Source organism: Streptomyces sp. NPDC101165 (assembly GCF_044768135.1).
Taxonomy (GTDB): Bacteria; Actinomycetota; Actinomycetes; order Streptomycetales; family Streptomycetaceae; genus Streptomyces.
The window spans coordinates 322,222-378,741 of sequence record NZ_JBIWPG010000008.1 but is presented as its reverse complement, the minus strand read 5'-3'; the positions used below and the strand labels follow the sequence as shown (position 1 = coordinate 378,741).

General features: G+C 69.8%; 47 protein-coding genes and 1 riboswitch (1 of these 48 only partly in view). Of the genes, 15 read left to right on the top strand and 32 right to left on the bottom strand.

What is annotated here, in order from left to right; translation table 11 throughout:
- Nucleotides 1-1,531, top strand: partial view of an anthranilate synthase family protein gene (locus tag ACIRVH_RS19805; RefSeq protein ID WP_403954795.1) — the 3' portion only. It extends 383 nt beyond the left edge of the window; only the last 1,531 of its 1,914 coding nucleotides appear in the window; its start codon lies off the left edge, out of view; its stop codon occupies nucleotides 1,529-1,531.
- A gap of 17 nt (nucleotides 1,532-1,548) precedes the next feature.
- Here ACIRVH_RS19805 and ACIRVH_RS19800 read toward each other — a convergent pair whose 3' ends face one another.
- From ACIRVH_RS19800 to ACIRVH_RS19785, 4 genes are all read right to left on the bottom strand, one after another.
- A complete protein-coding gene (locus ACIRVH_RS19800; RefSeq protein ID WP_403954792.1) occupies nucleotides 1,549-2,577 on the bottom strand; it encodes a 6-phosphofructokinase in 1,029 nt (342 codons plus the stop codon).
- A 123-nt stretch (nucleotides 2,578-2,700) separates the two neighbouring features.
- Nucleotides 2,701-3,378: a response regulator gene (locus ACIRVH_RS19795; RefSeq protein WP_403954789.1), complete on the bottom strand. Its 678-nt coding sequence runs from the start codon at nucleotides 3,376-3,378 to the stop codon at nucleotides 2,701-2,703.
- On the bottom strand, nucleotides 3,375-4,598 hold the full coding sequence (macS, locus tag ACIRVH_RS19790; RefSeq protein ID WP_403954786.1) for a MacS family sensor histidine kinase: 1,224 nt from the start codon (nucleotides 4,596-4,598) through the stop codon (nucleotides 3,375-3,377). Before macS ends, ACIRVH_RS19795 begins: the two co-directional genes overlap by 4 nt.
- Nucleotides 4,599-4,625: 27 nt before the next feature.
- The gene (locus ACIRVH_RS19785) at nucleotides 4,626-5,360 is read right to left on the bottom strand and encodes a lysophospholipid acyltransferase family protein (protein ID WP_403954951.1); all 735 of its coding nucleotides are present in this window, start codon (nucleotides 5,358-5,360) and stop codon (nucleotides 4,626-4,628) included.
- Between the two features lie 162 nt (nucleotides 5,361-5,522).
- On the opposite strand from ACIRVH_RS19785, the gene ACIRVH_RS19780 reads away from it, so the two are divergent.
- The 4 genes from ACIRVH_RS19780 to ACIRVH_RS19765 all read left to right on the top strand — a co-directional run bounded on the left by ACIRVH_RS19780 (nucleotide 5,523) and on the right by ACIRVH_RS19765 (nucleotide 8,694).
- Nucleotides 5,523-6,302 carry an alpha/beta hydrolase gene (locus ACIRVH_RS19780; RefSeq protein ID WP_403954784.1) on the top strand — a complete coding sequence of 260 codons (780 nt, stop codon included), beginning with the start codon at nucleotides 5,523-5,525 and terminating at the stop codon, nucleotides 6,300-6,302.
- Nucleotides 6,295-6,855: a hypothetical protein gene (locus ACIRVH_RS19775; protein WP_403954782.1), complete on the top strand. Its 561-nt coding sequence runs from the start codon at nucleotides 6,295-6,297 to the stop codon at nucleotides 6,853-6,855. The genes ACIRVH_RS19780 and ACIRVH_RS19775 overlap by 8 nt, the downstream gene beginning before the upstream one ends.
- 212 nt (nucleotides 6,856-7,067) lie before the next feature.
- The gene (locus tag ACIRVH_RS19770) at nucleotides 7,068-7,691 is read left to right on the top strand and encodes an RNA polymerase sigma factor (protein WP_403954780.1); all 624 of its coding nucleotides are present in this window, start codon (nucleotides 7,068-7,070) and stop codon (nucleotides 7,689-7,691) included.
- Nucleotides 7,684-8,694 carry a CU044_5270 family protein gene (locus ACIRVH_RS19765; protein ID WP_403954778.1) on the top strand — a complete coding sequence of 337 codons (1,011 nt, stop codon included), beginning with the start codon at nucleotides 7,684-7,686 and terminating at the stop codon, nucleotides 8,692-8,694. Before ACIRVH_RS19770 ends, ACIRVH_RS19765 begins: the two co-directional genes overlap by 8 nt.
- Here ACIRVH_RS19765 and ACIRVH_RS19760 read toward each other — a convergent pair whose 3' ends face one another.
- The 6 genes from ACIRVH_RS19760 to ACIRVH_RS19735 all read right to left on the bottom strand — a co-directional run bounded on the left by ACIRVH_RS19760 (nucleotide 8,695) and on the right by ACIRVH_RS19735 (nucleotide 13,756).
- A complete protein-coding gene (locus tag ACIRVH_RS19760; RefSeq protein WP_403954774.1) occupies nucleotides 8,695-9,453 on the bottom strand; it encodes an endonuclease/exonuclease/phosphatase family protein in 759 nt (252 codons plus the stop codon).
- A gap of 64 nt (nucleotides 9,454-9,517) precedes the next feature.
- Complete coding sequence (locus tag ACIRVH_RS19755; protein WP_145875298.1) at nucleotides 9,518-10,471, bottom strand: ROK family glucokinase; 954 nt, start codon at nucleotides 10,469-10,471, stop codon at nucleotides 9,518-9,520.
- Nucleotides 10,472-10,538: 67 nt separating this feature from the next.
- Nucleotides 10,539-11,069, bottom strand: coding sequence for a DUF5304 domain-containing protein (locus ACIRVH_RS19750; RefSeq protein WP_403954771.1), 531 nt, complete (start codon nucleotides 11,067-11,069; stop codon nucleotides 10,539-10,541).
- Nucleotides 11,070-11,126: 57 nt separating this feature from the next.
- A complete protein-coding gene (locus ACIRVH_RS19745; protein ID WP_403954768.1) occupies nucleotides 11,127-12,299 on the bottom strand; it encodes an ArsA family ATPase in 1,173 nt (390 codons plus the stop codon).
- A gap of 82 nt (nucleotides 12,300-12,381) precedes the next feature.
- Nucleotides 12,382-12,822 carry an SRPBCC family protein gene (locus ACIRVH_RS19740; protein WP_403954766.1) on the bottom strand — a complete coding sequence of 147 codons (441 nt, stop codon included), beginning with the start codon at nucleotides 12,820-12,822 and terminating at the stop codon, nucleotides 12,382-12,384.
- A gap of 136 nt (nucleotides 12,823-12,958) precedes the next feature.
- Entirely contained in the window at nucleotides 12,959-13,756 is a 798-nt protein-coding gene (locus tag ACIRVH_RS19735) for a metallophosphoesterase (RefSeq protein ID WP_403954764.1), read from the bottom strand.
- Nucleotides 13,757-14,052: 296 nt separating this feature from the next.
- Between ACIRVH_RS19735 and ACIRVH_RS19730 the strand changes: the two genes are divergently transcribed.
- Nucleotides 14,053-15,849 (top strand): AMP-dependent synthetase/ligase, encoded by a 1,797-nt coding sequence (locus ACIRVH_RS19730; RefSeq protein ID WP_403954763.1) that lies wholly within the window; start codon nucleotides 14,053-14,055, stop codon nucleotides 15,847-15,849.
- Nucleotides 15,850-15,868: 19 nt separating this feature from the next.
- Here ACIRVH_RS19730 and ACIRVH_RS19725 read toward each other — a convergent pair whose 3' ends face one another.
- Together ACIRVH_RS19725 and ACIRVH_RS19720 are read right to left on the bottom strand one after the other, a co-directional pair.
- Nucleotides 15,869-17,455: a GMC oxidoreductase gene (locus ACIRVH_RS19725; protein WP_403954948.1), complete on the bottom strand. Its 1,587-nt coding sequence runs from the start codon at nucleotides 17,453-17,455 to the stop codon at nucleotides 15,869-15,871.
- A 115-nt stretch (nucleotides 17,456-17,570) separates the two neighbouring features.
- Nucleotides 17,571-18,713 carry a glycosyltransferase family 4 protein gene (locus ACIRVH_RS19720; protein WP_403954760.1) on the bottom strand — a complete coding sequence of 381 codons (1,143 nt, stop codon included), beginning with the start codon at nucleotides 18,711-18,713 and terminating at the stop codon, nucleotides 17,571-17,573.
- Nucleotides 18,714-18,809: 96 nt separating this feature from the next.
- Here ACIRVH_RS19720 and ACIRVH_RS19715 point away from each other — a divergent pair, with 96 nt between their 5' ends.
- Nucleotides 18,810-20,027, top strand: coding sequence for a glycosyltransferase 87 family protein (locus tag ACIRVH_RS19715; protein WP_403954757.1), 1,218 nt, complete (start codon nucleotides 18,810-18,812; stop codon nucleotides 20,025-20,027).
- On the opposite strand, the gene ACIRVH_RS19710 is transcribed toward ACIRVH_RS19715, so the two are convergent.
- Nucleotides 19,991-21,310 (bottom strand): MATE family efflux transporter, encoded by a 1,320-nt coding sequence (locus tag ACIRVH_RS19710; protein WP_403954754.1) that lies wholly within the window; start codon nucleotides 21,308-21,310, stop codon nucleotides 19,991-19,993. The two genes, ACIRVH_RS19715 and ACIRVH_RS19710, sit on opposite strands and share 37 nt — an antisense overlap.
- 90 nt (nucleotides 21,311-21,400) lie before the next feature.
- Here ACIRVH_RS19710 and ACIRVH_RS19705 point away from each other — a divergent pair, with 90 nt between their 5' ends.
- On the top strand, nucleotides 21,401-21,943 hold the full coding sequence (locus tag ACIRVH_RS19705) for a PadR family transcriptional regulator (RefSeq protein WP_403954753.1): 543 nt from the start codon (nucleotides 21,401-21,403) through the stop codon (nucleotides 21,941-21,943).
- Here the strand turns inward: ACIRVH_RS19705 and ACIRVH_RS19700 are convergent.
- The 5 genes from ACIRVH_RS19700 to ACIRVH_RS19680 form a co-directional block, all read right to left on the bottom strand.
- Nucleotides 21,931-23,124, bottom strand: a complete 1,194-nt coding sequence (locus ACIRVH_RS19700; RefSeq protein WP_403954751.1) for a hypothetical protein — start codon at nucleotides 23,122-23,124, stop codon at nucleotides 21,931-21,933. The genes ACIRVH_RS19705 and ACIRVH_RS19700 overlap by 13 nt on opposite strands.
- A 28-nt stretch (nucleotides 23,125-23,152) precedes the next feature.
- Nucleotides 23,153-24,166, bottom strand: coding sequence for an NlpC/P60 family protein (locus ACIRVH_RS19695; protein ID WP_403954748.1), 1,014 nt, complete (start codon nucleotides 24,164-24,166; stop codon nucleotides 23,153-23,155).
- Nucleotides 24,167-24,402: 236 nt separating this feature from the next.
- A complete protein-coding gene (locus ACIRVH_RS19690) occupies nucleotides 24,403-25,437 on the bottom strand; it encodes an NlpC/P60 family protein (RefSeq protein WP_403954747.1) in 1,035 nt (344 codons plus the stop codon).
- A gap of 212 nt (nucleotides 25,438-25,649) precedes the next feature.
- A complete protein-coding gene (locus ACIRVH_RS19685) occupies nucleotides 25,650-26,993 on the bottom strand; it encodes an NYN domain-containing protein (RefSeq protein WP_403954745.1) in 1,344 nt (447 codons plus the stop codon).
- A gap of 37 nt (nucleotides 26,994-27,030) precedes the next feature.
- Complete coding sequence (locus tag ACIRVH_RS19680; protein ID WP_145875323.1) at nucleotides 27,031-27,270, bottom strand: hypothetical protein; 240 nt, start codon at nucleotides 27,268-27,270, stop codon at nucleotides 27,031-27,033.
- 153 nt (nucleotides 27,271-27,423) lie between these two features.
- Between ACIRVH_RS19680 and ACIRVH_RS19675 the strand changes: the two genes are divergently transcribed.
- Both ACIRVH_RS19675 and ACIRVH_RS19670 read left to right on the top strand, forming a co-directional pair.
- Complete coding sequence (locus tag ACIRVH_RS19675; protein ID WP_403954744.1) at nucleotides 27,424-28,218, top strand: rhomboid family intramembrane serine protease; 795 nt, start codon at nucleotides 27,424-27,426, stop codon at nucleotides 28,216-28,218.
- Nucleotides 28,215-28,496 (top strand): Lrp/AsnC family transcriptional regulator, encoded by a 282-nt coding sequence (locus ACIRVH_RS19670; RefSeq protein WP_403954741.1) that lies wholly within the window; start codon nucleotides 28,215-28,217, stop codon nucleotides 28,494-28,496. The genes ACIRVH_RS19675 and ACIRVH_RS19670 overlap by 4 nt, the downstream gene beginning before the upstream one ends.
- A gap of 35 nt (nucleotides 28,497-28,531) precedes the next feature.
- Here the strand turns inward: ACIRVH_RS19670 and ACIRVH_RS19665 are convergent, their stop codons facing one another.
- The 6 genes from ACIRVH_RS19665 to ACIRVH_RS19640 form a co-directional block, all read right to left on the bottom strand.
- A complete protein-coding gene (locus ACIRVH_RS19665) occupies nucleotides 28,532-29,893 on the bottom strand; it encodes an aminotransferase class V-fold PLP-dependent enzyme (RefSeq protein WP_403954739.1) in 1,362 nt (453 codons plus the stop codon).
- Between the two features lie 160 nt (nucleotides 29,894-30,053).
- A riboswitch (SAM riboswitch) is annotated at nucleotides 30,054-30,170 on the bottom strand.
- 87 nt (nucleotides 30,171-30,257) lie between these two features.
- Nucleotides 30,258-31,322, bottom strand: a complete 1,065-nt coding sequence (gene trpD / locus ACIRVH_RS19660; RefSeq protein ID WP_403954737.1) for an anthranilate phosphoribosyltransferase — start codon at nucleotides 31,320-31,322, stop codon at nucleotides 30,258-30,260.
- A 119-nt stretch (nucleotides 31,323-31,441) separates the two neighbouring features.
- Nucleotides 31,442-33,073, bottom strand: coding sequence for a cytochrome bc complex cytochrome b subunit (locus tag ACIRVH_RS19655; protein WP_403954735.1), 1,632 nt, complete (start codon nucleotides 33,071-33,073; stop codon nucleotides 31,442-31,444).
- Nucleotides 33,070-34,128, bottom strand: a complete 1,059-nt coding sequence (locus tag ACIRVH_RS19650) for a Rieske 2Fe-2S domain-containing protein (RefSeq protein ID WP_403954732.1) — start codon at nucleotides 34,126-34,128, stop codon at nucleotides 33,070-33,072. Before ACIRVH_RS19650 ends, ACIRVH_RS19655 begins: the two co-directional genes overlap by 4 nt.
- A complete protein-coding gene (locus ACIRVH_RS19645; protein WP_403954729.1) occupies nucleotides 34,125-34,937 on the bottom strand; it encodes a c-type cytochrome in 813 nt (270 codons plus the stop codon). The genes ACIRVH_RS19650 and ACIRVH_RS19645 overlap by 4 nt, the downstream gene beginning before the upstream one ends.
- A 62-nt stretch (nucleotides 34,938-34,999) precedes the next feature.
- Complete coding sequence (locus tag ACIRVH_RS19640; protein ID WP_386574347.1) at nucleotides 35,000-35,620, bottom strand: heme-copper oxidase subunit III; 621 nt, start codon at nucleotides 35,618-35,620, stop codon at nucleotides 35,000-35,002.
- Between the two features lie 146 nt (nucleotides 35,621-35,766).
- Here ACIRVH_RS19640 and ACIRVH_RS19635 point away from each other — a divergent pair, with 146 nt between their 5' ends.
- The gene (locus ACIRVH_RS19635; protein WP_403954725.1) at nucleotides 35,767-36,168 is read left to right on the top strand and encodes a hypothetical protein; all 402 of its coding nucleotides are present in this window, start codon (nucleotides 35,767-35,769) and stop codon (nucleotides 36,166-36,168) included.
- Between the two features lie 48 nt (nucleotides 36,169-36,216).
- Here ACIRVH_RS19635 and ACIRVH_RS19630 read toward each other — a convergent pair whose 3' ends face one another.
- The 4 genes from ACIRVH_RS19630 to coxB all read right to left on the bottom strand — a co-directional run bounded on the left by ACIRVH_RS19630 (nucleotide 36,217) and on the right by coxB (nucleotide 40,692).
- Nucleotides 36,217-37,479, bottom strand: coding sequence for an Ig-like domain-containing protein (locus ACIRVH_RS19630; protein ID WP_403954722.1), 1,263 nt, complete (start codon nucleotides 37,477-37,479; stop codon nucleotides 36,217-36,219).
- Between the two features lie 128 nt (nucleotides 37,480-37,607).
- The gene (locus ACIRVH_RS19625; RefSeq protein WP_403954720.1) at nucleotides 37,608-38,006 is read right to left on the bottom strand and encodes a cytochrome c oxidase subunit 4; all 399 of its coding nucleotides are present in this window, start codon (nucleotides 38,004-38,006) and stop codon (nucleotides 37,608-37,610) included.
- On the bottom strand, nucleotides 38,003-39,736 hold the full coding sequence (gene ctaD / locus ACIRVH_RS19620; RefSeq protein WP_403954718.1) for a cytochrome c oxidase subunit I: 1,734 nt from the start codon (nucleotides 39,734-39,736) through the stop codon (nucleotides 38,003-38,005). Before ctaD ends, ACIRVH_RS19625 begins: the two co-directional genes overlap by 4 nt.
- Entirely contained in the window at nucleotides 39,733-40,692 is a 960-nt protein-coding gene (gene coxB / locus ACIRVH_RS19615) for a cytochrome c oxidase subunit II (RefSeq protein ID WP_403954717.1), read from the bottom strand. The genes ctaD and coxB overlap by 4 nt, the downstream gene beginning before the upstream one ends.
- Before the next feature lie 327 nt (nucleotides 40,693-41,019).
- On the opposite strand from coxB, the gene ACIRVH_RS19610 reads away from it, so the two are divergent.
- Nucleotides 41,020-42,402, top strand: a complete 1,383-nt coding sequence (locus ACIRVH_RS19610) for a cysteine desulfurase/sulfurtransferase TusA family protein (RefSeq protein WP_403954715.1) — start codon at nucleotides 41,020-41,022, stop codon at nucleotides 42,400-42,402.
- A 58-nt stretch (nucleotides 42,403-42,460) separates the two neighbouring features.
- Here ACIRVH_RS19610 and ACIRVH_RS19605 read toward each other — a convergent pair whose 3' ends face one another.
- A complete protein-coding gene (locus ACIRVH_RS19605) occupies nucleotides 42,461-43,435 on the bottom strand; it encodes a carbohydrate kinase family protein (RefSeq protein WP_403954714.1) in 975 nt (324 codons plus the stop codon).
- A gap of 130 nt (nucleotides 43,436-43,565) precedes the next feature.
- Between ACIRVH_RS19605 and ACIRVH_RS19600 the strand changes: the two genes are divergently transcribed.
- Together ACIRVH_RS19600 and ACIRVH_RS19595 are read left to right on the top strand one after the other, a co-directional pair.
- Entirely contained in the window at nucleotides 43,566-43,775 is a 210-nt protein-coding gene (locus tag ACIRVH_RS19600) for a hypothetical protein (protein ID WP_403954713.1), read from the top strand.
- Between the two features lie 100 nt (nucleotides 43,776-43,875).
- Nucleotides 43,876-45,567 (top strand): hypothetical protein, encoded by a 1,692-nt coding sequence (locus ACIRVH_RS19595; RefSeq protein ID WP_403954711.1) that lies wholly within the window; start codon nucleotides 43,876-43,878, stop codon nucleotides 45,565-45,567.
- A gap of 96 nt (nucleotides 45,568-45,663) precedes the next feature.
- Here ACIRVH_RS19595 and erpA read toward each other — a convergent pair whose 3' ends face one another.
- On the bottom strand, nucleotides 45,664-46,020 hold the full coding sequence (gene erpA / locus ACIRVH_RS19590; protein ID WP_073946606.1) for an iron-sulfur cluster insertion protein ErpA: 357 nt from the start codon (nucleotides 46,018-46,020) through the stop codon (nucleotides 45,664-45,666).
- Between the two features lie 273 nt (nucleotides 46,021-46,293).
- Between erpA and nadA the strand changes: the two genes are divergently transcribed.
- Nucleotides 46,294-47,478 (top strand): quinolinate synthase NadA, encoded by a 1,185-nt coding sequence (gene nadA / locus ACIRVH_RS19585; protein WP_403954709.1) that lies wholly within the window; start codon nucleotides 46,294-46,296, stop codon nucleotides 47,476-47,478.
- 63 nt (nucleotides 47,479-47,541) lie between these two features.
- Here the strand turns inward: nadA and ACIRVH_RS19580 are convergent, their stop codons facing one another.
- Together ACIRVH_RS19580 and ACIRVH_RS19575 are read right to left on the bottom strand one after the other, a co-directional pair.
- Nucleotides 47,542-47,961 carry a hypothetical protein gene (locus ACIRVH_RS19580; protein ID WP_403954707.1) on the bottom strand — a complete coding sequence of 140 codons (420 nt, stop codon included), beginning with the start codon at nucleotides 47,959-47,961 and terminating at the stop codon, nucleotides 47,542-47,544.
- 83 nt (nucleotides 47,962-48,044) lie between these two features.
- Entirely contained in the window at nucleotides 48,045-55,739 is a 7,695-nt protein-coding gene (locus ACIRVH_RS19575; protein WP_403954946.1) for a DNRLRE domain-containing protein, read from the bottom strand.
- Between the last annotated feature and the right edge of the window lie 781 nt (nucleotides 55,740-56,520).

The window sequence follows — 56,520 nt, the reverse complement described above, 5'->3', positions numbered from 1 at the left end:
GAACTTCGTGATCCGGCGGACGTACGAGGGTGAGATCCCGGGATTCGGGCGGGCCGACGCCCTGGCGCTGTTCCGGCGGCTGCTGGAGGGCGAGCGGGGCGCGTACTGGACGTTCGTCGTGCACACCGGGGACCGGACGCTGGTCGGTGCCAGCCCCGAGGTGCATGTGCGGATGTCAGGTGGAAGGGGCGGGCGCGAAGCGCTCTCGGTTGAGGGCGGTGGTGGGAGACGGGCGGGCGGCACGGTCGTGATGAACCCGATCAGCGGGACGTACCGGTATCCGGCCGAGGGGCCGACGGCCGAGCACCTGCTGGACTTCCTCGCCGACGGCAAGGAGATCGAGGAGCTGTCCATGGTCGTCGACGAGGAACTGAAGATGATGTGCACCGTCGGCGACATGGGCGGGGTGGTCGTCGGCCCGCGGCTGAAGGAGATGGCACACCTCGCGCACACCGAGTACGAGCTGCGCGGCAAGTCCTCCCTGGACGTGCGGGAGGTACTGAAGGAGACCATGTTCGCGGCGACGGTCACCGGGTCGCCGGTGCAGAACGCCTGCCGGGTGATCGAGCGGCACGAAGTCGGCGGGCGCGGTTACTACGCGGGGGCGCTGGCCCTCGTCGGGCGGGACTCCGGGGGCGCCCAGACCCTCGACTCCCCCATCCTGATCCGCACCGCCGACATCTCGGCCGAGGGCTGGCTGCGCGTCCCGGTCGGCGCGACGCTGGTGCGCGGCTCGGACCCGGCGGGCGAGGTCGCCGAGACGCACGCGAAGGCGGCGGGCGTGCTGGCGGCCCTGGGGGTACGGCCGTCCCCGCCGCGCGACGAGCGGGAGCGGCCCCGGCTGGCCGACGACCCCCGGGTGCGGGCCGCGCTGGACGGGCGCCGCTCCTCGCTGGCGCCGTTCTGGCTGCGGATGCAGGAACGGGAGACGGCGCTGGAGGGGCATGCCCTGGTGGTCGACGGGGAGGACACCTTCACGGCGATGCTGGCGCACGTACTGCGCTCGGCCGGGCTGGAGGTGACCGTACGGCGGTACGACGCGCCGGGGCTGCGGGAGACCGTGCGCGCGCACGAGGGACCGGTCGTCCTCGGGCCCGGCCCGGGTGACCCCGGCGACCTGGACGATCCCAAGATGCGCTTCCTGCGGGCCCTGGCCGCCGAGGTCGTCCGGGAACACCGGCACGGTGTCCTCGGGGTCTGCCTGGGGCACGAGCTGATCGCGGCGGAGCTGGGGCTGGGGATCGTCCGCAAGGAGGTGCCCCATCAGGGGGCGCAGACCACGATCGACCTGTTCGGGCAGGCGCAGACCGTCGGCTTCTACAACAGCTTCGTGGCGCACTGCGGCGAGGAGGAGGCCCGGGAGCTGGCCGCGCACGGGGTGGAGGTGAGCCGGGCGGAGAACGGGGAGGTGCATGCCGTACGCGGTCCGGGCTTCGCCGGGGTGCAGTTCCACCCCGAGTCGGTGCTGAGCCTGGACGGGGCAGCGGTCGTACGGGAGCTGATGGGTCAGCTGCGCCGCACGACCGTGTAGCCGTCCGGGGGCGGTCGTCAGCCGAAGAACACCCCGACCTCCTCGTACAGCTTCGGGTCCACCGTCTTCAGCTTGGCCGTAGCCTCGGCGATCGGGACGCGGACGATGTCGGTGCCGCGCAGGGCGACCATCTTGCCGAAGTCGCCCTCGCGGACGCAGTCGACGGCGTGCAGACCGAAGCGGGTGGCGAGCCAGCGGTCGAAGGCGCTCGGGGTGCCGCCGCGCTGGATGTGCCCGAGGACCGTGGTGCGGGCCTCCTTGCCGGTGCGCTTCTCGATCTCCTTGGCCAGCCACTCGCCGACACCGGAGAGGCGGACGTGCCCGAAGGAGTCGAGCGACTCGTCCTTGAGGACCACGTCACCGTCCTTCGGCATGGCGCCCTCGGCGACGACGACGATCGGGGCGTACGAGGCCTTGAAGCGGGAGGTGATCCAGGCGCACACCTGGTCGAGGTCGAAGCGCTGTTCGGGGATGAGGATGACGTTGGCGCCGCCGGCCAGGCCGGAGTGCAGGGCGATCCAGCCGGCGTGGCGGCCCATCACCTCGCAGACGAGGACCCGCATATGGGACTCGGCGGTGGTGTGCAGGCGGTCGATGGCCTCGGTGGCGATGTTGACGGCGGTGTCGAAGCCAAAGGTGTAGTCGGTGGCGGACAGGTCGTTGTCGATGGTCTTGGGCACGCCGACGCACGGCACGCCGTACTCGTCGGACAGCCGCGCGGCGACGCCGAGGGTGTCCTCGCCGCCGATCGCGATGAGCGCCTCGACCTCCAGCTTGGCCAGGTTCTCCTTGATCCGGCGGATGCCGTTCTCCTGCTTGAGGGGGTTGGTGCGCGAGGAGCCGAGGATGGTGCCGCCGCGGGGCAGGATGCCGCGCACGGCCGGGATGTCGAGGCGGATGGTGTCGCCCTCGAGGGGTCCGCGCCAGCCGTCCCGGAAGCCGACGAAGTCGTATCCGTACTCCTGAACGCCCTTGCGGACGATGCCCCGGATGACGGCGTTGAGCCCGGGGCAGTCGCCGCCTCCGGTCAGTACTCCGACCCGCATGGAAATGTCCCTTCGCCACGGTTGCCTGACGCCCAGTCACGGTAATGGTGATGCGCGTCACACAGCGAGAGGCGGGAAGGGTGATTTCGGTGAATTGTCAGGAGGCGGCTTGACCAGGCGGTTTCACGCGTCGTCGAGCCCGCGCTCGATCGCGTACCGCACCAACTCCACCCTGTTGTGCAGCTGGAGCTTGCCGAGGGTGTTCTGGACGTGGTTCTGCACCGTGCGGTGGGAGATGACGAGGCGCTCGGCGATCTGCTTGTAGCTGAGGCCCTTGGCGACCAGCCGCAGCACCTCCGTCTCCCGCTCGGTCAGCCGGGGTGCCCCCGGCTCGTCGGCGTCCGGGGCGGGCGCGGGCTCGGCGGCCAGGCGCCGGTACTCGCCGAGGACCAGTCCGGCCAGGCCCGGTGTGAACACCGGGTCGCCGACGGCGGTACGGCGCACCGCGTCCAGAAGTTCCTCGGTGGAGGCCGACTTGAGCAGGTAGCCGGTCGCGCCGGACTTCACGGCCTCCAGCACGTCGGCGTGCTCGCCGCTCGCGGACAGGACCAGGACGCGCAGGGCGGGGTTGTGGCCGACCAGTTCCTTGCACACCTGGACGCCGGGCTTGGCGGGCAGGTTGAGGTCCAGCACGAGGACGTCGGGGGCGGCGGCCTTGGCCCGGCGGACCGCCTGTTCGCCGTCGCCGGCGGTGGCGACCACCTCGAAGCCGGACTCGCCCAGGTCCCGGGCGACGGCGTCGCGCCACATGGGGTGGTCGTCGACCACCATGACCTTGATCGGGTCCTGCTGCTCGCTCATCGCTTCTCCGCCTTGTCCCGTGAGGCCTTCGGTACCGTCAGTTCGACCTCCGTGCCCTGCCCGGGGACGGAGATCAGCTCGGCGCTGCCGCCGAGGTCGCGCAGCCGGCCCCGGATCGACTGGGCCACGCCGAGCCGGCCCTCGCCCTCGGCCTGGGCGAGCCGGCCCTCGGGGATGCCGGGGCCGTCGTCCCGTACGGTGACGACGATCTCGTCGGGCTCGTCCTCGACGAGGATCCAGGCCCGGGCCTCGGCACCGGCGTGCCGGCGCACGTTGTCCAGGGCGGCCCCGACCGCGGCGGCCAGCTCCCGCGCCGCCGGTCGCGGCAGCGGCACCGGGGCACCGGGCTCGGCGAGGCTGACCAGGGCGCCGGCGTAGGGGGCGAGCAGGGTGCGCAGGTCGACGGGGCCGTCGGCCGGCTCGTCATCGGGCTCCTCGACCGCGCGGACGACGGCTCCGGCGGCCGTGTCCTCCGACACCCGGGAGACCGGCAGCAGCCCGCCGGAGACCAGCGTGCGCAGCGCCACCTCCTGCTCGCCCGCGAGGCGCCCCAGTTCGGCCGCCTCGCCGCCGATGACCGCGCCGCGCCGCTGCACCATGGCCAGCACCTGGAGCACGCTGTCGTGGATGTCCCGGGCCAGCCGCTCCCGTTCCCGGGTCGCGGCCTCGATCTCCAGGGCGCGGGCGAGGGTGCGCTCGGAGGCGCGGGCGACCTCCACGACGTAGCCGATGGCGATGGAGGCCACCCAGACCAGGATCACGTTGTGCACGGTGTCCCGGGCCGGTGTGCCGCGCTCGACCAGGTTGACGACGGCGACGGCCGTGGAGGCCACGGCGGCCCAGCGCCAGCCGCCCTTGATGGCGAAGGCCAGGACCGAGCCGGCGGTCCATATCGACGGCAGCGTCGGGCCGCCGCTCGCGATCCGCTCGTGGCTGTCGGCCAGCGGGGTGAGCATGATGCCGGCCAGGGCGATGCTCAGGTCGACGGCCAGGAAGCGCTTGGTGCAGCTCGCCGCGTTCGCCACCTTGGGCAGGGTGGCCAGGGTCCAGCCGACCAGGACCGCGTAGTAGGCGACAGCGACCCAGGGGCGTACGAAATGGTCGTACGCCGTGGCGCACAGGCCGATGGCGTACAGCATGGTCAGCACCCGGTATCCGGCGAGCGCACGCCACAGCGGCAGCTCGACCGACATCCGCATGACCCGCTCGCGCTTCGCCATGACCCCCCGCTCCCCCGGCTTCCCCCGCTAGCCCTCGGTCTGCTTCTTCTCCGCGTCCCTGGTGGCCTTCTCCGCTTCCTTGGCCGCCTTCGCCGCGTCCGCGATCTGCCGCTTGGCGGCGGTCGCGTACATGTCGACGTACTCCTGGCCGGAGAGCTTCATGATCTCGTACATGACCTCGTCGGTCACCGCCCGCAGCACGAAGCGGTCGTGCTCCATGCCGTGGTAGCGGCTGAAGTCCAGCGGCTTGCCGATGCGGATGCCCGGTCGCATCAGCTTCGGCATCACCTTGCCGGGCGGCTGGATCTTCTCGGTGTCGATCATCGCGACGGGGATGACCGGCGCGCCGGTGGCGAGCGCCACGCGCGCGAGGCCGCCGGGCTTGCCCCGGTACAGCCGGCCGTCGGGCGAGCGCGTGCCCTCCGGGTAGATGCCGAACAGCTCACCGCGCTCCAGCACCTCTATACCGCTCTTGATCGCGGCCTCGCCGGCGCCGCGCGCGCCGGAGCGGTCCACCGGGAGCTGTCCGACGCCCTTGAAGAAGGCGGCCGTGAGGCGGCCCTTCACGCCCGGGGTGGTGAAGTACTCGGCCTTCGCGATGAAGGTGACCTTGCGGTCGAGAACCGCGGGCAGGAAGAACGAGTCCGAGAAGGACAGGTGATTGCTCGCCAGAATTGCGGCGCCTTCGGCCGGAATGTTCTCCAGGCCCTCCACCCAGGGTCTGAAGGCGACCTTCAGCGGTCCTCCGATGGCGACCTTCATCGTGCCGTACAACACCCGCGTGCCTCCTGTTTCCGTAGATCAGACCTTAACCCGGACCGCCGTCAATGACCCCGACGACCCTGGTCGGTGTCAGTGCGGTCGCGTACGGTGAAGCACATCCGCCAGTTCTTCACGCCTTTCTCAGGAACAGGAGCCCGAAAGGTGCCGGTTCTCCCCGGAGCCGAGCCGTACCGCCACGAGGGCGGGGAGGTGGGTGTCCTCCTCTGTCACGGCTTCACCGGCTCGCCCCAGTCGCTGCGCCCCTGGGCGGAGCACCACGTCGCGCACGGCCTGACCGTGTCGCTGCCGCTGCTGCCCGGGCACGGCACCCGCTGGGAGGACCTGCAGTTCACGGGCTGGGAGGACTGGTACGCGGAGGTGGACCGCGAGCTGCGGGTGCTCGCCGATCGGTGCTCCCGGGTGTTCGTCGCGGGCCTGTCGATGGGCGGGGCGCTGGCGCTGCGGCTGGCGGCCCGGAACGGCGAGCGGGTCGCCGGGGTGGTCGTCGTCAACCCGGCGAACCGGGTGCACGGCCTGTCGGCGTACGCGCTTCCGGTGGCCCGGCACCTGGTACGGACGACGAGAGGCATCGCCAGCGACATCGCCAAGGGCGGCCCGGCGCTGCTCGGTTACGACAGGGTGCCGCTGCACCCGGCGCACTCCCTGCGGGTGTCCCTGCGCCGGCTGGACGGCGAGCTGCCCCAGGTGACCCAGCCGCTGCTGCTGCTGCGCAGCGCCCAGGACCATGTGGTCCCGGCGGCGGACTCGGCCCGGGTGCTGAGCCGGGTGTCCTCCGTGGACGTAACGGAGGTCGTGCTGGAACAGAGTTACCACGTGGCGACGTTGGACCACGATGCGGACCGGATCTTCGAGGAGAGCCTCGCCTTCATCGGCCGGCTCGCACCCAGTGTCGGCAAGGAAGGGACGGCCGCAGTTGGCTGAGCACGACTCCGACCGCGAGGACCGCGAGCCGGACGAGAAGGGCGTTCCCTTCGACGAGGCCGCCGCCTGGCGGGCGATCGTCGCAGGGTACGGCGACGAGCCACCGGACCCGCCGGGTTCCAGGCCCTTCAGGCCGATCGAGGATCTCGCGCTGCCCGAACCCGAGCCCCCGGGCGAGGGCACGGCCGGCTCCGAGGAGCCCCGGCCCGCGAAGCCGCTCGGCAGCTCGATCTCGTTCGCGCCCGGCGTGGGCCCGCGTGACCACACCCCGCCGGAACCGTCCGACGACGACTTCGACGAGGACGACGAGGGCCACTTCGTACCGCCCGAGCCGCCGCCGCTGCCGACCGCCGACACGACCGCGAGGTTCGCCTGGCTCGGGGTGGTCGGCGGCCCGATCCTGCTCCTGGTGGCCGTGCTGTTCGGCTGGGAGATGACCTGGTGGCTGACGACCCTCGGGATCGGCGGGTTCCTGGGCGGGTTCGCCACGCTGGTGATGCGGATGAAGACGGACGACGAGGACGACGAACCGGGACACGGCGCGGTCGTCTGACCGATCGGCTGAGGGCCCGTCCGGAGACCATCCGGACGGGCCCTCACGCATCTCCGTACGGTCGGCGGCCCGCGCCGGACCCGGTGCGCAGCCCGGCTCGCACGGCCGGTGCGCCGAAAAGGGAACCCGATTCCGCCGACCGGCGAAGGAGAGATGAACAACCCGAACAAGCCCAAGCCTTCGAGGCGTTCATTCGAACGAAAGGAGCCCCGATGACCGTCGGACCACCGGGCGTCGGCACCCGCGGCAAGGATCGCGAGGAGAGTGATGCCCGCGTGATCGCGCGGTCCCGGGACGAGCCCGAGCTGTTCGCCGCGCTCTACGACCGGTACGCCGACGCCGTGCACCGTTACGCGGCCCAGCGGCTCGGTCCCGAGGCGGCGGAGGATCTGATGGCGGAGACCTTCATCACCGCCTTCCAGCGGCGTCACACCTACGACCTCGGGCGGGACGACGCCCGCCCCTGGTTGTTCGGCATCGCGACGAACCTCATCGGTCGGCACCGCCGGACCGAGGCGCGCCGGTTCAAGGCGCTCGCGCGGCTGCCGGAGCCGGTGGAGCACGAGGAGCCGGTCGCGGACCGGGCGGTTTCCAGGGCCGGTGCCACGGGGGTGCGCCGGGAACTGGCAGCCGCGCTGGCCGGGCTGTCCGCCCGGCACCGCGACCTGGTGCTGCTGGTGGCCTGGGCCGGCCTCGACTACGAGGAGGCGGCCCAGGCCCTCGGCGTGCCGGTCGGCACGGTCAGATCCCGGCTGCACCGGGCTCGCAGCAGATTGCGCGAAGCACTGGGCGGATCCGATCCGACGGCATTCCGAGAGGCAGACGCCCATGCATGACATCGACGAACTGCGCGAAGTGAGCGACCACGCCCCGGGGACTCCCCCGCTCGACGACGCCACCCGGCACCGGGTACGGGCACGGCTGGTCGCCGCGATGGACCGGCCCGCTCCGGTCGTACGGCCGCGGCGCCCCGTCCTGCGCATCGCCCTGACCGGCGCGCTCGCCGCGGCGGTCGCCGCCGGGGTCCTGGTCGTCGTACGGGACGACGACGGCGCGAACCGGGAGCGGACGGCGAACCCGCCGGCGTCGAGTGCGCCCGCCATGCGGAATGTGAGCGCGCAGATGGTGCTGAACGGGGCCGCCACCTACGAGCGCAAGCACGAGCGGACGGTCACCCCGCGCGACGACCAGTTCATCTACACCAAGGAGATCATCAAGGAGACCAACCAGAAGACCGGCGGGACGAAGAGCTACGTCGACGAGAACTGGCGCTCGGTGGACGGCTCGAAGCCGTCCTGGATCATGGAGGTCGGCAAGGGGTGGTGGTCGCCGCCGCTCAAGAAGAACGAGAGCGTCTGGCCGCCGCAGGACTGGGGAACGCTGCGGAAGCTACCGACCGATCCGAAGAAGTTGATCCTCGCGATCGGCCGCGACGTGGGCATGCCCGGGAAGACCGACTCGCTGGACGACATCACCGACGAGCAGTGGTCAGTGATCCATGACAGCCTCACGGGGCTGCTCAAGCTGGTCCCGGTGATGCCGCAGGGGCTGCGCCCGGCGGCCTACGAGGCGCTCGGCATGGTGCCCGGGGTGAAGGCGGTGCCGAACCAGCAGGACGCGAAGGGACGCACCGGCGTGGCCATCACGTACGACGACCCCACGGTCCCGGAGGGGGTCACGAGCTTCGGCGGCTACTTCATCTTCGACCCGGAGACGTACGCCTTCCTCGGCTTCCGTGACGAGCGCTCCTCGGGCGACGGCCCGGCCATGAAGAAGTACACCCAGCTCTCCTACCTCGACAGCTGGGCCGTTGTCGGCAAGGCGAAGCAGCGGCCGTAGCTACACGGTGGCGGGCACCCTGAGGGCGGCGAGGACCGGAAGGTGGTCCGTGGCCGCCCTCAGGTCCGTCTCCGTGATCCCCGGCTGCTCCAGCGGCACGCCGCAGCCGAGCACCTCGATGCCCTTCGTGGCGAACACGGCGTCGATGCGCTGGTGGGGGTCGGCGGGGGTCGAGGTGAACTCGCCGCCCCAGGGGGCGGTGGTCCGGCAGTCCTGGAGGCTGTCGGCGAGGAGACGGAAGGTGGGGCCGTCGGGGCGTTCGTTGAGATCGCCGCCCGCGACGGCGTGCTCCACGCCCAGGCCCGCGAGGCGGTCGAGGAGCATGCCGGCCTGGTCGTAGCGCTCGTCCTGCTGCAGGCTGAGGTGGCAGCTGATCACTCCGAGGCGGGCGGCGCCGAAGCGGACCACTGCCGTGGCGAGGCCGCGGCGGTGCAGGCCGGGGGTGAGCGGGAGCAGTACGTCCTCCGTGCGCTCGACGGTGGCTCTCAGGTTGCACAGGATCGCCGGCCCCGCTGCCGTCGCTCCTCCGGTGAGGATGACCTGTCCGGAGGCCGCCGCGAGCCGGGCGAGCTTCTTGCGCCAGCGGAAGAAACGGGGGGCTTCCTGGACGAGGACCAGGTCGGGGGCGCAGGCGGTGATCACCCGTGCCAGGGCGTCGGTGTCGTCGCGCATCGAGCGGATGTTGTAGCCGAGGACCCGGATGACGGCGGAACCATCCGGTTCCGTACGGGAGTTGGGAAGCAACATGACGATCAACATACGACGATGCCCGCCGTCCCGGGACGGGACGCGGCGGGCATCGTCGTAGGAGGGGCAGGGCTCGCTACATGATCGGGTCGGGCTCGCGGGCCAGGTCGGCTGCGCCCACGAGGCCGGCCTTGTTGCCGAGTTGGGCGGCGATCACGTCGGCGACCGGACGCCAGTTGCCGCCGACCAGCCAGCGCTTGTAGGACTTGCGGATCGGGTCGAGGACCAGCTCGCCCTCCTCGGAGAGACCACCGCCGACGATGAACGCGGACGGGTCGAAGAGGGAGGCCAGGTCGGCGAGGCCGGCACCGGCCCAGCGGGCCAGCTCGCGGTAGGAGTCGACGGCGACCAGGTCGCCCTGGCGGGCGGCCATGGAGATGTGCTTGCCCTCGATGCCGTCCGGGGTGCCGTCACCGAGGCCCAGCAGGATCTCGGCGTTCTCCGGAGTGGCGTTCGCGCGCTGCTTGGCGTAGCGGACCAGGGCACGGCCGGAGGCGTACTGCTCCCAGCAGCCCTGGCTGCCGCAGCCGCACAGCAGGCCGTCCGGGACCATGCGGATGTGGCCGAACTCGGCGGCCACGCCGAAGTGGCCGCGGCGCAGCTTGTTGCCGATGATGATGCCGCCGCCGAGGCCGGTGCCGAGCGTGATGCAGATGACGTTGCGGTGGCCCTTGCCGGCGCCGAACTTGTACTCGCCCCAGGCGGCGGCGTTGGCGTCGTTCTCGACCACGACCGGGAGGCCGGTGCGGGCCTCGACCTTCTCCTTCAGCGGCTCGTTGCGCCAGTCGATGTTGGGCGCGAAGTACACCGTGGAGCGCTGCCGGTTGACGTAACCGGCCGCACCGATGCCCACGCCGACGATCTCGTGCCCGGCGCGCGCGCCCTCGACGGCGGAGGCGATGGCGTCCACGATCGCCTCGGGCGTGCCCGGGGTCGGCACCTTGTAGGTCGAGAGGATGTTGCCTTCCTCATCGACCACGCCGGCCGCGATCTTCGTGCCGCCGATGTCGACGCCGATGGTGAGTCCCATGAATCCCTCAGTTTCGGTCGAGCCCCGCTACGGCCAACCGTACCCGAGGCCCTGCCGTGGGAGGGCTTCAGTCCAGGTCGATGCGTTCCCCCGGACCGGTGCCCTCGCCCCGGTCTCGGCGGTCGGAGGAGTCGTCCTTCAGGTCGGCCGCGCCGGTGGTCCAGCGGTGCTCCTGGGCCTGGACCGCGGAGCGGTAGGCGGCCAGCAGTTCGTTGCCGGCCGCGGCGAGGTGGTCGAAGACCTCCGGGTTGCGCTCGATGACGGGCTCGACGGCGGCCTTCGCCTGCTGGACGACCTGGCGCACCACCTGCTGGGCCGCCGGTCCGGCGACGGCGCCGAGCAGCGGGGACTGGAGACCGGACAGCTTGTCGGCCACGCTGTCCACGAGTCTGCGCAGTTCCTCGGCGGCGGAGCCCGGGGGCGGGCCCTGCTCGGCGTGGCGGCGGGCCTTCTCGGCGGCGAGGTCCTCGGCGCAGGCCGTGGCCCAGGCGTCGTCGTCGGTCGCCCTCCCCCAGGCTTCCGACTGCGCTCCGGCAGGGGGGACCCCCACCCCGCGGACCTCGTCGGCCGGGTCGGGTGCGGGACGCTCTTCGCTCATGGCGGACTCCTGACTACGGTTCGCCCCTACGACGTTACCCGAACGGGCGTACGCGGTTCACCGTCCGAAGGCGGGCCACAGGTCGGGATCGGGGGTGAAGCGGATGCGCAGCTCACCCTCGCGCAGGGCGGCCCCCGCAACGGTGCAGCGGCGCAGCGCGGAGGGAAGCGGAACGATCCGCCGGAAGGGGCCCGCGGTGATCACCAGCTCGTCGCTGCGCCGGATCAGGTCCAGCTCGTCCCGTATCGCGCCGGGCAGCGGGATGTGCCAGACGAGCACGCCGTCCTCGGCGAGGCAGTCCGCGACAGGCCACTCGACCGGGGCGGGCACGAGGTTGACGCCGGGGACGGCGAGGGCGTCCAGGTCGTCGGTGCCGTGCGGGTCCCGGCCGAGGTGGGGGACGGTGTGGAGGTCGTACGGCTCGGCCCACTCGGCCAGGGCCTTGCGCTGCTGGGCGAGGAGGCCGGCCAGCCAGGAGTCGGGGGCCGTCTCGGGCAGGACCCGGTTGGCGATCAGGGCCTCGGTGCGCAGGCCGCGCAGGGCGAGGCCGAGGGTCGCGGTGTGTACGGCGTCGGCGCCGGCGGGGCCGGGTTCGGCGACCAGGCGTACGGCGGTGCGCCGGTCGGTGAGGACCGCCTCGACGGCGGCCAGCTCGACGTCCCAGCGGGCCGCCGTCTCGTACAGCCACTCGGCGGGCATGGGGACACCGGCCAGCCGGCCGAGGACCGGGCGCAGGGCGCGGGCCGCCTGCCGCTCGGGCGGGAGCAGACGGCGCAGGTAGCGGCGCAGTTCCTCGGGGAGGGCGAGCAGCGGGAGGGCCTGCTGGAGGGGTGGGAGGTCGACGACGAGGAGGTCGTAGCGCTCGGAGAGGGCGGCGTCCCGGAGGGCGCGCAGGAAGGACAGCTCCTCGGCGCCGGGCAGCGGGGTGACCTCCTCGCCGTCCAGCCGGGCGGCGCCGAGCAGGTCCAGGACGTTCGCGGCGCGGGTCTGGAAGGCGGTGAGATCCTGCCGGAAGCGTTCCGTGGCGTCGGGGCGCCAGACGGTGAGGTTCTCGGTGACCTCGGTGGGGGTCTGTCCTGTCTCGGCGCCCAGTGCCCTGCCCGCGGTGTCCGTGCGGTCGGCGCTCAGGAGGAGGGTGCGGGTGCCCTCGCGGGCGGCGTCGACCGCAGTGGCAGCGGCCATGGTCGTACGACCGCTGCCGCCCGGGCCCGTGATCAGGATGGTGCGCATGAGGGTGAACGGTAACGGAGGGCAGGGGTGCCCGATGCTGCGGCTGCCCACGGCGGTAGCCGCATGACCCGGCGGGCGAAGATCAGTCGGTCGACTCGACCCGCTTCTTCAGGCCTGCCAGAGCGCGGTCGATGATGACCTTCTCCGCCTTGCGCTTGATCATGCCGAGCATGGGGATCTTGACGTCGACCGTGAGCTGGTAGGTGACCTCGGTGGCGCCCGCGCCGGCCGGCTTGAGGATGTAGGAGCCGTCCAGCGAGCGCAGCATCTGGGACTTCACCAGGGTCCAGGAGACCTCGTTCTGGCCGGTCCAGGTGTAGCCCAGGGTCTGGTCGTCCTTGATGGCACCGGCGTCCATGACAAGGCGGACCTGCTCGGCACGGCCCTGGTCGTCGGACTTGAGGACCTCTGCTTCCTTCACCTCGCCGGTCCAGTCCGGGTAGCGGGCGAAGTCGGCGATCACCGCCATGACGTCGGCCGGAGCCGCCTCGATCGTGATGCTCGAACTGGTGTGTTCCGCCATCGCCGTGGCTCCTCCAGATACGGACCTAAGAGTGTGCAGCGTGAAGGCTACCGCGCCGCCGACCTGGAGCCTTCACCCCGTCCTTCACACGGTCCTTCACACCGCCGACCGCCCCTCGCCCGCCGGCTCCGGGGCGTCACCATTCCAGTGCCCACGGCCTGCCCGTCCCCGCGAAGTGCCCCACGTTCACACACTCCGTCGCCCCTATTCGCATCCGGCGCACCAGCGGCTGATGGACGTGGCCGAAGAGGGAGTAGCGCGGGCGGGTGCGGCGGATCGCGTCCAGGAGCGCCCGGCTGCCGCGCTCGAAGCGGCGCGCGACCGTGTCGTAGACCAGTTCCGGAACCTCCGGCGGGATGTGCGTGCACAGCACGTCCACCTCGCCGACCGCCTCGATCTTCGCGGCGTACTCCTCGTCGTCGATCTCGTACGGCGTCCGCATCGGGGTGCGCAGCCCGCCGCCCACGAACCCGAAGGTCCAGCCGCCGATCTCCACCCGCTCACCGTCCAGCACCATGGTGCCGGGGCCCGCGTACTCGCTCCACAGAGGCGGCATGTCGACATTGCCGTAGGTGGCGTACGTCGGTGTCGGGAACGCGGCGAACAGCTCGGCGTACTGCTTGCGCACCGCCTTCTCGATGGCGGTGGCCCGGTCGGAGCCGATCCCGGCCCACAGCCGGGCCCCGAAGGCGCGCGCCTCCTCGAAGCGGCGCGCGGTGCGCAGTTCGACGATGCGGTCGGCGTTCTCCTCGCCGAACAGGTCGGGGAAGATCCCGCGTGAATGGTCGGCGTAGTCGAGGAAGAGGACGAGGTCGCCGAGGCAGATCAGGGCGTCCGCACCGGCCCCGGCCCGGGCCAGGTCACGGGCGTTGCCGTGCACATCGCTGACCACATGGACGCGTGTCCTTCGGTTGCCGGAGCGTGTGGGTGCCATGGCGATCAAGGGTAGGCGTGTGGGATGTGCGTGAACAGTGGCGACCCCGCCTGGGGTTACTCGCCGGTCGCTTAAGCCGTGGACTACTGTGCGCGAAGGAACGCCATCCCGTGTGACGCAGCGAACATCTCGTCGGGACCCCCTGTCGTAGAAGCCATACCGACGGGTAACGTCCGGGCCGTCCAGTCGTGCTCTGGATTTCAACATCTGAATCCCAGAGCATCCGCCCGAGCCTTGGACCGCACCGTCGCATCACACAGTGTCGTGGCGCCGGCGCCCTATGAGGAGCAGCAGTCTTGCGCGAGTTCAGCCTTCCGGCTTTGTACGAGGTCCCTGCGGACGGCAATCTGACCGACATCGTCCGCAGAAACGCCGCGCAGCATCCCGACGTCGCCGTCATCGCCCGCAAGGTGGGAGGCGCCTGGCAGGACGTGACGGCCACGGAGTTCCTGGCCGAGGTGCACTCCGCCGCCAAGGGGCTCATCGCCTCCGGTGTGCAGCCGGGCGACCGGGTCGGCCTGATGTCCAGGACGCGGTACGAGTGGACGCTCCTCGACTTCGCGATCTGGAGCGCGGGCGCGGTCACCGTGCCGGTGTACGAGACCAGCTCGCCGGAGCAGGTGCAGTGGATCCTCTCCGACTCGGGCGCGACCGCCTGCATCGTGGAGCTGGACAACCACGCGGCCGCCGTCGACTCGGTGCGCGACAGCCTGCCCGCCCTCAAGCACGTCTGGCAGATCGAGGCCGGCGGCCTGGAGGAACTGGGCCGGCTCGGGCAGGACGTCTCCGACGCGACCGTGGAGGAGCGCAGCTCGCTCGCCAAGGCCGACGACCCGGCGACCATCGTCTACACGAGCGGTACGACCGGGCGCCCCAAGGGTTGTGTCCTCACCCACCGCAGCTTCTTCGCCGAGTGCGGGAACATCGTGGAGCGGCTGCGTCCGCTGTTCCGCACCGGTGAGTGTTCGGTCCTCCTCTTCCTCCCGCTCGCGCACGTCTTCGGGCGGCTCGTGCAGATCGCCCCGATGATGGCGCCGATCAAGCTCGGCTGCGTCCCCGACATCAAGCACCTCACCGACGAGCTGGCCGCCTTCCGGCCGACGCTGATCCTCGGTGTCCCGCGGGTCTTCGAGAAGGTGTACAACTCCGCGCGGGCCAAGGCGCAGGCGGACGGCAAGGGCGCGATCTTCGACAAGGCCGCGGACACCGCGATCGCCTACAGCAAGGCGCTGGACACCCCGTCGGGCCCGTCCGTCGGCCTGAAGATCAAGCACAAGGTCTTCGACAAGCTGGTCTACAGCAAGCTGCGCGCGGTCCTCGGCGGCCGGGGCGAGTACGCGATCTCCGGCGGTGCCCCGCTGGGCGAGCGGCTCGGTCACTTCTTCCGCGGCATCGGCTTCACGGTGCTGGAGGGCTACGGCCTGACCGAGTCCTGCGCGGCGACCGCGTTCAACCCCTGGGACCGGCAGAAGATCGGTACGGTCGGCCAGCCGCTGCCCGGCTCGGTGATCCGGATTGCGGACGACGGCGAGGTGCTGCTGCACGGCGAGCACCTGTTCAAGGAGTACTGGAATAACCCGGGCGCGACCGCGGAGGCGCTCGCCGACGGCTGGTTCCACACCGGTGACATCGGCACCCTCGACGAGGACGGCTACCTCAGGATCACCGGCCGCAAGAAGGAGATCATCGTCACCGCGGGCGGCAAGAACGTGGCCCCGGCCGTGATCGAGGACCGGATCCGCGCCCACGCGCTGGTCGCGGAGTGCATGGTGGTGGGTGACGGGCGGCCGTTCGTGGGCGCGCTGGTCACCATCGACGACGAGTTCCTGGGCCGTTGGGCCGACGAGCACGGCAAGCCGGCGGGCTCCACCGCGGCGTCGCTGCGCGAGGACCCGGATCTGCTGGCGGCGATCCAGGCGGCGATCGACGACGGCAACGCCGCGGTGTCGAAGGCGGAATCGGTGCGGAAGTTCCGCATTCTGTCCTCCCAGTTCACGGAGGAGTCGGGCCACCTCACCCCGTCGCTGAAGCTCAAGCGGAACGTGGTGGCGAAGGACTACTCGGACGAGATCGAGGCGATCTACGCGAAGTAGTACGCCTGCTGAGAGCGCGTCATGGCGCGGTGTCCTCGACGAGGACCCGCGCCATCGTGCGTTCGGCGAGCGCGGTGATGGTGACGAAGGGGTTCACACCGATCGAGCCGGGCACGAGCGAGCCGTCGGTGATGTAGAGCCTGGAGTACCCCTTGACCCGGCCGTAGTCGTCGGTCGCCTTCCCGAGGACGCAGCCGCCCAGCGGGTGGTAGGTGAAGTCGTCCGCGAAGATCTTGCTGGTCGAGCCGAAGAGGTCGTACCGGTAGATGGTCAGGTTGGCCGCGTTGATCCGGTCGAAGAGCTTCTTGGCCATGGCGACCGACACGGCGCTCTGGGCCGGGGTCCAGCCGAGTTTCACCGCCCCGGACGTGGAGTCGTACGAGAACGACGCCCGCTCGGGGTTCTTGGTGATCGCCAGGTACAGGCTGATCCAGTGCTCGAACCCCATGGGCAGCGGGGCGATCTCGGCGAAGACCGGGTTGGCGGTGTTGGCCCAGTCGTCGATGCCCATGACGGGCATGGTCGCCTGGTTGGCGCCGACGGTGTCCCACACGTGGTTGGCGCGGCCGAGCATGGTGTTGCCGTTGGTGCCCCAGCCGGCGCCGACGCTGGAGTTCAGCGCGGGCAGGGTGCCCGTGTCCCGCGCCCGGACGAGGAGTTCGGTCGTACCGAGGCTGCCGCCGCCGAGGAAGAGGTACGTGCAGCCGTACTGCTTGGTCTCCACGACCTTGCCGGTGTTGTCGATGCGGTCGACGGTCAGGACGTACGACCCGTCGCTCGCCCTGGTGACCGCCCTGACCTTCTCCTGGGTGTGGATGGTGACGTTGCCGGTGCCGAGGGCGGCGGCCAGGTAGGTCTTGTCGAGGCTGCGCTTGCCGTAGTTGTTGCCGTAGATGACCTCGCCGGCGAGCGCGGACCTGGTGGCCGTACCGGCGGCCTCGCGCTGCATGTAGCCGAAGTCGTAGACGTTCGGCACGAAGGTGGTCTTCAGGCCGGCGTTGGCGGCGGCCTTCCGGGAGGTGCGGGTGAACTGGTACCACTCCGTGGACTCGAACCAGGCCGGGTCGATGGTGTTGACGCCGAGCATGGAGCGGGCGCGCGGGAAGTAGGTGCCGTACATCTCCTCGGCGTCCACGGTCGGGAACTGCTCGGCGAAGTAGGACTTCAGCGGGGTGACCGCCATCCCGCCGTTGACCAGGGAGCCGCCGCCGACGCCCCGGCCGACGTACACGGACATGTTGTCGTAGTGCACACGGTCGAGGACCCCGGGGTAGGTGCTGATGTCCTTGTTGACGAGGTCCAGCCAGAGGAAGGTGGCCAGCGGGGCCTCCGTGCGGGTGCGGAACCACATGGAGCGCTGGTCGGGTGCGCTGGTGGAGCAGAACACCTTGCCGTCGCTGCCGGCGGTGTTCCAGAGGCGGCCCATCTCCAGGACGAGGGTGCGGATGCCGGCCTGGCCGAGGCGGAGGGCGGCTACGGCGCCGCCGTAGCCCGAACCGACGACGATGGCCGGGGAGTTGTCGACGGCGGCCGGTTCGGCTGCCTGCGCGGACTGAAGACCGATGCGGGTGAGACCTGCCGTGGCGGCGGTCTGGAGGGCGATCATGCCCAGGATGTGACGTCGACTCAGCTGACGCTGCATCAGTTTTGCTGTCATGCGCGCAGCATGTGCGGATTTTCCCGTTCCGCCTAGAGCGGGGACGAGTTTTTGAAGACGGCTTTTAGAGCAGGTCCTCGAGTTTCTCCGCCAGCAGGTCCCAGCGCCACTTCTCCTCGACCCACTGGCGGCCCCGCTTGCCCATCCGGTCGCGGAGTTCCGCGTCCCCGAGGAGGGCGATGATGCGCTCCGCGGCCTCGGCGGGCTCGCCGCCGCGGACGACCCAGCCCGTCTCGCCGTCGAGTACGGCATCGGGGGCGCCGCCCGAGTCGCCGGCCACGACCGGCAGGCCGGTGGCGGAGGCCTCCAGGTAGACGATGCCGAGGCCTTCGACGTCCAGGCCGCCGCGGCGGGTGCGGCACGGCATCGCGAAGACGTCGCCCGCACCGTAGTGCGCGGGCAGCTCGGACCAGGGCACCGCGCCGGTGAAGCGGACGGAGGCCTCGACGCCGGTCTCGCGGGCCAGTCGGCGCAGGTCCTGCTCGTAGGGGCCGCCGCCGACGACGAGCAGCACGGCGTCCGGCTCTGCGGCGAGGATCCGGGGCATGGCCTGGATCAGGGTGTCCTGGCCCTTGCGCGGCACCAGCCGGGAGACGCACACGACCACCGGCCGGTCGGTGAGCCCGAGCCGCGCCCGGACCTCGTCGCCGCCCGAGCCGGGGTGGAAGGTCTTCTCGTCGACCCCGGGCGGCAGCTGCACCATCCGCCGGGCCGCGTCCGGGGTCAGCGCGGTCGCTATCCGGGAGCGGGTGTACTCGCCGAGGTAGGTGATCGTGTCCGTGGAGTCCCCGATCCGGCGCAGCAGCTGCCGGGCGGCGGGCAGCTGGGCCCAGCCGGCCTCGTGCCCGTGGGTGGTGGCCACCAGCCGCTCGGCGCCGGCCCTGCGCAGCGCGGGCGCCATCAGACCGAGCGGCGCGGCCGCCCCGAACCAGACCGAGGTGCAGCCGTGCTCCCGCAGCAGCGAGACGGCCCGCCGGGTCGCGCCGGGCGTGGGCAGCAGCATGGTCGTACGGTCGCGTACGACGGTGAAGGGCTGATCGGCGTCGAAGGCGGCCGTGGCCTCGACGCCCTCGCGACCGCGCTTCCAGGTGGAGGCGTACACGACCAGCCGCCCGGGCTCCAGCCGGAGGGCCATGTTGTGCAGGAAGGCCTGGATGCCGCCCGGCCGGGGCGGAAAGTCGTTGGTCACGATCAGCGTCTTGTGCATCGTCGCCGACCCTACCGGGCGCGCTTCGTGGCACACGCACAGGTGGGCAGGGGATCATGGGTCGGGACCGGGGTCGGTGTACGAACAGGGGTGCGGGTGAGCGGGAAGATAGCGGGACTGCTGGCGATCTGGTGCGCCACCCGGCTGGTGCTACTGCTCTTCGTCTTCGGGGTCTACGTCTTCCCGGGCCCCGACGTCACCTCCGACGTGTCGGTGATCTACCAGGGCTGGTACGAGGTGCTGCGCCAAGGAGCGTTTCCGCTGGACGACGTGACCTGGCAGTACCCGCCCGCCGCCGCGCTCGCGATCCTCTCCCCCGCCACCCTGCCGTTCCTGAGCTACCCGCACGCCTTCTTCGTGCTGGTGTGCCTGGCCGACCTGGCCGTGCTGGCCCTGCTGCTGCACGCGGGCCGGCGGCCCGGCCGCTCGCTGCGCGGGGCGTGGACCTGGGTGGTGGGTGTGCCCCTGCTGGGCCCGACGGTGTACGCCCGCTACGACCTGATGGTGACCGCGGTGGCCGTGGCGGCCCTGCTCGCGGGGATCCGGCATCCCCGGGTGATGGGCGCGCTGGTGGGTTTCGGGGCCCTGCTGAAGGTGTGGCCGGCGCTGCTGCTGGTGGGCGCCACCCGGCTGCGGGCGTGGATGTCGGCCGCGGTGACCGCGTGCGGTGTCGCGACCCTGTTCGCGGTGTCCGTGCCGGGCGCCTTCGCCTTCCTCACCTTCCAGCGGGACCGGGGCACGGAGGTGGAGTCGCTGGGCGCCCTGGTCTTCCATGTGGCCCGGCACCACGGCTGGCAGGGCCAGGTGCTGCTGAACTACGGCTCGATCGAGTTCGTCGGCCCGTACGTCGGGCTGGTCAGCAACGTCGCGATGGCGCTGAGCGGGGCGGCGATCGGCTGGCTGGTGCTGTGGCGGCGGCGGGCGTCCCGGTTCGAGGCGCACACGCTCGCGGACGCGGCCCTCACCGCGGTGCTGCTGTTCACGGTCACCAGCCGGGTGATCAGCCCGCAGTACCTGGTGTGGCTGATCGGCCTGGCCGCCGTGTGCCTGTGCTTCCGGGCGAGCCGCATGGGCACCCCCGCCCTGATGCTCCTCACCGCGACCTTCCTGACGGTCCTGGAGTTCCCGATCGGCTTCGTGCACGTGGTCGTGAGCGACACGTACGGCATCACGCTGCTCGTCCTGCGCAACGGCCTGCTCGCCGCCGCCACGCTCATGGCGGCCCGACGGCTGTGGCGCTCCACGGTCCCCGCGGTCACGGAGACCCCACCGGCGCCTCAGCCGGCTCCCGCGAAGGAGACCTCGGCCTCCTGACGGCGGGCCCGCCGGAACAGCACCGCCACCGCCCCGCACTGCACGGCCATCGAGAGCGCCAGGGCCAGGCCGACGCCGGGCAGGCCGAGCCCGGAGAGGGGATACGCCAACGGCAGCTGGACGGCGGTGCCGAGCAGGGTGGCCCGGAGCAGCGCCGGAGCTCCCCCGCTGCCCTCGAAGACCCCGCCGAGCGCGATGAAGCAGGCCATCAGCAACAGGTAGGGGCCGATGCAGCGCAGGAACAGCACCCCCTGGTGCGCGACCTCGGGTCCTGCGCCGAAGGCGGCCATGATCCAGGGGGCGGTGGCGGCGAACAGGGCGGCGGCGCTCAGGCCGAGGCCCCCGGACACGAGCATCGTCTGCCGGCCTATGTCCCGGCGTGCGTCCTGCCCCGCGCCCCGGGTGTGCGCGGTGTGGATGGCGGCGGCCTGCCGTACCGAGTAGAAGGCCATGGTGGCGACGTACATGACCTTGTACGCGATCGAGTAGGCGGCCACCGCGGTCACCCCGAGCCGCGCCACGATCGCCACCAGCACCAGGGCCCCGCCCTGCCGCACGGTGAAGTCGGCGGACATGGGCAGGCCGGTGGTGAGGGTCCGGCGCAGGGCGGCGAGGGCCGGTTCCGCGGCAGCGGCGCCGGCCGCCGTCCGCAGCAGCGCGTTGCGGCCGAGCGCACGCAGGCCCGCCGCCAGGGCCACGCAGCGGCACAGCACGGTCGAGGCCGCGGCGCCCCGGACGCCGTAGAGGTGGATCAGGACCGGGTCGCAGAGCAGGATCAGCCCGTTGGCCAGCAGGGCGAGGCGCATCGGGGTGCGCGTGTCGCCGGTGCCCTTGAGGATGCCGTCGACGAGTTGCTGGGCGAAGAAGACGCCCATGCCCGGCAGGGAGATCGCGAAGTAGGCGGTCGCGAGGCGCAGGGCCGCAAAGTCGCCGCCGCCGAGGACCAGGCGGGCCAGCGGCTCGCGCGACAGGAACCCGCCGACCACGACCACCGGCGTCACCAGACCGCACAGCCCGCGGCCGCCGCGCACCGCGGCCCGCAGGGCGGCGGGATCGCGCGCTCCCCTGGCGTGCGCGACGAGCACGGTCGTACCGGAGGCGAAGACCAGCGCGATGCCGAGCAGCACGTTCTCGGTGTTGGTCGCGACGGCGACGGCGGCCACGGCGGCACCGCCGAGCCGGGAGACCCAGACGGTGTTGATGATCCCGGAGGCGACCGAGGCGAGGAGCGAGAGGTAGACCGGGTGGGCGAGCGAGACGAGTTGCCTGCGGTGCGCGTTCACAAGGAGCCCCCTCTGATCGAGCTACCTCGTTTAGAGGTAGCTCGATCAGAGCTACCATGGGTCCCACGCCCGCTGCAAGGAGGAGTTCGCGTGCTGGAGCTGTCGATCCTGGGGTTCCTCGCCGAGGAACCCCTGCACGGCTACGAGCTGAAGGAACGCATCAAGGCGCTGAGCGGGCATGTCCGGCCGGTCAGCGACGGTGCCCTCTACCCGGCCATCAACCGGCTGGTCGCCGCGGGCCTGCTCGACCAGCGCACCGAGGAGGGCGCGAGCGCCGCCCCGCGCCGGGTGCTGTCCCTGACCGCGAAGGGCCGCGCGGACCTGCTGGAGCGGCTGCGCACCCCCAAGCAGGCCGAGATCACCGACCAGGTCCGCTTCAACACCGTCCTCGCCTTCCTGCGGCACCTGGACGACCGGGCGGAGCAGGCCGCGGTGCTGCGCCGCCGCCTGGACTTCCTGGAGGCCCCGGCGAGCTTCTTCTACCGGGACGGGGAGCCGGTGCGCGCGGAGGAGGCGGGTGACCTGTTCCGGCAGGGCATGCTGCGGGTCGCCCGGGCCACCGGCACGGCCGAGCGGGAGTGGCTGCGCGAGGCGATCGAGGTGCTGAGGCAGGCCCCAGGTCAGCGCAGCTGAGCGCGGACGTACTGCCGCCACTCGGCGGTGAACGCCTTGGGCGTGGTCCCGAGCACCTTCTTCAGCGCCTCCTCGACCGCGCCCGCCCGCGTCCGGTGGGCGCCGACGGCCCGGTAGAAGGTGCCGAGCCGGTCCTCGCCCCAGTGGTCGGCGATCATCCGGCAGGCGAGCCAGCCGCTCTCGTAGGACTGGGCGAGGCGGGCGGGGTCGGTACTGAAGCCGAAGGCCTTGTCGGCGGGGAGACTCGCGGGCACCTTGCCGTCCTGGACCGCGCGGGCCAGTTCCGGTGCGGCCTCGGCGGGCGTGCGGCCGGTGCCGAGGTAGCCGATCCAGTCGGCGTACCCCTCGGAGAGCCACAGCGGGGTGGCGGCGTCGGTGTGCGCGCGGGTGGCCACATGGGTGGTCTCGTGGGTGAGCACGACCTGTTTGCCGACGCTGCCCAGCATCACGTACGCCTCCGGGTTGACGACCACCCGGTCCGCGGGCGCCCTGCCCGCGCCGCCCACCTCGCCGGTGGTGACGGCCGCGATGCCCCGGTAGTCGGCGGCGGGCGAGCCGAGCAGCCCCGCCATGCCCTCCAGCGTGCGCGGGACGAGGACGACGACCCGGCGGGTCCAGTCCGTGCCCCACTCGCGGGAGACGGCCGGGACCGCGCGGTCGGCGAGCCGGGCGTAGGCGCGCAGGTCGCCGGCGCTCTGGCCGGCCCCGAGGACCAGACTGTGCGCGCCCTTCACGGCGGTCACCGTGCCCTGGTCCCACAGCTGATCCCCGGCCTTCCGCGCGGGCTTGTCGGCGGTGACGTACCACTTGCCGTCGGTGGTGCGGCTGAGCCCGAGGGTGCGGCGGACGCTGACCGGGGCCCGGTCGTAGCCGGCGATCCGGTAGCGCAGCTCGGCGTCGGCGGTGGCACCCGGGCCGTCGCCGTGCACGGCGGTCACGCGGTAGGCCCAGAAGGCCAGCGGGAGCGCGCGCAGGCGGACGAACCCGGTCCGGGTGCCCGTCGTGCCGTACGCCGTCTCGTCGTGCCCGAGCAGGGCCGCCGAGCGCCGGTCGAGCACCTGCTGCACCTCGGCCGTGGCCGGGTCGGCCGCGGTCCGCCCGCCGCAGCCGGCGAGGGGCGCCGCGAGCAGCAGACAGAGCCCCGCCGCCGCGGCGCGCCACACCCTTCTACGACCAGCCATTTCCCGATCGTACGGTGAGCTCGGGAGGTCAGGGACGGGTGACCGAGGAGACGGGCATCATGCCGACCGGGTCGTAGCGCACCGGCGCGCCCGGGTAGGGGGCGTGGATGACCTGGCCGTTGCCGACGTACATCGCCACATGGCTGGCGTCGGAGCGGTAGACGACCAGGTCGCCGGGGCGCGCCTGGGAGAGCGGGATCTGCCGGCCGGCGTACCGCTGCTCCTGGGAGGTGCGCGGCAGGTGGATGCCGGCGTGCCCGTACGACCACTGCATCAGGCCCGAGCAGTCGAAGCCGGAGGGGCCGGTCGCGCCCCACACGTAGGGGCGGCCGAGGGCGGAGCGGGCGGCGGCGAGGGCGGCCGCCGCGCGGGCGTCGGGGGCGACGGCGCCGGACAGGTCGGGCAGGTCGACGCGGTCGGAGCGGGAGGCCCGGTCGTAGGCCGCGCGTTCGGCGGCGGGCAGGGAGTTGAGCAGCTGCCGGGCCCTGGCGAGCTTCTTCTCCACGGTCCGCTTGTGCGTGGCGACCGCCCTGCGGCTCTGCTCCAGCGAGGCGAGCTTCCCGGCGGCCTCGGCGCGCTCCTGGGCCAGCTCGCGCATGGCCGCGCTCAACTCGCGCAGCCGGCCCTCCTGCTGGGCGCCGATGCGGTCGAGGGTGGCCGCCTTGTCCAGGTAGTCGTCGGGGTCGGCGGAGAAGAGCAGGGCGACGGCCGGGTCGATGCCACCGGAGCGGTACTGGGCGCCGGCCAGCGAACCGAGCCGCTCGCGCATGGTGTTGATGCGCTGCTGCTGCCGGGCGATGTGGTCCTCGGCGTCCCGGACCTCCCGACGCAGCACGTCGGCCCGTTCGTCGGCCTTGTCGTAGGCCTGGGTCGCCCTCTCGGCCTCCTCGTAGAGGCGGTCCACCTCGGCACGGGTGTCCCCGTGCGGCGCTGCTTGGACGGGTACGGCGCCGAGCGCGCCGGCCGCGGCCGACAACGCGCACAGGGCGGCGCCGGCGCCCCGGTTGAACCCGGACAGTGCAAGGCGGCGATGGGACCCCACGTCAGTCCTTCTGCTGGCGGACAGAGACAGCTTCCCCGGCGCCGGGGACGGGGAGGCCCCTGCGCCGGGGAATCGTGGCAGACAGTAGCCGTGCGGAAGGACCGCGCCGAACGGCCTCGAGCGGCGCACAAACGCGACACCCCGCCCTGACGCAGGTCATGGGCGGGGCGTGGAGTCAGTCTCGGTTCCTCGGATTCGCCCGTTCGGGCGCCACCGAGTCAGCGTCGTGAGGCGCGTCAGATCCGGACGCCGAACTCGAAGGTCATGTTGCTCATCGCCTCGTAGCGCACCACGGCACCGGTGTGCGGGGCGTGCAGCACCTGACCGTTGCCCGCGTACAGGCCGACGTGGTGGTAGTCGCCGTAGAAGATGACCAGGTCCCCGACCTTCAGGTCGGCCTGGTTGTAGATGCGCGTACCGGCGTTGGCCTGTGCCTCGGAGGTGCGCGGTATGGAGACGCCGGCCTGGCCGTAGGCCCAGGAAGTCAGGCCCGAGCAGTCGAACGAGGAGGGGCCGGAGGCGCCGTAGACGTACGGTGTGCCGATCTTGCTCTGGGCGGCGGAGAACGCGGCCGAGGCGCGGCCGGAGGCGGGCGGAGCGTCGCCGAGGTCCACACGCTCGGTGGAGGAGCGGTTGGCACGCGCCTGCTGGGCGGCGAGCGCGGCCTTCTCCTTGGCGGTCAGGGTGTTGAGCAGCTTCTGCGCCTCGGCGAGCTTGCCCTGGACTTCCTGCTTCTTCTTGCCCAGCTCGGTGCGAGTGGCGGCGAGGTCCTTGAGCTTGTCGGTGGCCTCGGCCCGCTCCTGGGCGAGTTCGCGCTGTTTGTCCTGAATCTTCTTCAGGGCCTCGACCTGCTGGCTGCTCAACTGGTCGAGCGTGGAGGCCTTGTCGAGGAAGTCGTCCGGGTTGGAGGACAGGAAGAGCTGGACGGAGGAATCTATGCCACCGGAGCGGTACTGGGCGGTCGCCAGCGAACCCAGGCCGTCGCGGAGCTTGTTGAGCTCCTGCTGGCCGCGGGCCACGTTGTCCTGGATGGTGGAGATTTCCTTCTGCAGCTTCTGCTGCTTCTCCTTGGCCCCGTTGTACTTCTCGGTGGCCTGCTCCGCCTGCTCGTAGAGCTTGTCGACCTTTGCCTTGACCTCGTCCTTGCCGAGCTTCTCGCTCGGCGCGGCATTGGCGGCATTCGCGCTGAGCGCGACGGCAGCGGCGGCTGCGGTGGTCAGCACGGTGACACGCGTGCGACTCGGCTGCTTGGGTCGACGATGGGACGCCACGGAGGACGAACTCCTTCTTGTGAGTGATCACCCGTTCGGAGGTTCGAGCCCAGACCCTAGTGACCCACTTGTGATCAGTTCAAATCCTCGCAGCAAAAAAACCTGTGACGCAATGCATTCTTTGCACATAACTCACGTGTAGTGAGGCGCGATTGACCCTACGTGGTGTGTGGGTCGGGTCAATTCGGGCATTGCGTATGCGCGTTGGACCTTCAGGACAGTCGCTTCAGAAGTACCGCAGAGGCGACGGGACGGGCACCTGCCCTGGCGACCCCGTCGGCCACCTCCCGGTCGGTCGAGGCGACGATGACCGGACGGCCCGGCGGCTCCGCGCGCACCAGCTGGCGGATCAGCTCGTCGGCCGTGACCCCCGGCTTGGAGAACAGCACCCGCACCCCGCGCGGCGGCGCGAGCAGCACGGGCGCGGCCAGTTCGGCGCCGTCGAAGACGCACGTCACCTCGGCGCCGGTCTGCGCGGCGAGCGCCGAGAGCTGCCCCAGGAGCCGCAGGCGCTGCTTCTCCAGCGGCATCTGCGGATAGCCGGTCTTGGTGACGTTGTAGCCGTCGACGACCAGATGCGCCTGCGGCAGCGCGAGCAGCTGGTCCAGGATCGCCGGATCGTTCTCGGACAGGGCCCGGGCCGCGATGTCCTTCGGGGTCATACGTCCCGGTTCGACCGCGTCCACGGTCTCGGCCGGGCGCACGGAGACCGGAGGCAGGGCGAGTTCGCGCCGCAGCCCCTGGGTGGCGTCCAGCAGGGTGTCGAGCAGCAGCCGCACCCGCATGTCCTCGACGCTGCGCCCCTCGCGGGCCGCCCGGCGGGTGGCCTCCAGCGCGGCCTCGGCCTCACCCAGGCGGGCCTTGAGCCGGCGGGACTCGCTCTCGGCGGCCGACAGCTGTGCCTGCCCCTCGGCGCGTACGGCCTCGATCTCGCCCTGGACCTTGCGCAGGGCGGCCTCGCCGCGCTTGACGTCGCTGAGCGCGGCACGGAGCTTACGGTGCAGCGACTCCGCTTCCTTCTTCGCCGACTCCATCTCGATGCGCAGCCGCTCGGTCTCGGACCGGGTCTGCGTCCGCGCCTCGGCCAGCTCCTCGCGCAGCCGCTCCAGCTCGGCCCGGCTCTCCTCGTCGGCCCGCTCGGCGTCCGCGCGCTGGGCCTCCTCGCCGGCCGCGGTGACCAGCTTCACCCAGCCCGCCGGGCGCAGCACATAGGCCGCGGCCGCCACGTCGAGCGGGTCCGCGGCCGGGGGCGGCGAGCCGGAGTCGAGGGCGCCGGACAGCTCCGGCTGCGCCTCTCTGAACTTCTCTCCGATCCGCTGCCGGAAGAGCGGATCGGTCTCCAGCGCGGCCGCCATCGCGTTCCCGGCGAACTTGGCCCGCCGGTTCGGGGCGAACCGGGCGTACTGCCGCAATTGGGCGGGCAGTTCCGCCACGGTCAGGCCGCCGAATCCGTCCGAGACGATCTGCACGACCCGTCGGCGCACGCCGTCGGGCAGCGGACGGTCAAGCACCTCAGCGGTGCCGTCGCCCGGCCCCCCGCCTGCGGTCTCCACCATCCGTCACACCCCAATACCTGTACGGGGCCCGCTCCGCTCAGGAGCCGGCGCCCGGCCTGTCCACGAGTTCCACCTGGTCCACCGCGTTGCACCAGCGGCAGCGGACCGAGTCGATGGTCTCACTGACCACCTCGCGTTCCTCGACCGTCGGCTCACCGGCGAGGTCGAGGTGGACGTACTCGACGACCTTCGACGAGCGGGTCACATCGAAGCGGGTGAGGTTGCCGCAGAGGGTGCAGCGCCATCGCGTCGTGGCGGTCGGCAGGGGAACCGTCATCGTGACTGTTCGCTTCCTTCTCGGGTCGGTCCGCGCCGCTCCTCGACGCGTGTGGCTCGTAACCCTACGGCCTGGCGGGTACTCACCGCCCGTCCGTCCACGGCGGCGAGGCGGTCTGTCAGGTTGCGTCCCCTTACGTCATGCTCTGTAGTCATGATCAACGCCTGGAGCACGACGGCCGGCCGCACACTCAGGGCGCTCCGGGACACCCCCGCGCCGATGACGTACGCCCTCATCGCCGTGTGCTCCCTGATCTTCGTCCTGGGCCCGGCCTCCGGGCTCACTCCGGCGTACGGCTCCGTGGACGCGCTGCCGGCCGCGCAGCGCGCGTACTTCCGGCACTGGGGGGTGGTCCCGGCGCGGCTGTTCGACGAGCCCGTCCGGGAGGCCCTGACCCCGGTCACCGCGCTGTTCGTGCACGGCAGCTGGGTGCATCTGCTCGGCAACATGCTCTTCCTCTTCGTCTTCGGGATGATGACCGAGGAACGAATGGGCCGGGTGGAGTTCACCCTCTTCTACGTCTGCTGCGGTTACCTGGCCCTGCTGGGCTACGCGGCCGCCAACGCCACCTCCGAGCAGTCGCTGGTGGGCGCGTCCGGGGCGATCTCGGCGGTTCTCGGCGCGTTCCTCTATCTGTTTCCCCGCGCCCGTGTCACCAGTCTGCTCCCCTTCCTGTTCTTCCTGCCGATGCGCTTCCCGGCCTGGGTGGTGCTGCCCTTCTGGGCGGCGCTGCAGTGGCTGGCGGCGGGGCGCGCCGGCGAGGGGCCGGGGGTGGCCTACCTCGCGCACCTCGTCGGCTTCGGGGTGGGGTTCGGCTACGCGTGGGTGCGGTACCGCAAGAAGGAGGGCCCGAAGGGCGGCCTGGGAAGGGCGGTGGTGGGAGACGGGCGGGCGACTAGAGTGAAGTGCGCACCGGCTCCGGCACCCGAGGGAGAGAACCCGTCGTGATCACCGCGATCGTCCTGATCAAGACCAGCGTGGACCGGATCCCCGAGATCGCGGAGCAGGTCGCTTCGCTGGATTCGGTGAGCGAGGTCTTCTCCGTCACCGGTACGTACGACCTGATCGCCATGGTGCGGGTGCGGCAGCACGAGGATCTGGCCGACGTGATTCCGGGGCGGATCAGCAAGATCCCCGGGGTCGAGGCCACGGACACGCACGTCGCCTTCCGTACGTACTCGCAGCACGACCTGGAGGCGGCCTTCTCGATCGGGTTGGACAACTGATCGGCTGAAGACCGCCCCACCGGGCGTTCAGAAGCTCACACCGCCGGGACGCAGCGGCCTTCCTCCGTGCGGTACGTCCACTTCGCGCCCTCGGTCACCAGTTCCTTCACCGCCGTGACGAAGCGCTCCACGTGCTCGTCGGGGGTGCCCGCACCGAAGCTCACGCGGATCGCGTTCAGGGACTTCTCGCCCGGTGCGGCCTCGGGGGCCCCGCACTCGCCCTGGGTCTGGGGGTCGGAGCCGAGGAGGGTGCGGACCAGCGGGTGGGCGCAGAACAGGCCGTCACGGACGCCGATGCCGTACTCGGCGGAGAGGGCGGCGGCGAAGTGGGAGCTGTTCCAGCCGTCCACGACGAAGCTGATCACGCCGACGCGCGGGGCGTCGTCGCCGAAGAGGGAGAGGACCCGGACCGCGGGGACCTCGGCCAGGCCGGCCCGCACCTTCGCGATCAGGTGCTGCTCGCGGGCGACCAGCGTGTCGAAACCGGCCTCCGTCAGCGCCCTGCAGGCGGAGGCGATGGAGTAGGCGCCGATGACGTTCGGGGAGCCGGCCTCGTGGCGGGCGGCGGTCTCGTGCCACTCCACGGCCACTCCCCCGTCCTCGCGCCGGGTCACCTTGCGGCTGGCGCCGCCGCCCGCGAGGTACGGCTCGGCCTCGACCAGCCAGTCGGCGCGCCCGGCCAGGACGCCGGAGCCGAAGGGGGCGTACAGCTTGTGGCCGGAGAAGGCGACCCAGTCGACGTCGAGGTCCTGGACCGACACGGGGTGGTGCGGGGCCAGCTGGGCGGCGTCCAGGACGATCCGGGCGCCGTGCGCATGGGCCGCGGCGGCCAGCTCGCGCACCGGCCACAGCTCGCCGGTGACGTTGGAGGCGCCGGTGACGCAGACCAGGGCCGGGCCGTAGGGGTCACGGTCGGCGAGGGCCCGCTCCAGGGTCTCGACGGCCTGCCGCGGGGTGCGCGGGGCGTCGAGGTAGGTGACGCGGGCGTCCTGCCAGGGCAGCAGGGAGGCGTGGTGCTCGGTCTCGAAGACGAAGACCTGACAGTCGGCGGGCAGGGCGGCGGCGAGGAGGTTCAGGGAGTCCGTGGTCGAGCGGGTGAAGACCACCTGGTCGGCCGCACGGCAGTCGAGGAACTCGGCGACCGTCCTGCGGGCGTTCTCGAACAGGTCGGTGGAGAGCTGGGAGAGGTAGCCGGCACCGCGGTGGACGCTGCCGTAGTACGGCGCGTAGGCCGCCACGTCGTCCCAGACGCGCTGGAGGGCGGGGGCGCTGGCCGCGTAGTCGAGCGCCGCGTAGGTGACTTCGCCGCCGGTCACGAGCGGGACGGTGACGTCACGGCCCAGAACGGACAGAGGGGCACAAACGGACTGGTCGGCAGCAGCGGTGAAGACGGACATGGCGAGCTCCTGTGAGAGGCAAGGCGAATCACCACGTGAGCGCGTACGGCTCGAACGTGGGGAAGGTGAAAGGGGTACGCGGAGGCGGGGCTCTACGCCCTATCGCATTCGCTTGCTCACAGAAGGCTCCCTCGACGACCAGGACCCCTGGTGTGCGAGGGGTCCGCGCTTGCCGTGGACCTCGTTGCCCACGGCCTGGTCTTCACCCGGGGCACCCCGCCACGGACGGAGGGTTGCCGGACAGTCGGCCGGGGCCTCATGACTGTCACTCATGACCTGGTCAGGAACGTAGCCGAGCTGATCGCCGCCGCGCAACTTCTGTCCGGATCCCGGGACACCCGCTGCGACGGCGATCAGCCACCCGCTACTTGTTGCTGGCCGCCACCCACCGCTCCAGCGTCCGCTTCGCCTCGCCCGAGTCGATCGACACGGCCGCCTTGGCCATGCCGGCGCGGAGCTGCTCGGCCAGGGGTGCCTCGGTCGGGTCGAGCGCCACCAGGGCGGCCGCCGAGTTCAGCAGGACCGCGTCCCGGACCGCGCCCTGCTCGCCGTCCAGCACGCGGCGGGCGACCTCCGCGTTGTAGGAGGCGTCGGCGCCACGCAGGGCCTCCACGGGGACGAGGTCGATGCCGACGTCCCGCGGGTCGAAGCTCTCCTCCGTGACCTTGCCGTCCCGGACCACCCACACCCGGGAGGTGGACGTGGTCGTCAGCTCGTCCAGGCCGTCGTCACCCCGGAAGACCAGGGCGGAGTTGCCGCGCTCGGCGAGGACCCCGGCCACGATCGGCGCCATCCGGGGGTCGGCGACACCGACCGCCTGGGCGCGCACCTTGGCCGGGTTGGTGAGCGGGCCGAGCACGTTGAAGGTGGTACGGATCCCCAACTGGCCGCGCGCCGCGGCGACATGACGCAGCGCCGGGTGGAACTTCACCGCGAAGCAGATGGTGATGCCGGCCTCGTCGGCGACCTCGGCGACCCGCTTCGGGGTCAGGTTCAGGTTGATCCCGAGCTTCTCCAGGACGTCGGAGGACCCGGAGGCGGAGGACGCGGCGCGGTTGCCGTGCTTGACGACCTTCGCTCCGGTGCCGGCGACGACGATCGACGACATCGTGGAGATGTTCACCGTCTTGGCGCCGTCACCGCCCGTGCCGACGATGTCGACGGCGGGCCCGGGTACCTCGATCACGTTGGCGTGCTCGTACATGGTCCGCACGAGTCCGGTGATCTCCTCCACCGTCTCGCCCTTGGACCGCAGGGCCACCAGGAACCCGGCGATCTGCGCGTCGGTCGCCTCGCCGCGCATGATCAGGTCCATCGCCCAGGCCGTGTCGTCGGCGGACAGGTCCCGGCCGTCCAGCAGCCCGTTCAGCAGGGCGGGCCAGGAACGGCCCGCCGCGGTGTCGCCTCCAGCGGGGGTCACAGCGTTCATAGCCGCTCCTGGGTGTCTAGAAGAACAGTGTGCTCCCACCCTATCCAGCCCGGGACACGGTGAAGGGCCCCGTCCGGAACACGGACGGGGCCCTTCGGCGTGGCGTGGCGACGCGGGGATCAGTGGTGGCCGTGGCCGCTCGTGATCTCCTTGTACTCGTCGACAGTCGGCTTCGGGATCTGGTTGTCCTCGCCGTAGTAGGCGTTGCTGAGCTTGGCGCGCAGCTTCTCGGACCCCTTCACCTTGCGCTCGACACCGTTCTCGTCGACCGTCGGGCCGATCTCGGCCGGCTCGTACTGGTGGTGAGCCGTGAGGGTGTGCAGCTGCTCCTGGCTGAGCGGCTCGTGCACCTCGATGAACTCACCGTGCGGCAGGCGCTTGATGATGCCGGTCTCGCGACCGTGCAGCACCTTGTCGCGGTCGCGGCGCTGCAGGCCGAGGCAGATCCGCTTGGTGACGATGAACGCGATGACCGGTCCGGCGAAGAAGAAGATCCGGACGAACCAGGTCACGTCGTTGATCGACAGGTTGAAGTGGGTGGCGATGAGGTCGTTGCCACCACCGACCAGGCCGACCATGTACACGGTGACCCAGGCGACACCGAACGCGGTACGGGTCGGGGCGTTGCGCGGGCGGTCCAGGATGTGGTGCTCGCTCTTGTCGCCGGTGACCCAGGACTCGATGAACGGGTACAACGCGATCGCCGCCAGCACGAGACCGAAGAGCACCAGCGGGATGAACACGCCCAGGACGAGCGTGTGACCCCAGAAGTTGATCTCCCAGCCCGGCATGTAGCGGACCAGACCCTCGGCGAAGCCCATGTACCAGTCGGGCTGGGCGCCGGTGGACACCTGGTCGGGGCGGTAGGGACCCATGGCCCAGATCGGGTTGATCTGGGTCACCGCGGCGATGGCGGCGATCACACCGAAGACCAGGAAGAAGAAGCCTCCGGCCTTGGCCATGTACACCGGCAGCAGCGGCATGCCGACGACGTTGTTGTTCGTCTTTCCGGGACCCGCGAACTGCGTGTGCTTGTGGTAGAAGACCAGGATCAGGTGGCCCACCACCAGGCCGAGCATGATGCCCGGCAGCAGCAGGATGTGGATCGAGTAGAACCGGGCGACGAAGTCGTGACCGGGGAACTCGCCGCCGAAGAGGAAGAACGAGATGTAGGTGCCGACGATCGGCATCGACAGGATCGCGCCCTCGGTGAAGCGGACACCGGTGCCGGAGAGCAGGTCGTCCGGGAGCGAGTAACCGGTGAAACCGGTGAACATGCCCAGGACGAACAGCAGGAAGCCGAACAGCCAGTTGATCTCACGCGGCTTGCGGAACGCGCCCGTGAAGAACACGCGCATCATGTGCACGAACATGCCGGCGAGGAAGATCAGCGCGGCCCAGTGGTGGATCTGCCGGATGAGCAGACCACCACGCACGTCGAACGAGATGTGCAGGGTCGAGCTGAACGCCTCGGACATGAGCTGTCCCTGGAGCGGGACGTAGCTGCCGTGGTACACCACCTCGTTCATCGACGGATGGAAGAACAGCGTCAGGTACACACCGGTCAGGATGATGATGAGGAAGCTGTACAGGCAGACTTCGCCCAACATGAACGACCAGTGGTCGGGGAAGATCTTGCGCATGTTGGACTTGGCCAGGGAGTAGATCCCGAGCCGTCCGTCGGCCCAGTCGGCGACGCGCTCGCCGGCGGGCGCCTTGCCGCGTCGCTCGTTGTTCTCGTTGGTGCTCATCCGCGCTCCCAGAATGCAGGACCGACGGGCTCTTCGAAGTCGCCGAGCGCCTCGAGGTAGCCCTCGTCGTTCACGCCGATGCGGAGCTGCGGCAGGGCGTGACCGGCGGGGCCGAAGATCACTCGGGCACCGTCGGAGAGGTCGAAGGTGGACTGGTGGCACGGGCACAGCACGTGGTGCGTCTGCTGCTCGTACAGGGAGATCGGGCAACCGACGTGGGTGCAGATCTTCGAGAACGCGACGATGCCCTCGTGCGACCACTCGAGCTCGCGCTTGTCCTTGATGTTGTCCGGCTGCAGCCGGATGATCATCAGGGCCGCCTTGGCGATCTCGTTCTGGAAGTCCTCCTGTGCCTCCTCCAGGCCCTCGGGCTTGGCGAAGGTCAGCGAACCGACGGCGACGTCCTCGGGACGCAGCGGCTGGTTCGTGTTCATGTTGACGAGCAGCTTGCCCTTGGCCCACAGCGTGTGGCGCAGCGAGGTGCCGGGCAGCGGGCCGAGGTCGCGCAGCAGCATGACGCCGGAGAGCGGCACCATGGCCATCGCGCCGAACATCGTGTTGCGGATCAGCTTGCGGCGGCCGAGCGCCGACTCCTTGGCACCCTGCTTGAAGTCCGCGTGGACCTGAGCACGCACCTCGGGAGAGGCGGCGATCGCGTGCCGTTCGTCGGCGACCTCGACATCGGACATCAGGGTGCGGGCCCAGTGGACCGCACCCGCGCCGATGCAGAACAGCGCCGTACCGAGGGTCAGGCCGAGCGCGAAGTTCAGCGCGCTGATGTGCCCCAGCGGGAAGACGAAGATCGCCTTGTCCTGCGGGACCGCCACGTACGAGGCGATGAAGCCGACGGTGGCCAGCATCGACACCGTGAACAGCAGGGCGACGAAGCGCTCGGACCGCTTGGCGGCCCGCTCGTCGATGTCCTGGATCCGGTGCTCGTGGGGCGGCAGCCCCGGGTCCGCGAACGGGTTCTGCTCGTCCGCGACGCTCACGGCGCCGTGCGCGTACTCCTGCTCAGCGGGCAGGTTCTCTTCTGGAATGTCTTGGCTACTCATGACTTCTTGGCCTTTGCGGTCCGAGCGGCGACCCAGACGGCTACCGCGATCAGCGCACCGAGACCGAAGACCCATGCGAACAGGCCCTCGGTGACCGGGCCGAGACCGCCCAGCTCCATGCCGCCCGGCTGCTCCGTCTCGCTGCTGTTGATCGCGTTCAGGTACGCGATGACGTCCTTCTTGTTCTTCTCCGACATCGTGGTGTCGGGGAAGGACGGCATGTTCTGCGGGCCCGTCTGCATGGCCTCGTAGATGTGCTTCGGGTCGACGCCCGTCAGGTCCGGCGCGAACTTGCCCTTGGTGAGGGCACCGCCCTTGCCGGTGAAGTTGTGGCACTGCGCGCAGTTGGTACGGAACAGCTCGCCGCCCTTGGCGATGTCCGCACCCTCCGGGCCGTACTGGTCCTTCGTCGGCACCTCGGGACCGGCGCCCAGCGAGGCGACGTACGCCGCGAGCTGGTCGATCTCGGCCTGGCTGTAGATGTTCTTCTTCTTTACGACCTGCGGGCCCTGCGAGGTGGCGGCCGGCATACGGCCGGTCGCGACCTGGAAGTCGACCGCCGCAGCGCCCACGCCGACCAGGCTCGGGCCGTCGGAGGAGCCCTGGCCACCGGTGCCGTGGCAGCTGGCGCAGCCGACCTCGTAGAGCTTCTTGCCCTCCTTGATGGTCAGGGACTGGGAGGTTTCATCGGCCTGCGCCTTGCTCGCGGGCGCGAACGCGGCGTACAGCCCCCCAGTGGCCGCCAGCGCGAAGAGTAGGACGACGACCGCCGCCAGCGGATGGCGTCGTCGTGCGGAGAGCTTTTTCACGGATTACCCCGGTGTCAGGATCTTCTGCGTCGATGCTTCAGGATGTGCGGGAGCGGTCCCGGCTACTTGATCAGGTAGATCGTGGCGAAAAGGCCGATCCAGACCACATCGACGAAGTGCCAGTAGTAGGACACGACGATGGCGGCGGTCGCCTGCTCGTGAGTGAACCTCTTGGCCATGTAGGTGCGGCCCAGGACAAACAGGAAGGCGATGAGACCGCCCGTCACGTGCATGCCGTGGAAGCCGGTGGTCAGGTAGAACACCGAGCCGTACGGGCCGGAGGACAGGGAGATCCCGTCCTTCTTCACCAGCTCGGTGTACTCGTAGATCTGACCGCCGATGAAGATCGCACCCATGATGAAGGTGAGGATGAACCAGCCACGGAGCTTCTTCACGTCCCCGCGCTCGGCGGCGAACACGCCGAGCTGGCAGGTGAGCGAGGAGAGCACCAGGATCGTGGTGTTCGTCGCGGAGAAGGGCACGTTGAGCGCGTGTGCCTGCTCCGTCCAGTACGCCGGTCCGGTCACCGACCGGAGGGTGAAGTACATCGCGAAGAGGGCCGCGAAGAACATCAGCTCGGAACTCAGCCAGATGATGGTTCCGACGCTGGTGAGGTTCGGTCGATTGACCGACGGGTGCGCGTGCCCGGTTTCTACTGTCGTTGCTGTCGCCACGACCGACATTATGTCGGTCGCTTATCCCGCCCTCACTCCGGGGGGTGCCGTTCGGAGTGTTGCTGCCCGCCGAACCGGTGTTGACGTGGTGTTCATGGGAGTAACATCCGCCCCGAACGGCCCTGTCCGTACGACGCTGACGTCTCGGAGGAAGCATGCAGCCGACCGCTACGGTGCTGGTGTACAGCGACGACTCCAACACCCGGGAACAGGTGCGGTTGGCCGCCGGCCGCAGGCCGGCTCCCGATGTGCCCCAGATCGAGTTCCTGGAGTGTGCGACCCCTGAGGCGGTGCTGCGGGAGCTGACCAAGGGCGGCATCGACGTGTGCGTGCTCGACGGTGAGGCCGTGCCCATGGGGGGCATGGGGGTGTGCCGGCAGATCAAGGACGAGGTGTTCAACTGCCCGCCTGTGCTGCTGTTGATGGGGCGGCCTCAGGATGCCTGGCTCGCTACGTGGAGCCGGGCCGATGCGGCGGTCACCTTGCCGGTGGATCCGGTGGAGTTCGCGGCCGCCCTGGCCGGTCTGCTCCGCCAGAAGCGGTTGCTGAGCGCCTAGCAGGGCGCGGGGCCGCGGATCGACGCGGCCCCGCGCCCCCCGGGTACTTCACACGGTCGTCGGCTGCAGGCGCAGGGCGTCCTGGGGAGCGGGGCCGTCCGGGGTGCCGTTGACGAGGGCGCTGCCGGTGCGCCACTTCTTCCAGTCGACGTTCCAGTCGCCGAAGCCGTTGCCGAAGGGTTCCATCGGGTTGCCGTTGGAGTTGACGACCTTGACGATGTCGCCCTCGTGGATGTTGTTGAAGAACCACTCGGCGTTGGATGTGCTCATGCCGGTGCAGCCGTGGCTGACGTTCTCGGAGCCCTGGGAGCCCACCGACCAGGGCGCGGCGTGCACGTACTCGCCCGACCAGGTGACGCGGGTGGCGTAGTAGACCGGCAGGTCGTACGAGTCGGAGCTGCCCTCGGCGATGCCGACCGTGGTGCCGCGCATCCGTACGAAGTACTGCTTGGCCAGGACGACCTTGACCCCGTTGCGGGTCTCGAAGCCGGGCTTGCCGGTGGTGACGGGGATCGACTGGACCTCCTGGCCGTTCTTGAAGAACGTCAGTTGGTGCGCCGCGGCGTCCGTGACGGCCTCGATGCGGTCACCGGTGGTGATCTTCAGCGCCTTGGACGTACCGCCCCAGAGCCGGTCGCTGATCTTCACGCCGTCGAGGTTGCTGTGCACCTGGAGGGTGGCGTGCGCGGGCCAGTACTCCTTGGGGCGGTAGTGGAGTTCCTTGTCGCTCACCCAGTACCAGGCACCCTGGACGGCCGGCGTGGAGTCCACTCTGAGGGCGCGCTCCACGACGGCCCGCTGCGCCTTGTCCTTCACCTCGTGGTCGAGTTGGGCGGTGATGGGCTGTCCGACGCCGTACTGGCCCGAATCCGGCCCGAACGTGACGTTCAGGCGCTTGGTGGTCGAGGGCTTGGTGGTGTCGAAGCTGAGGACCTTACGGCCGGGTGCGCCGTCCTCGTCCTCCGTGCTCACCGCGACCGTGTAGTGGGCGTTGGCGGCCAGCGGGGAGGTGCTGTGCCAACGGCTGCCGTCGGCCGCGAGTTCGCCCGCCACGAAGCGCCCTGTGGCGTCGTAGGCGGTGACGTCCGTGATCCGGCCGTCGTCGGTGCTGGTGGTGATCTCCAGGGGTTTGTCGGGGTCGGCCCGCTTCCCGGTGCCGGTGGGGCCGTTGAAGGAGATCTGGTCCGCTGCGTCGTACGGCTTGTCCGACAGGGGGTTGCCGTGCGAAGCGCAGCCGGTGACGCCCGCACCGAGGGCGGCCACCAGCACGGTGCAGCTGACGACGGTGCGGGTACGCGGAGAGTGGTTCATATGATCACGCTATGAGACGCAGACCCCATTTGCGCGCTATGTAACCCTTACGAGGGATGGCCTGCGGCAAAAGCAGGAGCCCGGACCCTCCTGACGGAGTGTCCGGGCTCCCGGTGCGCTACTGCGTGCTACTGGGTGCGGTTCTCACCGTGGTAGTACTCGAACACCCAGCCGAACAGGCCGACCAGGATGAACGGTGCGCCGAAGTACAGCAGCCACCAGCCGACCGCGACACCGAGGAAGGCCATTGCGCCACCGAAGCCGAGGGCGAGCGGCTGCCAGCTGTGCGGGCTGAAGAAGCCCAGCTCGCCCGCGTCGTCCGCGACGTCGGCCTCCTTGTCGTCCTGCGCACCCGCGTCGACCCGCCGGGCGGTGAAGCCCAGGTAGAAGCCGATCATGATGCACAGGCCGAAGGCCAGGAAGAGCGCCGTGGTACCGGCCGGCTCCTTCGACCACACGCCGTACAAGACGGCGATGATCAGGACGAAGAAGCTCAGCCAGATGAACATCCGGCCCTGGATCTTCACTTGCCGGCCTCCTTGCTGCCCTCGATGGCGCTGCCGTGACCGGCGTACTCGAGCTGCTCGAGCGCGGCGATCTCGGGGTGGTGCAGGTCGAACGCCGGGGATTCGCTGCGGATCCGCGGCAGGGTGAGGAAGTTGTGCCGCGGCGGCGGGCAGGAGGTCGCCCATTCGAGCGAACGGCCGTAGCCCCACGGGTCGTCCACGCCGACCGGCTTGCCGTACTTGGCCGTCTTCCACACGTTGTAGAGGAACGGCAGGATCGACAGGCCGAGCAGGAACGAACCGATCGTCGAGATCGTGTTCAGTGTGGTGAAGCCGTCGGACGCCAGGTAGTCGGCGTAACGGCGCGGCATGCCTTCCGTACCCAGCCAGTGCTGGACCAGGAACGTGGTGTGGAAGCCGACGAACAGCGTCCAGAAGGTGATCTTGCCGAGGCGCTCGTCCAGCATCTTGCCGGTCATCTTCGGCCACCAGAAGTGGAAGCCGGAGAACATGGCGAAGACGACCGTACCGAAGACCACGTAGTGGAAGTGGGCCACCACGAAGTACGAGTCGGAGACGTGGAAGTCCATCGGGGGCGAGGCCAGGATGACACCGGTCAGACCACCGAACGTGAAGGTGATCAGGAAGCCGACGGCCCAGAGCATCGGGGTCTCGAAGGACAGCGAGCCCTTCCACATCGTGCCGATCCAGTTGAAGAACTTCACACCGGTCGGTACGGCGATCAGGAACGTCATGAAGGAGAAGAACGGCAGCAGCACACCGCCGGTGACGTACATGTGGTGGGCCCACACCGTCACGGACAGACCGGCGATGGAGATGGTGGCCGCGATCAGACCCATGTAGCCGAACATCGGCTTACGGGAGAAGACCGGGATGACCTCGGAGATGATGCCGAAGAACGGCAGCGCGATGATGTACACCTCTGGATGGCCGAAGAACCAGAAGAGGTGTTGCCACAGCAGGGCTCCGCCGTTTGCGGCGTCGAATACATGGGCGCCGAACTTGCGGTCCGCCTCCAGGGCGAACAGCGCGGCCGCGAGGACCGGGAAGGCGAGCAGGACCAGGACGGCGGTCAGCAGCACGTTCCACACGAAGATCGGCATGCGGAACATGGTCATGCCCGGGGCACGCATGCAGATGATCGTGGTGATGAAGTTGACCGCGCCGAGGATGGTGCCGAAGCCGGAGAAGGCCAGACCCATGATCCACATGTCGGCGCCGATGCCCGGCGAGCGGACCGCGTCCGACAGCGGGGAGTAGGCGAACCAGCCGAAGTCGGCCGCACCCTGCGGGGTGAGGAAGCCGCCCACCGCGATGGTCGAGCCGAACAGGTAGAGCCAGTAGGCGAACATGTTCAGCCGCGGGAACGCCACGTCGGGCGCGCCGATCTGCAGCGGCATGATCCAGTTCGTGAAACCGGCGAACAGCGGCGTCGCGAACATCAGCAGCATGATCGTGCCGTGCATCGTGAACGCCTGGTTGAACTGCTCGTTCGACATGATCTGCAGGCCCGGACGGGCCAGCTCGGCGCGCATGAGGAGCGCCATCACGCCGCCGATCAGGAAGAACGCGAAGGACGTGACCAGATACAGCGTTCCGATGGTCTTGTGGTCGGTGGTGGTGAGCCACTTGACCACGACATTGCCGGGCTGCTTGCGCCTGACCGGCAGCTCGTTCTCGTACGAGTCCTCAGCTGCCGCGGCACCCTGGGGTTCGTTGAGGATGCTCACAGGTTGTTCGTCTCCCGGTTCTTCTCGTGCGGCGTCTGCGCGATGCCGGCGGGAATGTAACCGGTCTGCCCCTTCTTGGCGAGGTCCTTGAGGTGCTGCTCGTAGCGCTCGGGGGAGACGACCTTCACGTTGAACAGCATCCGGGAGTGGTCGACGCCGCAGAGCTCGGCGCACTTGCCCAGGAAAGTGCCCTGATGGTTGGGAACCACCTGGAAGGCGTTGGTGTGGCCCGGGATCACGTCCTGCTTCATCAGGAACGGCACCACCCAGAAGGAGTGGATGACGTCACGCGAGGTGAGGATGAAGCGGACCGTCTTGCCCTCGGGAAGCCAGAGGGTCGGGCCGGGGTTACCGGTCTGAGGGTTCTTCGTGCCCGGCGTACCGACGTCGTAGACACCGCCGGCGTTCGCCGGGAAGTCCTTGCGGAACCGGTCCGGGATGGCGAGCAGTTGCTTGGACGTCTTGGCGTTGCCGGGGGAACCGGGAACGTCCGCGATGTAGTTGAAGCCCCAGCTCCACTGGAAGCCGACCACGTTGACCGTGACGTCGGGCTTCTTGTCGAGGCTGAGGAGCTTCGACTCGTCCCGGGCCGTGAAGTAGAACAGCACCGAGATGATGATGATCGGGACCACCGTGTACAGGGCCTCGATCGGCATGTTGTACCGAGTCTGCGGAGGTACCTCGACCTTGGTGCGGCTGCGCCGGTGGAAGAAAGCACTCCACAGGATCAGGCCCCACACCAGCACACCGGTGGCCAGCGCGGCAGCCCAGGAGCCCTGCCACAGGGAGAGGATCCGCGGAGCCTCTTCCGTGACCGGGGTGGGCATGCCAAGGCGGGGGAAGTCCTTGTATGTGCAACCGGTTGCGGTCGCCAGGACCAGGCCCGCGGTCAGTGCCTGCAGCAGCTTCCGCCGCATCGGGCGCCGCGGCGAGCGGTCGGAGCCGTTGGGACTCACGTAGCGCCTTCCCGAGAGTCTCGCCCGCGCTGTTCGGCTGCGGCCTTCTCGCTGGTCGGTCGCCGCCCTGCGTCGGGCAGGGGTTTGGATGTTTATGCGGACCAAACCCTAGCCGACGCTCTCCGAGGGTTCGCGGGGAGGGTGCCATACGCGCCGCCGGTCACTCCTTAAGGGTGGGAATGAGCGCCCAATAGCTCGGGTTGTCGCGGTTTGGTGGGCGGGTGCGGGGTGCGTTGTGGCTGGTCGCGGCCTCGCGGCGGAGCCGCATATCGGCACCGCCCGCGCCCCTTGAGGTCGGCTGCTCCACCGAAGATTTACCGTTGCTGTGTGTCCTACTTTGACGCTGCATCCGCTGCTCCCCTCCATCCCGTTGCCCGTCAGGCGTTGTTGGCCGCTCTGGATGAAGGGTGGGCCGATCCCGCTCGGTTGTACCGGGAGGGACGCAGGGCGCGGATGTTGCTCGACGCGGCTCGGGAGGCGGCGGCCGAGGCGGTGGGGTGCCGGGCGGACGAGGTGGTGTTCACGCCGTCCGGGACGCGGGCCGTACACACCGGTGTCGCGGGGGCGTTGGCCGGGCGGCGCCGGGTGGGACGCCACCTGATCGTGTCCGCTGTCGAGCACTCCTCGGTACTCCATTCGGCTGATGCGTTCGAGGCGGAGGGCGGCTCGGTGAGCACGGTGGCCGTCGCCCGGGCGGGAGCCGTCGCTCCGGCGGACTTCGCGGCCGCGCTCCGGCAGGACACCGCGCTGGCCTGTCTGCAGTCGGCCAACCACGAGGTCGGGACCGTACAGCCGGTGGCCGAGGTGGCCGAGGCGTGCCGGGCGGCGGGAGTACCGCTGCTGGTGGACGCCGCTCAGTCGCTGGGGTGGGGGCCGGTCGAGGGCGGCTGGTCGCTGCTGGCGGCGAGCGCCCACAAGTGGGGCGGGCCCTCGGGGGTGGGGCTGCTCGTCGTGAAGAAGGGGGTGCGGTTCGCGCCGCAAGCTCCCGTGGACGAGCGCGAGTCGGGTCGCGCGGCCGGGTTCGAGAACCTCCCGGCCATCGTCGCGGCCGTGGCCTCCCTGCGCGCGGTACGGGCGGAGGCGGCCCAGGAAGCGGTTCGACTGCGGGAGCTGACGGAGCGGATCAGGCTGCGGGTGCCGCAGCTGGTGCCGGATGTCGAGGTGGTCGGCGATCCGGAGCGGCGGCTGCCGGGGATCGTCACCTTCTCCTGTCTCTATGTCGACGGAGAGGCCCTGCTGCACGAGTTGGACCGGGAGGGTTTCTCCGTGTCGTCCGGCTCGTCCTGCACGAGCAGCACGCTGACACCCAGCCATGTGCTGAAGGCGATGGGGGTGCTGAGCGAGGGCAACGTGCGGGTGTCACTGCCGTCGGGGGTGGCCGAGGAGGACGTGGAGCGGTTCCTGGCGGCGCTGCCGGGGGCGGTGGCCGGGGTGCGGGAGAAGCTGGGTGCGCCGGCTCCGGCGATCGTGACCGCGGTCCGGGCGGAGGAGCTGGTCGTCGACTCCCTCGGCAAGCGGTGCCCGATCCCGGTCATCGAGCTGGCCAAGGTGATCGGGGACGTGCCGGTGGGCGGCACGGTGCGCGTTCTCTCGGACGACGAGGCGGCCCGGCTGGACATTCCCGCGTGGTGCGAGATGCGAGGGCAGCAGTATCTGGGCGAGGAGCCGGCGGAAAAGGGCTCGGCCTATGTGGTCCGCAGGGTGAGCTGAAGGGGGTCGAGGGGGGCAGGGCCCCCCTCGAAGGGGCGCGGGGGCTGTGCCGATGTGCTCAGCCCAGGTGAGCCCGGACCTCCTCGGCCGCCTCGTCCCCGTACGCCTTGGTGAACCGGTCCATGAAGTGCCCCCGCCGCAGCTGGTACTCCTGCGTCCCCACCGTCTCGATGACGAGAGTCGCCAGCATGCAGCCGACCTGCGCCGCGCGCTCCAGGGAGACACCCCAGGCCAGGCCGGAGAGGAAACCGGCGCGGAAGGCGTCGCCGACACCCGTGGGGTCGGCCTTGCGCTCCTCCTCCGCGCAGCCGACCTCGATCGGGTCCTCGCCGACCCGCTCGATGCGCACGCCCTGCGAGCCGAGCGTGGTGACGCGGTGGCCGACCTTGGACAGGATCTCGGCGTCGGTCCAGCCGGTCTTGGACTCGATGAGCCCCTTCTCGTACTCGTTGGAGAAGAGGTAGGTCGCCCCGTCCAGCAGTATCCGGATCTCCTCGCCCTCCATACGGGCGATCTGCTGGGAGAAGTCGGCGGCGAAGGGGATGTTCCGGGAGCGGCACTCCTCCGTGTGGCGGAGCATCGCCTCCGGGTCGTCGGCGCCGATCAGGACCAGGTCGAGGCTGCCGACGCGGTCGGCGACCGTCTTCAGCTCGATGAGGCGGGCCTCGCTCATCGCACCGGTGTAGAAGGAGCCGATCTGGTTGTGGTCGGCGTCGGTGGTGCACACGAAGCGGGCGGTGTGCAGGGTCTCGGAGATACGGACCGAGTCGGTGTCCACGCCATGGCGGTCCAGCCAGGCTCGGTACTGGTCGAAGTCGAAGCCGGCGGCTCCGACGAGGATGGGCTTGGTCCCGAGCTGCCCCATGCCGAAGGCGATGTTCGCGCCGACGCCGCCCCGGCGTACGTCCAGATTGTCGACCAGGAAGGAGAGCGAGACCGTGTGCAGCTGGTCCGCGACGAACTGGTCGGCGAAGCGGCCGGGGAAGGTCATGAGGTGGTCGGTGGCGATGGAGCCGGTGACTGCGATGCGCACGACAGGCATTCTCCTGCGGGAGGCTGGATTGACAGTTCACGCTACCCGTTCATGGGCAGCCACTGAAGCTGGCAAAACTACCCGATAGTAGATCTTTCTTCGCGAGGCTCGTCATGCCTACGGTGCCATCATGACGAACCTCAAGGTCCACTCTTCCGCTCCGGCCGATCTCGAGGACGACCTCGCCTCGCTGCGCGGCGACTGCGCGCGGATGGTCCCGCACTGGACGGTTCCCCAGCACGCCGACTCCCGCCCGGTGCCGCCGTCGCTGATCCATGGGGTGACCGTGCCGAAGAGGTCGGCCCGGCTGCTGGACGCCATGTCGGACTACGGCGACTGACGCCCGGGGCGTACTGCGGGAACCGCACGCTCCCCTCGCTCGTCCCATCGCCGTCCCCCGTGCCGGGGGCGTGGGACAGGATCCAGCGAGGAGCGATGCGGTGAACACCGAGCGACCTGAGAATTCCGAGGAGCCCGAGGTCTCCGCGGTCTCCGACGCGACCGAGAACGCCGAGAGCGCCGAGGAGCCCGGGGCCTCGGACACCCCTGAGTCTTCCGACGCCTCCGAGTCTTCTGGCGTCTCCGAGTCTTCTGGCGTCTCCGAGTCTTCTGGCGTCTCCAAGGTCTCAGGGAGCGGCGAGGGCGCCGGAACCCCGCCCGACGAGGTCGGCGAGGTCGGCGCGGTCCGTGAGATCGGTGATGCCGACGCGGGTGAGCGGTCCGGGCGGCGGCGCTCCCCCATGGTGATCGTCTCGGTCGCGGCGGCCGTCCTGCTGGTCGGGGGCGGGGGCGCGCTCCTCTCCGCGAACCATGGTTCGGACGGCCGTGCGGGCGCCGGCGGGTCCGGCGGTGGCGGCACTCCCCCGCCCCTCGTCCTGGACGGCTGGGCGCAGGGTGGTACGGGTGACATCGCGCCTGGTGAGCCGGATCCTTACGGGGCGACGTACGTGGCCGCGGGGAAGCTGGCCGACGGTCCCGGCTCGGCGCCGGTGTACGCGCCGAAGGGCGAGGTCGGCAAGGACGACGTGGCCCGGCTGGCCGAGGCCCTCGGGATCGACGGCACGCCGGTGGCCGAGGGGCCGAGCTGGCGGGTCGGCGGCAAGGACGGCTCCGGGCCGACGCTCCAGGTGACCAAGGACGCCCCGGGCAGCTGGACCTTCAGCCGGTACGCGCCCGGCACGGACAACTGCAAGAAGGTCACCGTCTGCGCGCAGGACCCGGGCGCTCCGGCGGGCGAGCCGGTGAGCGTGGCGGTCGCCGAGAAGGCGGCGGCGCCGGTGCTGAAGGCGCTGGGCCAGGACGACGCGAAGGTCGACGCGAGCCAGATCATGGGCGCCCAGCGGGTGGTCAACGCCGATCCGGTGGTGGGCGGGCTGCCCACGTACGGCTGGACGACCGGCCTGACCGTCGACAAGCAGGGGGACGTCGTCGGCGGCCACGGGCTGCTGGTGGCGCCGGCCAAGGGGGACACGTACCCCGTGCTCGGCGCGGAGAAGACGCTCGCGCTGATGAACTCCGGGCAGAAGCACGGGCACCGGATGGGCATCGGCGGCTGCGCGAGCCCCGTCCCGCTGAAGAACCGCCTGGAGCAGCCGTGCGGCACGTCCAGGACGGCGCCCCGAGCGTCCACGGTCACCGTGGAGAGGGCGGTGTTCGGGCTGGCCGCGCACTCGGTCGCCGGGCGGCAGACGCTGGTGCCGTCCTGGCTGTTCGAGGTCCGGGGTACGGCGGCGCGGGGCGCCTTCACGGTGACGTATCCGGCGCTGGACCCGAAGTACCTGACCTCGCCGGCGGACTCGGCCCCGTCCCCCGAGCCGTCCTCGCCGTCCTCGGCGCCGAAGACTCATGACGTGAAGGTCTCCGGCTACACCGCCGACGGCCGCGAGCTGAACGTGAGCTTCTCGGGCGGGGTCTGCGCCGACTACAAGGCGTCGGCGAAGGAGAGCGCGGACCGGGTGACGGTGACGGTGACCGAGAAGGTCTGGCCGGACAAGGTCTGCGTCGCCATGGCCAGGCTGTACGTGAAGACCGTACGGCTGGACGCGCCGCTGGACGGCCGGAAGGTGGTCGGCCCGGACGGGGCGCAGATCCCGAAGGCGAAGGCCGGCGTGCTGCGGCCCCAGGCCCGCTAGCGTCCCCTGGACACACGAAGGCGGTGGCCCCCTCGGAGGGGGTCACCGCCTTCGTCGTCAGGCTCTGACCGGCTCAGCCGTCAGGCTGTAACCGGCTCAGCTGAAGGAGTCGCCGCAGGCGCAGGAGCCCGTCGCGTTCGGGTTGTCGATCGTGAAGCCCTGCTTCTCGATCGTGTCCACGAAGTCGATGGTGGCGCCGCCCAGGTAGGGAGCGCTCATGCGGTCGGTGACGACCTTGACCCCGTCGAAGTCCTTCTCCACGTCGCCGTCGAGCGAGCGCTCGTCGAAGAAGAGCTGGTAGCGCAGGCCGGAGCAGCCGCCGGGCTGGACGGCGACGCGCAGGGCGAGGTCGTCACGGCCTTCCTGGTCGAGCAGGGCCTTGACCTTGGACGCTGCGGCGTCGGTCAGAACGATGCCGTCGGTGACGGTGGTGGTCTCGTCCGATACGGACATCTACATCTCTCCCGGGTTGTACGGAGACTGCTTGCCGACCAGTGCAACCGGCGTTTCCGCGGATTCATTCCGGGCCGGGCGTTCGCGTGGTCGCGTTTTTCCTTCCGCCCTCATGCTCGCACATGCCCAAGACGGCGGACAGCAGCCCGAAGAGGGACCTGAGGGACCCGGGCGGGATTCACGTCACATCGACGCTATGGCCGTCGTCAAAGTGACGTGAACCAGTTATGATAGATAGCGTCAGTTAGACGAAAAGTAGAAAGGGTGCGTGACGTGACCACCGCCCAGACCCCGGAGCTCGACGTACAGCCGTCCCCGCTCGCCCTCCTGCTTCTCGGCCGGGAGGCCGACCCGAAGAGCGAGCGGGGCGTCGAGTGTCCCGGCGACCTGCCCTCGCCGTCCGACCCCGACCTGGTCGAGCGCGCCCGCGCGGCCAAGGAGAAGCTCGGCGCCAAGGTCTTCGTGCTCGGCCACCACTACCAGCGCGACGAGGTCATCCAGTTCGCCGATGTCACGGGCGACTCCTTCAAGCTGGCCCGGGACGCGGCCGCGCGCCCGGAGGCCGAGTACATCGTCTTCTGCGGTGTGCACTTCATGGCCGAGTCGGCGGACATCCTGACGTCCGACGCCCAGAAGGTCGTCCTGCCGGACCTGGCCGCCGGCTGCTCGATGGCCGACATGGCCACGGCCGAGCAGGTCGCCGAGTGCTGGGACGTGCTGACCGAGGCGGGCGTCGCCGAGCAGGTCGTGCCGGTCTCGTACATGAACTCCTCGGCCGACATCAAGGCGTTCACCGGCAAGCACGGCGGCACCATCTGCACCTCGTCGAACGCCAAGCGCGCCCTGGACTGGGCCTTCGAGCAGGGTGAGAAGGTCCTCTTCCTGCCCGACCAGCACCTGGGCCGCAACACCGCGGTGCGGGACATGGGCATGTCCCTGGACGACTGCGTGGTCTACAACCCGCACAAGCCGAACGGCGGCCTGACGGCCGACGAGCTGCGGGCCGCGAAGATGATCCTGTGGCGTGGTCACTGCTCGGTCCACGGCCGCTTCAGCCTGGACTCGGTGAACGACGTGCGCGAGCGCATCCCGGGCGTGAACGTCCTGGTCCACCCCGAGTGCAAGCACGAGGTCGTGGCCGCGGCGGACTACGTCGGCTCGACGGAGTACATCATCAAGGCCCTGGAGGCCGCTCCCGCCGGCTCCAAGTGGGCCATCGGCACCGAGCTGAACCTGGTCCGCCGCCTGGCGAACCGTTTCGCTCCCGAGGGCAAGGAGATCGTCTTCCTCGACAAGACGGTCTGCTTCTGCTCGACCATGAACCGCATCGACCTGCCCCACCTGGTCTGGGCCCTGGAGTCGCTGGCCGAGGGCAACCTGGTCAACCGCATCGAGGTCGACCAGGAGACGGAGGCGTTCGCCAAGTTGGCGCTGGAGCGGATGCTGGCCCTTCCGTAGGACCCGCCGTAGGCCGCCCCACCACCCTGCCGGTTCGCGAACCGGCAGGGTGGTGGCATTGGCTCACTGACCGTCGCGGCCCTCTGCGACGGCGAGCGCGACCTCGTAACCGCAGGCCTTGAACAGAGCTTCGCCGATCAGCGCGAGGTTCTCCTTGGAGAGATTTTCACAGGTGTACCGGAGAGCAATCGGGAAATCCCCGTAAAGACTCATGGCCACCAAAAGGATCGCGAGATCCTCACGCCACTCCCCGAGTTCCCCGGAATCGATCGCCTCTTTTATCCGGCGCACATCGAATCCCGCCCATACTTCATCATTCTCATCGACACCCCCCTGCGTAAGATTCCGCAGTTCAGGGCTGCCGAGCCAGGACCCATGACGCTCCAGGAGCCAGACGGCCGCATCAAGGGACCAGAGTCCGTCGGTGCCACGGCGAAGTGCATCCGCAAACTGATCCGAGGAAAAGGAAGAGAAATCAGGCATGGCAGCAGTGTAGCCGGTCGGGCAGCATCCGAAGACCTGACCGACCGGCTAACTGTGGGCTTTACAGCCTTATTCTATTTCTCTTACTCCTCCATCCCGAAGAGGAACTGCATGATGCGCCTCCGGGACATGGTGGGGACTTCCCCGCCGAGTTCGGGATTCGGGTTCCCCGCAATCGGCACTCGGAAGGCTCCATCCTTTCCTGCACCCGAGATCTGGTACTTGACGTACGGCCCCTCGTGGACCTTGTCCGCGCTGGTGGTCTCCGGATCGCCTGCTTCCATGAAGAGCATCACGTTCGAATCGCCGGGCTTGAATATCCGCGTGCCACGTCCGCCTGTCGCGGAAGTGGGCTTCATCGGCGCGGTGGACATTCCCGCCTTTTCCGACAGCTCAAGGATGTACTCCTCGCTCTGACCGCGAAGGTGCTCGGGGTCCATGAGCTTCTTCATCGCCTGGGCGGACGTCATACCGGCGACCGAGCTCGCGGCGGCCATGGGTTCGAGGCGATCGCCCAGTCCGGTGTCGACTTGGCGGAGGCCGAAGTCCTGCAGCGACGTCGCGTCCATCCGCGCCGCGGGGCACTCGCTCTTCTTCACCTTTCCGCAGTACGTGCCCCAGAACAGCTCGCTCATCGCGGCCAGCCCCTCGGGCGTTTCCGCGCCGTTCGCGAAGAAGCTGCTGTGCGACCGCACCTCGTCGAGCGCGTCGTTCCACGCCTTCTGCCCCTTGTCCGACAGATAGACGGGGGCTTTCGACTGGATCGAGAGGTTGATTCCCTCCTGTTCCTCGTGCTTGATCATCGGGGTTTCGCGGTAGACGCCACCGCAGATACCCGTGACGTCGCAGCTGGTGTGGCCGTCGAGCTCGATGAAGCTCGTGGGATTGCCACCGCCGAACGCGTACCGGTTACCGGTGTACGGGTCGACCCCGAGGCCCATGTCCGCGAGCGCCCCGTTGTACATGTCCCGCGTGGTGAAGCGGTTCAGGCCCGGGTTGTAGTCGCGGAAGCCCATGTCGTACGTGCCGGACTGGGCGTCCCACCGCTTGGCGTTGAATCGGTACGCGTTGTACGCGTCCTTCGTCGGGTCCGCCGGGTCCGGCTTGTCGATGCCGGTGAACTCGGACTTGTCGTCCTTGCCGTAGGCCGTGTAGCCGTACGTGGCCTTGGTGTCGCCGTTGTCGTCCGTGAGGGTTTCGACGTCGGTGTGGCTGTTGTAGCCGTAGTAGCCGTCCTCCGTCGTGCCGTCGCTGTTGTGCTTGACCTGCGACAGGCGTTCGCCCCAGGGGCTGTACTGGTACGACTTGGTCAGCGTGCCGGCGACCTTCTCGTCCAGGACCTCGGAGGAGAGGCCCAGGTACTCGTAGTCGGTCGTCTTGCCGTCCGCGGTCTTCGACGCGGTGCGGTCCAGCGGGTCGAAGGTGTACGCGGTCGTCTTCAGCGCGCCCGTGTCGTCCGCCTTCTGGGACTGAACGACGCGGTCGAAGCCGTCGTACACGCTCCGCTCGATGACCTTGCCCTGGGCGGACACCGACTCCTGGCGGCCGAACGGGTCGTAGGTGTAGTTCGCCGGCACGCCACTGGTGGTGGCGCTCAGCAGCCGGTTGCGGTCGTAGTCGTAGCTGGTCGGGACGTTGTCGACCGTCTGGCTGATGACGTTGGCGTTGTCGTCGTGGACGTACGTCTCCGTCGTCGCGCCGTTGCCGGTCTTCACCGCCTGCTTCAGCCGGTCGGCCGGGTCATAGGTGTAGTCCGTCGTCGAGGACAGGTACGCCGAGTGGTTGTCGGCGTTCATCTTCTTCGCGACGTCCTGCGACTTGTTCCCGTTGGCGTCGTAGGCGTAGGTGTGCGAGTCGACGAGCGTGCCGTTCGGCTTCTTCTCCGCCGTCGACTTGACGGGCCCGTCCAGGTAGTACGTGGAGTCGACCGTGTTGCCGTTGGCCTTGGTCTCCTGGAGCCGCTGGCCTCGGTCGGTGTAGGTGTACGACGTGACCCTGGGCGAGGCGTCGGTCGCGCTCTTGCCGACCGAGACCGTCTTCACCAGCTCACGCAGGTCGTACGTGTACTTGGAGAACTGGTCGGGGTGGGTGATCGTGTCCGGCTGGCCGTCCGCGTCGTACGTGTACGACGTTGACTTCTTCTCCGTGCCGGACAGCGACTCGGTCACCTTCTGGACCTGGTCGAGGCCCGTGTAGATGATCGTGTACCCGTCGATCGCCGCGCTCGACGACGTGTCGTCGATCTTGGTGAGGTTGGCGTTCGCGTCGTAGGTGTACGAGAAGGTCTTCTTCTCGTTGTCCGTGTCCGCGGAGTTGTCGCGGACCAGTTTGACCGCGTCCGCGACCGCGACACCGCCGCTGTTCTGGTCCAGCTTCAGCTTGGCGTCCTCGCTCTGCTTGAGCGAGTAGGTTCCCAGGCTCACCCAGGTGCCGGTGTTGGCGTTCTGGTCCTTCGTCACCGACGGCTCGGTCGTCGTGCCGTGTGTCAGCGTGTACTTGGCCGTCGTCGCGGCGCCCGTCACCTGCGGGTACTTCACGTACGCGGTGTACGTGCCGTCCTTGGGAACGTTGAGCGTCCACGTGAAGGCGTCGGTGCCGGTGCCCGCCGCGTGCGTGCGGTGGTCGTAGCCCTGCTGTCCGGCGATGTCCCCCTTCGTCCAGGTGCCGGTGTACGACGTGTTCTGCGTGTCGGAGTTGTCGACGAGGACGACGGACTTGCCGACCGGGACGCCGTCGTCGGACTTCGACCTCAGCTTGCCGTCCGGGTAGTACGACCACGTCATCGTGCGGTTGGAGGAACCGCCCGCCGAGGTCAGCGTCCGGGCCGTCTGCTGGCCCAGGTCGTTGTAGTCGTAGGCGGTGGCGATGTCCCACGGGTCCGTGGACGACTTCGCCCAGCCGTTGTCGAAGTAGCCGTAGGTGGTGTCGTTGCGGACCGTCTCACCGTCCGACGGCGGCAGCGAGGTCTTCGCCACCCGGCCCACCTTGTCGTAGGCGGTCTCCGTGTAGACGTTGGAGTTGTTGTAGCGGCTGTCCGCCGGGTCGTAGGGCTGGTACTGCTTGACCGGACGGTTCAGCGCGTCGTACTCGGTACGGGCGGTGAACGCGGTGGTCGTACCCGCCTCCACGGCACGCGGGCTGATCACCTTGGTGGCGTTGCCGACCTGGTCGTACTCGTACTTCGTCGACCGGGTCGTGGTGCCCTCGTGCGGGACCTTGACCTCGGTCTGCTTGCCGCGCTCGTCGTAGGTGATGAGCGTGGTGTTGTTCTCCGCGTCCGTCGTGGAGACGACCAGCGAGTCCTTGTCGTAGGACCGCTTGGACGTCTTGCCGGCCGCGTCGGTGACCTGCGTGACCCGGTGGTCCAGGTCATAGGCCGTCTTGCTGGTGTAGTCGGTGGTGTCCGCCGTCGCGTTCTTCTTCGGGTCGACGACCGTGACGACGTTTCCGACGTTGTCGTACTCGTAACTGACCTTGTCGCCCGCCGCGTTCACCACGGACGTCTGCTGGTAGATCTCGTTGTAGTTGTCGGTGGTGACGTAGTCGGTGGTGTCCGACGTCGTCAGCGTGCCCTTGGGCTCCGTCGTCGTCCTGAGGTGGCCGGCCTTGTCGTACGTGTAGGTCGACGTCCGCTCGTCCGACGTGGAGGTGTCCTTGGGCGCGGTGGCCGAGGTCACCTGGTCCGCGTTGTCGTACACCGCCGTGGAGACCGCGCCGTTGGGCGCCGTCGACGTGGTGACGTTGTCGTTCTCGTCGTACACCGGCGCGGGGGTGGTGATCAGGACACCCGCGTTCTGGTCCTTCGGCGCCGTGTTGACCAGCGGACGCCCGAACGTGTCGTACGTCTGCGTGGTCGCCTTGAGGTTGGCGTCGGTGACCTTGGTGACCTGTCCTCGCGCGTCGTACTCGAACGTCGTCGAGTTGGCCAGCGCGTCGGTGATCGTCGTCGGGTAACCGGTGGCCCCGAAGCCGCTGTACGTGGTCGGGTTGCCGTTGGCGTCCGTCGCCTTGGTCAGCTCACCGTAGGAGTCGTAGTCGTACGACGTGGTGTAGTCACCCGCCGTAGCCGTCGCGACGCCCTTCGGGTCCGTGACCGTCTTCAGGTTGCCGAACGAGTCGTACCCGAACTGCCAGGCGCGGCCCTCCGGAGAGGTCTTGCGGAACAGGTCCGACGAGTAGCCGTCGGCGCGCGTCTGGTACTCGTATGCGGACGCGTTGGCCGGGTAGGTGCCCGGGGCGCAGTCCGAGGACGGCGGTACGCCCGACTTGTTGTTCTCCGCGTCGCGCTGCCAGAGCGGGTAGCCCGTCTTCTGGTCGTAGCAGTACGCGGTCTTGGCGCCGTTGTCCTCCTCCAGGTACGTGACGTTGTTGTCCGCGTCCCAGCCCATCTTCGTGTTCTGGGACTTGGCGTTGGTCGTCTGGACACCACGGCCGAAGTCGTCCGTGACGTACTTCGTGGCGTGCGACTCGGCGTCGGTGACCGTGGTGTCGGTGAACTTGGTGTTCGCCGTGTCCGCCGCGTATGCGAAGCCGGTGTCGTTGCCGAGACGGTCCGTGATCGTCTTCGTCCACCAGTGGTACTTCGGGTCGTCACCGGTCTGCGGAGCGTAGTACGCCAACTGCGTGCCGTGACCGCGCGGGTCGGTGGCCTTGACCAGCTTGACGTTCTTGTTGCCCTGGACGGCGTCGTAGGTGAACTTGAAGACCTTCGGCTGGGACGAGCCGTCACCGTCGGTGAACTGACCCAGCAGACCCTCGACCGTGTAGAAGAAGGAGATCTTGCGACCCGAGACGTCGGTGATCGACTTCACGTGGTCGTAGATGTCCGGGTCGGTCAGGCTGGTGCCGGTGACCTTGGCACCCGTGCCGTCGATGTAGCTGTAGGTCGCGTCGCCCTTCTTGTAGTAGTCGAGGGTCAGCGACTGACGGCCCGCGGGGTCCGTGATGTACGCGAGGAACTTGGTCGGCTTGTTGTGCGACTTGCGTTCTTCGTACGTGTACGACTGCGTGTTGCCGTTCTTGTCGACGATCGACGTCAGATAGCCGTCGCAGCCGAAGTAGAACCGTGTGCCGTCGGGACGCAGCAGCGTCCAGGCGTCCGGCACCGGGTCCTTGTCCGGGGTGCAGTCCAGGCCCGCCTTGGCCGTGATGCGGTAGTGGACGCCCGCGGGGGCCTTCCACGTGCCGTCGGCCTGCTTGGTGAAGACGTGCGTGGTGCCGTCACCGTCCGGCAGGCGGATCTCCGTCGGGTTGGCGTTGGGGTGGAAGTCCAGCGCCGCGCCCAGCCGGACCGGTCCGGCCAGCTGCGCCGACCAGCCCGGACCCGAGACCGTGTCACTCGTGTCCAGCGAGTTGTACGCGAACCGTGCGAACGTGGCCACTCCCCGGCCAGGGTTCGAGAGCGCGTCGTACGACCACACGCTGTTGCCCGAGGCCAGGTTGCTCATGACCGTCGAGCCGACGCCCGTGTTCTTGCCCGTGTAGGAGTAGAACTTCTCCAGCCCCAGCGTGTTCGACGTCGGGTCCTCGACCGCCACGTTCTGCTTCAGCGACGGGATACCGCCCGTGCCCGCGGACAGCCACGTGCCGTCGGAGACCTTCTTGACGTCCCAGCCCAGCGCATAGAACGTGCTCTTGTTGCCGGAGTCCGAGTTGATCGGCGTCTTGACCTGCGCCTGGATCGTCGTCGACTGTCCCGGGGACAGCGGCGGGATCGCCGTGGACAGCTGGTTGCCGCCCGTCGTCGCGTCCGTGCCGTCGGGGAGCTGCCAGGTGTACGACAGGACCCGCTCACCGCTCGCCCACGCGCTCGACGTGGTGTTGGTGACCGTGAAGTCCACCGTGTAGGTGGAGTTGGGGGTCATGCGGGCCGGGGTCTGCGGCGCGTAGTACGTGTCGTCCGTGGTGGAGTCGACGTAGATGACGCGCAGCAGCGGGCCGATCTGCGGGTCGGCGGCCTCCGAGGCCAGGAACACGGTGCGTTCCTGCGGGCCGGTGGTGGTCTCGTCCTTGACCTTGATCAGGGCGCCGTGGTTGGAGGAGGGGGTGCGGGTCCAGCCCTGGGTGAGGGAGGTCGCGTCCCACCAGTGACGGCCGACGTCCGAGACCGTGCCGACCGTGTCCGACACCGTTCCGGAGTAGTCGCCGCCCGCCGTCGTCCACGCCGTGGTGGAGTTCGCGTTGTTCCAGGTGGCCTGCGTCTCGGTGAAGTCCTTGTTCAGACCGTGGAGCTCGTAGATCGCACCGTTGCTGCCGGTCGTGGTCTCCGCGCCCCACAGGAACATTCGGGACTCCAGCACCGTGGCGGTGGTGGGGATCGCACTGGTGTCGAACCTCAGCGCGGCGCGCGTCTTGCCGTAGGTGGGGTCGTTGTTGCCCACGCTCAGCCACTTCTGGCCCACACCGTCCCGGCCGATGGTGTCCAGGTTGGTGGTCGGCGTCGCGGACGACAGGGTGGTGTCCGTGACACCGCCCGCCGTGCCCTGGAGCAGCCGCATGGTGCGGCCCGCCTTGGGGACGCCGACGATGCGGGTCGGTGAGCCGAGGAGCTGGCCGCCCGTCGTCTTCACCGCGAGCTGGTAGTAGTACGACCTACCGATCTCCACCGAGGAGGAGTCCGGCGTCGGCGTCGCGGTGGTGTCCGTGTACGCGGTGGCCGACTTGTCGATCGGGGCGACGAGCGTGGCCGCGGACGGGGTGAACGCCTGCTGCGTGGAGCGGTGCAGCTGGTACTCGGCGATGTCCAGGTTCGGGTCGCCGGTGGTGTTCGAGTACGCCTTCCAGGACAGCTCGGGGCCGGTGGAGTGGACGACCGTCGGCGAGTTGAGGGTGGTGCCGACCTTGTCGTAGGTCACCGTCAGCCGCGGGATCGTGGACGTCTCGCCGCCGTAGTCACCGTCGCCCGCCTCGTAGCGCGGACCGCCGATCGGACCGGCCGTGGACTCGTCGGCGGCCTTCAGCACGAACCCGTTGTTGACCGAGGAGCCGTCCAGCCACTGCTGGACCGTGTCGGTCACCGGGAACTTGTGCCACTGGCTGTACTCGCCGATGTCCTTGTTGATCATCGCCGGATTGGTGAAGCGGGCCGCGTCCGCGATCACGGACGTGGTCGCCGAGGCCGGGCCGTCACCCAGCACGACCTTGCCCGCCGTACCCGCCGCGAAGTCGATCTGCGCGCCGCTCGCCAGCGGGGCCCAGACACCGTTCGTGCCGGACTGCTGGTTCACCGTGTAGGTGTTGGTGGTGCCACCCTTGGACGTCACCGTGTACGGGGCATTGGTGGCCCGGTCGGCGGCCGCGACGTAGTGCACGTCGACCTGGTACGTGCCCGCGTCCTTGATGTCCGGCTGCCAGGTGTAGGCGTCCCCGGCCACCGTGTCCTTGTTGTACCGGTAGTCGCTGCCGATCGCGTACTGCGTCAGCGTCGACCCGGACGTGGGCCAGGAGCCCGTGGCCGCCGTGGTGCCCGGATCACCGTCGTCCACCGTGTAGCTGGTGCCGGACAGCTCACCGACATAGGAACTGGTGTTGTTCCAGTTCGCCGACGCCTCGTCCCAGGTGCCCGTGGCCCGGTGCACCTCGACCGGCACCTTCGTGCCGCCGCCGTCGTGCGCGTTGTCGAAGTACATCTCCAGACGCGCCGAGTCGATCTTCGTGCCCGAGGGGATCTCGCTCAGCGGGAACTTGACCAGGGAGCGCGCCGTGCCCGAAGCCGTGCGGCCCACCGACAGCTTCCAGGACGTGTTGAAATTCGTCGTCGGCTGATCCGACAGGACCATCGTGTCCTGCGAGTCCGACGGCGACGGCGCGATCGTGATCGTCGGGTCGATCACCACTGGGTACTGACGGTCCTTCGACGCCAGCCACTTCGCATCCGGGACCACGGTCAGCTTCCAGGACCTGCCGTCCCGGGTCAGCTTCTGCGTGACCCTCGTACTGTAGGTCTTGCCGAAGACGGACCTGTCCGCCTTCTTCGCGTCCGACATGAACGGCGCCGGGATGACCATCGCCGGGGTGTTCGGCAGTGCGCCGTACAACGCGATCGAGCCGTCCTTGCGAGCCCGCGGGACCAGCCCGTCGGTGTCCAGCGTGAACGTGAACTTCACCGGACCGGCGGGGCGGTCGGCCAGGGTGATGTTCTCCTTCACCCGGCCGGGACCGACGCCGTACTCCAGATCCGCGCCGTGCACGGCGTCCTTGTACGTGACCTTCGAGCCCCTGGCCACCGGCTTCAGCGCGCCGTCCGCGCCGTCCAGGCCCAGCGTGACCGAACGGCCGTCCGGCGACCGGAAGCGCACCAGATGGTCCGCGTCCGAACCGAACCAACTGCGGCCCTCGTTGGCCGTGTTGGCGAAGTCGAAACCCTTCGCGTCCGTCGCGTGGACAGCGGTGTCGATCGGCTTCCAGCTCGCCTTCCTCCCGGAACCCGAGCGGTACGAGGTCGGCACCGCCGACAGCTCCGCCTGCACCCGTCCGTCGGACATCTGCCAGAACCGCGCCGTCGAGGTGCGCCGGGTCTTCAGCTCCTTGACCCGCTTCGCCCTCGGCGCGTTCCTGCCC

What these genes read in the sequence shown, in the direction of transcription:
- ACIRVH_RS19800 (WP_403954792.1), bottom strand. Translation starts at nt 2,577, where the DNA reads ATGCGGGTCGGAGTACTGACCGGAGGCGGCGACTGCCCCGGGCTCAAC.
- ACIRVH_RS19795 (WP_403954789.1), bottom strand. Translation starts at nt 3,378, where the DNA reads ATGAGCGAGCAGCAGGACCCGATCAAGGTCATGGTGGTCGACGACCAC.
- macS (WP_403954786.1), bottom strand. Translation starts at nt 4,598, where the DNA reads ATGGCGAAGCGCGAGCGGGTCATGCGGATGTCGGTCGAGCTGCCGCTG.
- ACIRVH_RS19785 (WP_403954951.1), bottom strand. Translation starts at nt 5,360, where the DNA reads ATGAAGGTCGCCATCGGAGGACCGCTGAAGGTCGCCTTCAGACCCTGG.
- ACIRVH_RS19770 (WP_403954780.1), top strand. Translation starts at nt 7,068, where the DNA reads ATGACCGTCGGACCACCGGGCGTCGGCACCCGCGGCAAGGATCGCGAG.
- ACIRVH_RS19765 (WP_403954778.1), top strand. Translation starts at nt 7,684, where the DNA reads ATGCATGACATCGACGAACTGCGCGAAGTGAGCGACCACGCCCCGGGG.
- ACIRVH_RS19760 (WP_403954774.1), bottom strand. Translation starts at nt 9,453, where the DNA reads ATGTTGATCGTCATGTTGCTTCCCAACTCCCGTACGGAACCGGATGGT.
- ACIRVH_RS19755 (WP_145875298.1), bottom strand. Translation starts at nt 10,471, where the DNA reads ATGGGACTCACCATCGGCGTCGACATCGGCGGCACGAAGATCGCGGCC.
- ACIRVH_RS19750 (WP_403954771.1), bottom strand. Translation starts at nt 11,069, where the DNA reads ATGAGCGAAGAGCGTCCCGCACCCGACCCGGCCGACGAGGTCCGCGGG.
- ACIRVH_RS19745 (WP_403954768.1), bottom strand. Translation starts at nt 12,299, where the DNA reads ATGCGCACCATCCTGATCACGGGCCCGGGCGGCAGCGGTCGTACGACC.
- ACIRVH_RS19740 (WP_403954766.1), bottom strand. Translation starts at nt 12,822, where the DNA reads ATGGCGGAACACACCAGTTCGAGCATCACGATCGAGGCGGCTCCGGCC.
- ACIRVH_RS19735 (WP_403954764.1), bottom strand. Translation starts at nt 13,756, where the DNA reads ATGGCACCCACACGCTCCGGCAACCGAAGGACACGCGTCCATGTGGTC.
- ACIRVH_RS19725 (WP_403954948.1), bottom strand. Translation starts at nt 17,455, where the DNA reads ATGATCGCCCTCCAGACCGCCGCCACGGCAGGTCTCACCCGCATCGGT.
- ACIRVH_RS19720 (WP_403954760.1), bottom strand. Translation starts at nt 18,713, where the DNA reads ATGCACAAGACGCTGATCGTGACCAACGACTTTCCGCCCCGGCCGGGC.
- ACIRVH_RS19700 (WP_403954751.1), bottom strand. Translation starts at nt 23,124, where the DNA reads ATGGCTGGTCGTAGAAGGGTGTGGCGCGCCGCGGCGGCGGGGCTCTGT.
- ACIRVH_RS19685 (WP_403954745.1), bottom strand. Translation starts at nt 26,993, where the DNA reads ATGGTGGAGACCGCAGGCGGGGGGCCGGGCGACGGCACCGCTGAGGTG.
- ACIRVH_RS19680 (WP_145875323.1), bottom strand. Translation starts at nt 27,270, where the DNA reads ATGACGGTTCCCCTGCCGACCGCCACGACGCGATGGCGCTGCACCCTC.
- ACIRVH_RS19675 (WP_403954744.1), top strand. Translation starts at nt 27,424, where the DNA reads ATGATCAACGCCTGGAGCACGACGGCCGGCCGCACACTCAGGGCGCTC.
- ACIRVH_RS19665 (WP_403954739.1), bottom strand. Translation starts at nt 29,893, where the DNA reads ATGTCCGTCTTCACCGCTGCTGCCGACCAGTCCGTTTGTGCCCCTCTG.
- trpD (WP_403954737.1), bottom strand. Translation starts at nt 31,322, where the DNA reads ATGAACGCTGTGACCCCCGCTGGAGGCGACACCGCGGCGGGCCGTTCC.
- ACIRVH_RS19655 (WP_403954735.1), bottom strand. Translation starts at nt 33,073, where the DNA reads ATGAGCACCAACGAGAACAACGAGCGACGCGGCAAGGCGCCCGCCGGC.
- ACIRVH_RS19650 (WP_403954732.1), bottom strand. Translation starts at nt 34,128, where the DNA reads ATGAGTAGCCAAGACATTCCAGAAGAGAACCTGCCCGCTGAGCAGGAG.
- ACIRVH_RS19640 (WP_386574347.1), bottom strand. Translation starts at nt 35,620, where the DNA reads ATGTCGGTCGTGGCGACAGCAACGACAGTAGAAACCGGGCACGCGCAC.
- ACIRVH_RS19635 (WP_403954725.1), top strand. Translation starts at nt 35,767, where the DNA reads ATGCAGCCGACCGCTACGGTGCTGGTGTACAGCGACGACTCCAACACC.
- ACIRVH_RS19630 (WP_403954722.1), bottom strand. Translation starts at nt 37,479, where the DNA reads ATGAACCACTCTCCGCGTACCCGCACCGTCGTCAGCTGCACCGTGCTG.
- ACIRVH_RS19600 (WP_403954713.1), top strand. Translation starts at nt 43,566, where the DNA reads ATGACGAACCTCAAGGTCCACTCTTCCGCTCCGGCCGATCTCGAGGAC.
- erpA (WP_073946606.1), bottom strand. Translation starts at nt 46,020, where the DNA reads ATGTCCGTATCGGACGAGACCACCACCGTCACCGACGGCATCGTTCTG.
- ACIRVH_RS19580 (WP_403954707.1), bottom strand. Translation starts at nt 47,961, where the DNA reads ATGCCTGATTTCTCTTCCTTTTCCTCGGATCAGTTTGCGGATGCACTT.
- ACIRVH_RS19575 (WP_403954946.1), bottom strand. Translation starts at nt 55,739, where the DNA reads ATGGTCCTGTCGGATCAGCCGACGACGAATTTCAACACGTCCTGGAAG.